The organism is Cytobacillus sp. C11.1, from assembly GCF_058145115.1.
The window spans coordinates 3,854,903-3,912,573 of record NZ_CM176935.1; the positions used below are offsets into that span (position 1 = coordinate 3,854,903).

54 protein-coding genes, 1 pseudogene and 1 riboswitch (1 of these 56 cut by a window edge) are annotated in these 57,671 nt (G+C 39.1%); of the genes and pseudogenes, 12 read left to right on the forward strand and 43 right to left on the reverse strand.

The window, feature by feature from the left end; genetic code table 11:
• Window positions 1-80: 80 nt before the first annotated feature.
• Window positions 81-184: riboswitch (SAM riboswitch) on the reverse strand.
• A gap of 407 nt (window positions 185-591) precedes the next feature.
• Entirely contained in the window at window positions 592-750 is a 159-nt protein-coding gene (locus AC3ZVC_RS19180; RefSeq protein WP_490064781.1) for a hypothetical protein, read from the forward strand.
• A gap of 72 nt (window positions 751-822) precedes the next feature.
• Here AC3ZVC_RS19180 and AC3ZVC_RS19185 read toward each other — a convergent pair whose 3' ends face one another.
• A complete protein-coding gene (locus tag AC3ZVC_RS19185) occupies window positions 823-1,407 on the reverse strand; it encodes a DUF421 domain-containing protein (protein WP_490064782.1) in 585 nt (194 codons plus the stop codon).
• 118 nt (window positions 1,408-1,525) lie between these two features.
• Window positions 1,526-1,726, reverse strand: a complete 201-nt coding sequence (locus AC3ZVC_RS19190) for a cold-shock protein (RefSeq protein WP_009334826.1) — start codon at window positions 1,724-1,726, stop codon at window positions 1,526-1,528.
• A gap of 441 nt (window positions 1,727-2,167) precedes the next feature.
• On the opposite strand from AC3ZVC_RS19190, the gene AC3ZVC_RS19195 reads away from it, so the two are divergent.
• Window positions 2,168-2,437, forward strand: a complete 270-nt coding sequence (locus AC3ZVC_RS19195; RefSeq protein ID WP_490064783.1) for a phage holin family protein — start codon at window positions 2,168-2,170, stop codon at window positions 2,435-2,437.
• 185 nt (window positions 2,438-2,622) lie between these two features.
• Here the strand turns inward: AC3ZVC_RS19195 and AC3ZVC_RS19200 are convergent, their stop codons facing one another.
• The 4 genes from AC3ZVC_RS19200 to AC3ZVC_RS19215 all read right to left on the reverse strand — a co-directional run bounded on the left by AC3ZVC_RS19200 (window position 2,623) and on the right by AC3ZVC_RS19215 (window position 5,536).
• Window positions 2,623-2,949: a hypothetical protein gene (locus tag AC3ZVC_RS19200; RefSeq protein ID WP_490064784.1), complete on the reverse strand. Its 327-nt coding sequence runs from the start codon at window positions 2,947-2,949 to the stop codon at window positions 2,623-2,625.
• Window positions 2,950-3,093: 144 nt separating this feature from the next.
• On the reverse strand, window positions 3,094-3,849 hold the full coding sequence (locus AC3ZVC_RS19205) for an SDR family oxidoreductase (RefSeq protein WP_490064786.1): 756 nt from the start codon (window positions 3,847-3,849) through the stop codon (window positions 3,094-3,096).
• A 342-nt stretch (window positions 3,850-4,191) separates the two neighbouring features.
• Window positions 4,192-4,341, reverse strand: coding sequence for a 50S ribosomal protein L33 (gene rpmG, locus AC3ZVC_RS19210; RefSeq protein WP_490064787.1), 150 nt, complete (start codon window positions 4,339-4,341; stop codon window positions 4,192-4,194).
• A gap of 16 nt (window positions 4,342-4,357) precedes the next feature.
• A complete protein-coding gene (locus AC3ZVC_RS19215) occupies window positions 4,358-5,536 on the reverse strand; it encodes a GTP-binding protein (RefSeq protein WP_490064788.1) in 1,179 nt (392 codons plus the stop codon).
• A gap of 459 nt (window positions 5,537-5,995) precedes the next feature.
• On the opposite strand from AC3ZVC_RS19215, the pseudogene AC3ZVC_RS19220 reads away from it, so the two are divergent.
• The 3 genes and pseudogenes from AC3ZVC_RS19220 to asnA all read left to right on the forward strand — a co-directional run bounded on the left by AC3ZVC_RS19220 (window position 5,996) and on the right by asnA (window position 9,203).
• Window positions 5,996-6,993, forward strand: a pseudogene (locus tag AC3ZVC_RS19220) (permease).
• 11 nt (window positions 6,994-7,004) lie between these two features.
• Window positions 7,005-7,994, forward strand: coding sequence for a TIGR03943 family putative permease subunit (locus tag AC3ZVC_RS19225; RefSeq protein ID WP_490064789.1), 990 nt, complete (start codon window positions 7,005-7,007; stop codon window positions 7,992-7,994).
• 198 nt (window positions 7,995-8,192) lie between these two features.
• Window positions 8,193-9,203, forward strand: a complete 1,011-nt coding sequence (asnA, locus tag AC3ZVC_RS19230; RefSeq protein ID WP_490064790.1) for an aspartate--ammonia ligase — start codon at window positions 8,193-8,195, stop codon at window positions 9,201-9,203.
• A 60-nt stretch (window positions 9,204-9,263) separates the two neighbouring features.
• Here the strand turns inward: asnA and AC3ZVC_RS19235 are convergent, their stop codons facing one another.
• From AC3ZVC_RS19235 to AC3ZVC_RS19250, 4 genes are all read right to left on the reverse strand, one after another.
• Window positions 9,264-10,952, reverse strand: coding sequence for a methyl-accepting chemotaxis protein (locus tag AC3ZVC_RS19235; RefSeq protein WP_490064791.1), 1,689 nt, complete (start codon window positions 10,950-10,952; stop codon window positions 9,264-9,266).
• Between the two features lie 339 nt (window positions 10,953-11,291).
• Entirely contained in the window at window positions 11,292-12,251 is a 960-nt protein-coding gene (locus AC3ZVC_RS19240; RefSeq protein WP_490068967.1) for an ArsA family ATPase, read from the reverse strand.
• A 15-nt stretch (window positions 12,252-12,266) separates the two neighbouring features.
• The gene (locus tag AC3ZVC_RS19245; protein ID WP_490064792.1) at window positions 12,267-12,530 is read right to left on the reverse strand and encodes a cory-CC-star protein; all 264 of its coding nucleotides are present in this window, start codon (window positions 12,528-12,530) and stop codon (window positions 12,267-12,269) included.
• Window positions 12,531-12,586: 56 nt separating this feature from the next.
• A complete protein-coding gene (locus AC3ZVC_RS19250) occupies window positions 12,587-14,329 on the reverse strand; it encodes a carbon starvation CstA family protein (protein ID WP_490064793.1) in 1,743 nt (580 codons plus the stop codon).
• 155 nt (window positions 14,330-14,484) lie between these two features.
• Between AC3ZVC_RS19250 and AC3ZVC_RS19255 the strand changes: the two genes are divergently transcribed.
• On the forward strand, window positions 14,485-14,874 hold the full coding sequence (locus tag AC3ZVC_RS19255) for a hypothetical protein (RefSeq protein ID WP_490064794.1): 390 nt from the start codon (window positions 14,485-14,487) through the stop codon (window positions 14,872-14,874).
• A gap of 241 nt (window positions 14,875-15,115) precedes the next feature.
• Here the strand turns inward: AC3ZVC_RS19255 and AC3ZVC_RS19260 are convergent, their stop codons facing one another.
• The 8 genes from AC3ZVC_RS19260 to AC3ZVC_RS19295 form a co-directional block, all read right to left on the reverse strand.
• A complete protein-coding gene (locus AC3ZVC_RS19260) occupies window positions 15,116-15,427 on the reverse strand; it encodes a DUF3870 domain-containing protein (RefSeq protein ID WP_214727073.1) in 312 nt (103 codons plus the stop codon).
• An 85-nt stretch (window positions 15,428-15,512) separates the two neighbouring features.
• Complete coding sequence (locus AC3ZVC_RS19265) at window positions 15,513-16,718, reverse strand: acyl-CoA dehydrogenase family protein (RefSeq protein WP_490068968.1); 1,206 nt, start codon at window positions 16,716-16,718, stop codon at window positions 15,513-15,515.
• A 14-nt stretch (window positions 16,719-16,732) separates the two neighbouring features.
• Entirely contained in the window at window positions 16,733-17,920 is a 1,188-nt protein-coding gene (locus tag AC3ZVC_RS19270; RefSeq protein ID WP_490064795.1) for a CaiB/BaiF CoA transferase family protein, read from the reverse strand.
• A gap of 306 nt (window positions 17,921-18,226) precedes the next feature.
• Complete coding sequence (locus tag AC3ZVC_RS19275) at window positions 18,227-19,255, reverse strand: VanW family protein (RefSeq protein WP_490064796.1); 1,029 nt, start codon at window positions 19,253-19,255, stop codon at window positions 18,227-18,229.
• A 168-nt stretch (window positions 19,256-19,423) separates the two neighbouring features.
• Complete coding sequence (locus AC3ZVC_RS19280) at window positions 19,424-19,603, reverse strand: hypothetical protein (protein WP_490064797.1); 180 nt, start codon at window positions 19,601-19,603, stop codon at window positions 19,424-19,426.
• 24 nt (window positions 19,604-19,627) lie between these two features.
• The gene (locus AC3ZVC_RS19285) at window positions 19,628-19,771 is read right to left on the reverse strand and encodes a hypothetical protein (RefSeq protein ID WP_490064798.1); all 144 of its coding nucleotides are present in this window, start codon (window positions 19,769-19,771) and stop codon (window positions 19,628-19,630) included.
• A gap of 119 nt (window positions 19,772-19,890) precedes the next feature.
• A complete protein-coding gene (locus AC3ZVC_RS19290) occupies window positions 19,891-21,333 on the reverse strand; it encodes an APC family permease (RefSeq protein WP_490064799.1) in 1,443 nt (480 codons plus the stop codon).
• Between the two features lie 140 nt (window positions 21,334-21,473).
• Window positions 21,474-22,862, reverse strand: a complete 1,389-nt coding sequence (locus AC3ZVC_RS19295; protein ID WP_490064800.1) for an aminotransferase family protein — start codon at window positions 22,860-22,862, stop codon at window positions 21,474-21,476.
• A 265-nt stretch (window positions 22,863-23,127) separates the two neighbouring features.
• On the opposite strand from AC3ZVC_RS19295, the gene AC3ZVC_RS19300 reads away from it, so the two are divergent.
• Window positions 23,128-24,534, forward strand: a complete 1,407-nt coding sequence (locus tag AC3ZVC_RS19300) for a sigma-54 interaction domain-containing protein (RefSeq protein ID WP_490064801.1) — start codon at window positions 23,128-23,130, stop codon at window positions 24,532-24,534.
• Window positions 24,535-24,614: 80 nt separating this feature from the next.
• On the opposite strand, the gene AC3ZVC_RS19305 is transcribed toward AC3ZVC_RS19300, so the two are convergent.
• The 6 genes from AC3ZVC_RS19305 to AC3ZVC_RS19330 form a co-directional block, all read right to left on the reverse strand.
• Window positions 24,615-25,829, reverse strand: coding sequence for a CaiB/BaiF CoA transferase family protein (locus AC3ZVC_RS19305; RefSeq protein ID WP_490064802.1), 1,215 nt, complete (start codon window positions 25,827-25,829; stop codon window positions 24,615-24,617).
• A 60-nt stretch (window positions 25,830-25,889) separates the two neighbouring features.
• The gene (locus tag AC3ZVC_RS19310) at window positions 25,890-27,059 is read right to left on the reverse strand and encodes an acyl-CoA dehydrogenase family protein (protein WP_490064803.1); all 1,170 of its coding nucleotides are present in this window, start codon (window positions 27,057-27,059) and stop codon (window positions 25,890-25,892) included.
• A gap of 111 nt (window positions 27,060-27,170) precedes the next feature.
• Complete coding sequence (locus AC3ZVC_RS19315) at window positions 27,171-27,971, reverse strand: enoyl-CoA hydratase/isomerase family protein (protein ID WP_490064804.1); 801 nt, start codon at window positions 27,969-27,971, stop codon at window positions 27,171-27,173.
• Window positions 27,972-28,004: 33 nt separating this feature from the next.
• Window positions 28,005-28,925 (reverse strand): hydroxymethylglutaryl-CoA lyase, encoded by a 921-nt coding sequence (locus AC3ZVC_RS19320; protein WP_490064805.1) that lies wholly within the window; start codon window positions 28,923-28,925, stop codon window positions 28,005-28,007.
• A 449-nt stretch (window positions 28,926-29,374) separates the two neighbouring features.
• On the reverse strand, window positions 29,375-30,241 hold the full coding sequence (locus AC3ZVC_RS19325; RefSeq protein ID WP_490064806.1) for a 2-oxoacid:ferredoxin oxidoreductase subunit beta: 867 nt from the start codon (window positions 30,239-30,241) through the stop codon (window positions 29,375-29,377).
• A gap of 2 nt (window positions 30,242-30,243) precedes the next feature.
• Entirely contained in the window at window positions 30,244-32,004 is a 1,761-nt protein-coding gene (locus AC3ZVC_RS19330) for a 2-oxoacid:acceptor oxidoreductase subunit alpha (protein WP_490064807.1), read from the reverse strand.
• A gap of 285 nt (window positions 32,005-32,289) precedes the next feature.
• On the opposite strand from AC3ZVC_RS19330, the gene AC3ZVC_RS19335 reads away from it, so the two are divergent.
• The gene (locus AC3ZVC_RS19335) at window positions 32,290-33,183 is read left to right on the forward strand and encodes a LysR family transcriptional regulator (protein WP_490064808.1); all 894 of its coding nucleotides are present in this window, start codon (window positions 32,290-32,292) and stop codon (window positions 33,181-33,183) included.
• On the opposite strand, the gene AC3ZVC_RS19340 is transcribed toward AC3ZVC_RS19335, so the two are convergent.
• The 14 genes from AC3ZVC_RS19340 to AC3ZVC_RS19405 form a co-directional block, all read right to left on the reverse strand.
• On the reverse strand, window positions 33,184-34,677 hold the full coding sequence (locus AC3ZVC_RS19340) for a tripartite tricarboxylate transporter permease (protein ID WP_490064809.1): 1,494 nt from the start codon (window positions 34,675-34,677) through the stop codon (window positions 33,184-33,186).
• Between the two features lie 12 nt (window positions 34,678-34,689).
• The gene (locus AC3ZVC_RS19345; RefSeq protein ID WP_490064810.1) at window positions 34,690-35,136 is read right to left on the reverse strand and encodes a tripartite tricarboxylate transporter TctB family protein; all 447 of its coding nucleotides are present in this window, start codon (window positions 35,134-35,136) and stop codon (window positions 34,690-34,692) included.
• Window positions 35,137-35,226: 90 nt separating this feature from the next.
• Window positions 35,227-36,231, reverse strand: a complete 1,005-nt coding sequence (locus AC3ZVC_RS19350) for a tripartite tricarboxylate transporter substrate binding protein (protein WP_490064811.1) — start codon at window positions 36,229-36,231, stop codon at window positions 35,227-35,229.
• Window positions 36,232-36,258: 27 nt separating this feature from the next.
• The gene (gene gucD / locus AC3ZVC_RS19355) at window positions 36,259-37,725 is read right to left on the reverse strand and encodes an alpha-ketoglutaric semialdehyde dehydrogenase GucD (RefSeq protein ID WP_490064812.1); all 1,467 of its coding nucleotides are present in this window, start codon (window positions 37,723-37,725) and stop codon (window positions 36,259-36,261) included.
• A gap of 35 nt (window positions 37,726-37,760) precedes the next feature.
• A complete protein-coding gene (locus AC3ZVC_RS19360) occupies window positions 37,761-38,885 on the reverse strand; it encodes a zinc-binding dehydrogenase (protein ID WP_490064813.1) in 1,125 nt (374 codons plus the stop codon).
• Window positions 38,886-39,296: 411 nt separating this feature from the next.
• The gene (locus AC3ZVC_RS19365; RefSeq protein ID WP_490064814.1) at window positions 39,297-40,184 is read right to left on the reverse strand and encodes an NAD(P)-dependent oxidoreductase; all 888 of its coding nucleotides are present in this window, start codon (window positions 40,182-40,184) and stop codon (window positions 39,297-39,299) included.
• 75 nt (window positions 40,185-40,259) lie between these two features.
• Entirely contained in the window at window positions 40,260-40,910 is a 651-nt protein-coding gene (locus AC3ZVC_RS19370) for a GntR family transcriptional regulator (protein ID WP_490064815.1), read from the reverse strand.
• A 47-nt stretch (window positions 40,911-40,957) separates the two neighbouring features.
• Complete coding sequence (locus AC3ZVC_RS19375; RefSeq protein WP_490064816.1) at window positions 40,958-41,311, reverse strand: Rieske (2Fe-2S) protein; 354 nt, start codon at window positions 41,309-41,311, stop codon at window positions 40,958-40,960.
• Window positions 41,312-41,346: 35 nt separating this feature from the next.
• Window positions 41,347-42,426 (reverse strand): amidohydrolase family protein, encoded by a 1,080-nt coding sequence (locus AC3ZVC_RS19380; protein ID WP_490064817.1) that lies wholly within the window; start codon window positions 42,424-42,426, stop codon window positions 41,347-41,349.
• A 194-nt stretch (window positions 42,427-42,620) separates the two neighbouring features.
• The gene (locus AC3ZVC_RS19385) at window positions 42,621-43,697 is read right to left on the reverse strand and encodes an Ldh family oxidoreductase (protein WP_490064818.1); all 1,077 of its coding nucleotides are present in this window, start codon (window positions 43,695-43,697) and stop codon (window positions 42,621-42,623) included.
• A gap of 25 nt (window positions 43,698-43,722) precedes the next feature.
• The gene (locus tag AC3ZVC_RS19390) at window positions 43,723-44,433 is read right to left on the reverse strand and encodes a 4-carboxy-4-hydroxy-2-oxoadipate aldolase/oxaloacetate decarboxylase (protein ID WP_490064819.1); all 711 of its coding nucleotides are present in this window, start codon (window positions 44,431-44,433) and stop codon (window positions 43,723-43,725) included.
• Window positions 44,434-44,458: 25 nt separating this feature from the next.
• A complete protein-coding gene (locus AC3ZVC_RS19395; protein WP_490064820.1) occupies window positions 44,459-46,426 on the reverse strand; it encodes a TRAP transporter permease in 1,968 nt (655 codons plus the stop codon).
• 77 nt (window positions 46,427-46,503) lie between these two features.
• The gene (locus AC3ZVC_RS19400) at window positions 46,504-47,514 is read right to left on the reverse strand and encodes a TAXI family TRAP transporter solute-binding subunit (protein WP_490064821.1); all 1,011 of its coding nucleotides are present in this window, start codon (window positions 47,512-47,514) and stop codon (window positions 46,504-46,506) included.
• Between the two features lie 404 nt (window positions 47,515-47,918).
• A complete protein-coding gene (locus AC3ZVC_RS19405) occupies window positions 47,919-49,310 on the reverse strand; it encodes a sigma-54 interaction domain-containing protein (RefSeq protein WP_490064822.1) in 1,392 nt (463 codons plus the stop codon).
• A gap of 216 nt (window positions 49,311-49,526) precedes the next feature.
• On the opposite strand from AC3ZVC_RS19405, the gene AC3ZVC_RS19410 reads away from it, so the two are divergent.
• The 4 genes from AC3ZVC_RS19410 (at window position 49,527) to AC3ZVC_RS19425 (ending at window position 54,293) form a co-directional block, all read left to right on the forward strand.
• A complete protein-coding gene (locus AC3ZVC_RS19410) occupies window positions 49,527-50,051 on the forward strand; it encodes a hypothetical protein (protein ID WP_490064823.1) in 525 nt (174 codons plus the stop codon).
• A gap of 122 nt (window positions 50,052-50,173) precedes the next feature.
• Window positions 50,174-51,685 (forward strand): sodium:solute symporter family protein, encoded by a 1,512-nt coding sequence (locus AC3ZVC_RS19415; protein WP_490064824.1) that lies wholly within the window; start codon window positions 50,174-50,176, stop codon window positions 51,683-51,685.
• Between the two features lie 26 nt (window positions 51,686-51,711).
• Window positions 51,712-52,821, forward strand: coding sequence for a zinc-binding dehydrogenase (locus AC3ZVC_RS19420; protein ID WP_490064825.1), 1,110 nt, complete (start codon window positions 51,712-51,714; stop codon window positions 52,819-52,821).
• 23 nt (window positions 52,822-52,844) lie between these two features.
• Window positions 52,845-54,293, forward strand: coding sequence for an NAD-dependent succinate-semialdehyde dehydrogenase (locus tag AC3ZVC_RS19425; protein WP_490064826.1), 1,449 nt, complete (start codon window positions 52,845-52,847; stop codon window positions 54,291-54,293).
• 46 nt (window positions 54,294-54,339) lie between these two features.
• Here AC3ZVC_RS19425 and AC3ZVC_RS19430 read toward each other — a convergent pair whose 3' ends face one another.
• From AC3ZVC_RS19430 to AC3ZVC_RS19450, 5 genes are all read right to left on the reverse strand, one after another.
• Entirely contained in the window at window positions 54,340-54,732 is a 393-nt protein-coding gene (locus AC3ZVC_RS19430; RefSeq protein WP_490064827.1) for a VOC family protein, read from the reverse strand.
• 80 nt (window positions 54,733-54,812) lie between these two features.
• Window positions 54,813-55,376, reverse strand: coding sequence for a Fe-S-containing hydro-lyase (locus tag AC3ZVC_RS19435; RefSeq protein WP_490064828.1), 564 nt, complete (start codon window positions 55,374-55,376; stop codon window positions 54,813-54,815).
• Between the two features lie 11 nt (window positions 55,377-55,387).
• Window positions 55,388-56,233 (reverse strand): fumarate hydratase, encoded by an 846-nt coding sequence (locus AC3ZVC_RS19440; RefSeq protein WP_490064829.1) that lies wholly within the window; start codon window positions 56,231-56,233, stop codon window positions 55,388-55,390.
• Window positions 56,234-56,256: 23 nt separating this feature from the next.
• On the reverse strand, window positions 56,257-57,639 hold the full coding sequence (locus tag AC3ZVC_RS19445) for an FAD-binding protein (RefSeq protein ID WP_490064830.1): 1,383 nt from the start codon (window positions 57,637-57,639) through the stop codon (window positions 56,257-56,259).
• A protein-coding gene (locus AC3ZVC_RS19450) for an FAD-binding protein (protein ID WP_490064831.1) crosses the window boundary here: on the reverse strand, window positions 57,582-57,671 show its 3' end. The gene runs 126 nt beyond the window's last position; the window shows 90 of its 216 coding nt (coding positions 127-216); its start codon lies beyond the right edge, outside the window; the stop codon is at window positions 57,582-57,584. The genes AC3ZVC_RS19445 and AC3ZVC_RS19450 overlap by 58 nt, the downstream gene beginning before the upstream one ends.

A 57,671-nucleotide genomic window follows, 5' to 3' on the forward strand; every position in this document is an offset into this window, starting at 1 on the left:
CCTCTCTCCTTAATTGGTTTTAATGACATAATAAAAAGACCTCTTCAAACAAGAAGAGATATCTGCTATATTACAGTCCCCTCTTATCTGCCAAGCATAATGCTTGCTGGATTTGGCACAGCGCTCATATGAGCCCGCTGCCGAGACATCTTAGGGCCAGTCCCTCCGTCTCTCTTGATAAGTTAAAAGTTATGAAGTTATTATTACTAACTCATGTCTGAAAATTATACAGGAAATTGATTAAAGTTCAAGCTTTTTTATATGTAATTTTAAATTTTTCTATTGATTTCCCATCCAGTTAACCACTTTCCGCGGTCCGGAGCCTCCTCGGGGAATTGAGCCTGTGGGCTCATCCTTTGATCAGCACTCCAGCAAGCTTTTGAATAAGCAGCCTTTAATAAATATCGCGCGAAGGAAATTCAAATACATTTTCGGGCATCTAAAGCCCTCCACACCAATCAACAGGGTGCTAAAATCAACATTTGGCTTAACACAGCCTTTTTATAAGAAATCCCTGCCTGGACAAAGCTACACAAAAAATTAATAATTTTCTCCTTATGATGAAATACTAAGGAAAAAAGGAGTGAAAAGATGTTCGATCGAAAGGTAATTCGTTTTTTGGTTGGAAGCACAATCTTATCCAGTATGTTCAGTATCGGGATTGTGATCATGACCATTCTTCATCACTTACGAATGCAGGAATTAATACTAGATACGAGGAGAAGCCTGCAAAACACCAACTCAGATTAAAGAAAAAGCCGCCAATAGTTAGCGGCTTCTTTACTTCCCAGAACAATTTTTTATTATCTATAAGATTCCAAATTAGTGCAGGTTCTGAGAATGCGGCTGGGGATGTCCTTCTTTAAGTTCCTGGAAAATATCATTTGACTGCTGCGAGGCAGGCTGCACAGGAGACTGTAATATCATCCCGCCCATTAATCGTTTAAACTCGCCTGCTGTTAAAGGCTTTGCATCATCCATTAATTCATATCCTAGCTGGCCATTAGGTTCAAGTGTTGCCATTTTCACATCTGAAATTTTTGTAATTCCGTTCGTCCTCAGTCTCATTTCCAATTGATCAGCAGTAAATCGGAGTTTTCTCATATTTGCGGGCTGAAGCTTCCCATTTTCAATTACGATTTTGGATTTGCCGGTTATAAACTTTTCTATAAAGTTAAACTTTAACTGCAAATACTCCATTAAAATCAATGATCCAATAAAAATGGCTGCAGCCACAATCGTTTTCCACACACTTGTCTCAATAATTGGCTGAATAATGATGGAACCAATTGAAATCATAACAACTGTTTGGGCAAGTGTCATTTGCGAAATAGATTTCCTGCCTGCTATGCGCAGCAGCAAGACTCCTGCAAAAACTAATAGTAATGATTGCCAGGCAAAATTCATCCTGTAAATCCACCTTCCTTTTTCTTTTAGGATGTGGTAAAAACCGGACTAATATGCAATCTTTGCAAAATAAAGCAGCCTGACCAATGGCCAGGCTGCTTTTCTATGGGTCTGTCAATTATAGTTTAGTTACGTTAGCTGCTTGAGGTCCACGAGCGCCTTCAACAACTTCAAAAGAAACTTCTTGGCCTTCTTCTAAAGATTTGAAACCTTCAGATTGGATAGCAGAGTAATGTACGAATACGTCGTTTCCGTCTTCACCTTCGATGAATCCGAAACCTTTTTCAGCATTGAACCATTTTACTTTACCGTTTTTCATGAAAAAATCCTCCTATTGGCTTCAAAAAAGCCATGTGTAAATTCACCATATACACGCTTATAACTTTACGTTCATTACTCATCCAGACCATTGCCTAACGGTTGAAGAAGCAGCTAGCAAAATATAACACGATGCATAACGGCTGATTTAAATTTAGCACTATTAGATAGGAATGTCAACTAATTGCCATCCGAAAGAAAGCACTATCAATAGGTCTGCAGCATGTTTTGCAAACAGGATTTAATCTGTGGAACGTAAGTAATTTACCGCAGTAGACTCTCTTATTCAAACGTGAGGAAAAGCTTTGGATTTTTCCTTATTATTCAAGTAAAGATTCTCAAATCCTCAATTTAAAATAGATGCTGAAAATCGGACATGCAAACAAACGCCTTGATTGAGACATTCATATAATACAGTGATATCACTTAGGAGGTGATTAACATGAACCTTTTTGATTTTTTGAGCCAAAATTATTATTTGATGGTCCCAGCTTTATGGGTGATCGGGTATGCGCTGAAGCAGACACCATCTGTTCCTGATTGGTCTATACTATGGATCCTTGTCATTATCTCAGTTGCTATTGGCAGTTTTGCATTTGGATTTTCATTAAACGGAGTCCTTAATGGAATCATTGCGGCAGGAGTGGCAGTTCTCGGCCATCAAATGATGAAGCAAACAATAGAAGGAGCTTCTGTGAGAAGAAGGAAATAATATTTATGACGTCCTCGTATTGAGGACTTTTTTTTGCTGCGCATCTTGCATTTTAAATTCATTTGGCCTTGGAATGAAATCCTTTTTTTAAAATATTAAATCTGTCTTATTGCTATTTCCTGACCAATTGTATATAAAAAAAGTTCAATCCTTTGAGGTTGAACTTTTTTTGGGAATATCTATATCTATTTTAAACCTGATAAGACATTTTCAATATTTTCTTCAGTCATTTCCTGTGCTTTTGAGAAACTATAGACATGATTGGAAGACCAGTAATCGTAAAGCCTGGCAAGATCATTTCGATCATATACTTTATTTTCAAAAGTGCTGAAAAAATAAACAAGAAGGACATTAACGACATTAGGAGGCAGCTGCCTTCTATTTGCCAGAGTACCCAATGCGATTTTTTCCAGCCCTCTAATGTTGCCGCCTGTTAAATGCTCTACCATTTCAAGTGGGGATGCAGTTTCACAAAATTGCACAAAATCAGGGTCTTTTAATAGATTTATCATAGGTCTCTCCCCTTTACTATCTTCTATTTATACACTTTCGGTAGAGAACTATAAACCCTTTTAGGTATCTTGTATCAAAAATGATACAAAGATCGGTTATTTGTTATATAAATGTTACTTGATTTTTTATGAAATCTCCCGCGATTAACCCCGGAGGAACCCTCCCTCGGAATGAATAACCTGTCCTGTTATCCACTTGGCATCCTCACTTGCAAGAAATGCTGCCAGATTTGCAACATCTTCAGGCAGGCCAATTCGTCCCATTGGAAACTTCGGCAAAAGGTGGTTTCTTATCTCTTCATTCATCCAGGTCGAATCAGTAGGACCCGGATTAATTGCATTAACCGTAATACCCAAATGAGCAACTTCGACAGATAAAGAACGGGTAAATGCCGAAATAGCTGCTTTGGTAGAAGCATAGGCCAATTCACCAGGCATTGGACCTAGCTCCTGGCCGGAAGTCATGTTAATGATCCTTCCATGGGTTAAATTCCAGGAGGGGAACCTTCGGGCAAACTCTGCACACAGAAGAAATGTAGTTCTTATATTAACAGCATAATGAGCGTCCAGTGTTTCCCAATCCAACTCCATATAGCCGTCACGAGTTGAATGAGCAGCATTATTCACAATGACCGAGGGCTCGCCCAAATACAAAAACACCGAGTCAAGAACTTTCTCTGCAGCTCGGACATCTGATAAATCAAATTCCAGCCCTTTGCAGCTAACACCTCTATCCATAATATCCTTGCAAAATTCAGCTTCCCAACCTGGAGCCGACTCCCAGTAAGTAAAAAAAATATTAAAATTATTCAAAGCAAGCTTGCGGCATATGGCCGCACCAATACCTCTATAGCTGCTTACTCCTGTCACTACTGCAAGCTTTTTATTTTGACTTGTCATTAAGCGTTCCCTCCATTTAGGGCAGGCTGTGATATTAAAGTCTCGGAGATGAAATTTGAGCACAAAAAAGCAGATACTCAACAAGGTATCTGCTAAGTGACAGGTTTTTGGACTCCATATCACCCATTCCTTGTATCATCATTTATTTATAAATAGACAGACCTTTCCCCATTGTATTTAAAGAAAAAGCTATCTATTCAAATTCATTATGATAACAAGTTCAGCCGCATATGGAATCTCAATTCACCTTCCGATCATCTCCTATTTTGAGGATATCCATAACAAGAATTAAATGCAATTGATTTTTTTCACCAAGAGTTCATTTGGATGGGTTCCTCATAATTATTTTGTTTCACGATGCAAGGTATGTTTTTTTATCCGCGGGCTGTATTTCATTAATTCAATTCTGTCCGGATTGTTCCTCTTATTTTTTGTTGTTATGTAATTACGGTCATCCGTTTCTGTGCATGCTAATGTAATTTTTACTCTCATATTATTTCCTCCTTTTTTATAAATGGAAAGCTGGAAGCGGGTCAGGGAGTGCACTCCAATCTGTTTTCATCTCTTGTTCTGTTAGTAAGCATTTGTCAAGGCTTGCTTCAATTTCTTCTTTCTTCATGTCTATTCCAATTAGAACTAGTTCTATCATTCGGTCTCCAAAATCCTTATCCCATTTTTCAAGCAATTCCGGTTCCTCTTCAAGAATTCCAAGCCTTTCTTCTTCCGGATAGGCTGCAATCCACTCACCCGCTCCCTGCAATGTTATCGATGGGCCAGCTTGAGAAAGCAATCCTGCCATGTCATTCCGCGATGCCACCCATATGAAGCCTTTTGCCCTCACAATATCTACAGGCCAATCCTCCAGCCAATGCATAAATCTTTCCGGATGAAACGGTCTCTTTCTTTTATAAACAAAAGAGGAGATGCCGAATTCCTCTGTCTCAGGAATGTGCTCTTCATTCAATTCCTTTATCCAACCTGCTCCGTGGCTCGCTTTCTCAAAATCGAACGAGCCAGTATCCAGGATTTCTTTCAAATCTACTTCTGAAAGTATGGTTTCAATAATTATTGCATCAGGATTTAGCTTCAGTAAAACTCCTTTGAGTTCAGCCGAACTTTCTTTATCTACTAAATCTATTTTGTTTAAAACCAATACGTTGGCAAACTCGATTTGGTCGATTAATAGATCAACTACTTCTCGCGTATCATTTTCATCCGTTCCCTGTTTTCGGTCCAAGAGGCTTTCACCTGAAGCAAAATCATGCCAAAATCGATTTGCATCAACAACTGTAACCATTGTGTCCAGCCTGCATCTGTCAGAGAGATTTATTCCAAGTTCTTCATCAATATAAGTGAAGGTTTGGGCAACCGGAATAGGTTCTGAGATTCCTGAAGATTCAATTAAGATATAATCAATCTCCCCGTCCTTTACTAATCTTTCAACTTCAATCAGTAAGTCTTCTCTCAGGGTACAGCAGATACAGCCGTTTTGAAGCTCGACCAGCTTTTCATCTGTTCTTGTAAAGCCGCCCTTTTTTACCATGGAAGCGTCAATATTTACTTCACTCATATCGTTTACAATGACTGCAATTTTTTTATCACCGCGATTATGTAATACATGGTTCAACAATGTTGTCTTTCCTGAGCCTAAATAACCGCTTAGTACAGTAACAGGGATTTTTTTCACTTTCCTTCCTCTCCTCCTTTGAAAATAGAACTCATTACGATTTAAACTCTATAAGCCGTAAATAATCTTTGTGCTGCTTGCCTTGCTCCCGCGATATTTCTTGCAATCGTCCCCATTTCCAGCTCTGCCAGCGGCCCGGAAATATAAAGATAGGGACACCATTGAAGGCTCTTATTAACGATTAGATTTCTTTAGCTAGCAGTTGGCACTTGTACATCCATGGATCCCTCCGCCAATTACCACCTATTTATACAGAAGGAATCACCCCTTTTACAAATCGTAATTGTTACGATTTAAATCTTAATAGATATTTAAGCTGATTGCAAGCCGCAATTTAAAAATATTTTCCCCGACATTTCTCCTATCCTCTCAAAATGCTCATATTCCCATTTACAATTTCATAGAATTAATATAAAGTTTAAAACGAAATCATTACGATTTTGCATTTAGGAGGAAGTCATGATTCGAATATTTCGCAGCCATATTATCGACATTACAGGCATTAGTTTACTGGCCATTCTAGTTTATTTAATCTCTTTCAGTTCAGGCCTGGATATTCTTTAAATATTCCCCCCTCTTTGCTAAACCTTAACGTTATTTTTATAAGTATTCTAATAGAAGCTCTGCCTTTTGTATTGATTGGTGTTTTAATCGCCGGGTTTATCCAGATTTTTATTACAGAAGAACATATACAAAGATGGATTCCGAAAAATAGAGCCGCAGCTGTAGTAATGAGCTGCGTAGTTGGGGCTCTATTTCCTGCCTGCGAATGCGGTATTGTCCCTATTATTCGCCGGCTCATTTCTAAAGGCGTACCTGTATATGCGGCAATTGGCTTCATGCTGACAGGGCCGCTAATTAATCCCATTGTAATTGCCTCTACATACATGGCTTTTGGAAATGATCTTAAAATGGCAGGTCTTAGAATGGGACTGGGTTTTTTAGTTGCCATTATCGTTGCTTTTGCAGTGAGCTTTAAATTTAAGTCAAATCAAATGAAGGATTCAATTCATTTAATCAATCAACATAGTAATACAAAAAAACCTTCATTCATAGACCAGATTTGGTCCATGCTGACCCATTCCATTGATGAATTTTTTGATATGTCTAAATATTTAATTATGGGAGCTTTTTTAGCTTCAATTGTACAAGTCTATATGCCAGCAAAAGTATTCCTGCAAAGTGCCGATAACCCTGTTGTATCCTTGCTCATCATGATGGGTTTTGCTTACATTCTATCTCTATGTTCAGAAGCGGATGCCTTTATTGGAGCGTCCTTTAGCAGTATTTTTCCAAGGTCATCAATATTGGGCTTCCTTATTTTCGGACCAATGATTGATTTTAAAAATACCATTATGATGCTTAGTGTGTTTCGATTGAAGTTCGTCCTTGGAGTATTAGCACTCACTGCTTCGGTTGTATTTATCACTTTGCTTATTTTTCAGAACGTTATTTAAGGGGGATTACTATGAAATTTCATTTTCAGCAGGCATTAAGGGCATTAATCCTGTTGGCTTTTTGTGGACTGATTTTTCAACTTCACCATACAGGTGATATAACTAAATACATTAATCCAAAATACACTGGATTAAGCCAATCAGCATCGATTCTCTTTTTAATTTTGTTTTTTATTCAGATTACAAGAATTTGGACTTCAAAAAAAGAAACCGGGAATCATGATCATCATAGCCATTCATGCTGTCACAACAATCATGATCATGATTGCTCTCATGATCATGATCATGGAGATTCTCCGTTTACTGTAAAAAAACTGCTATCTTACTCAATAATTGTTTTTCCGTTAATGACAGGTTTTTTCTTGCCGGCTAAAACGCTCGATGCATCCATTGCTGATAAAAAAGGAGGACTAGCTATACTTGGGAATCAAAATAAAGAGGATGCCGGACAGGAAAATTTTGATAATATAGACGAAAGTTCAGCAGATGATTTTGAAGAATATTCCCTTGAGGATAATTTAGAAGATTTCGAGGAACAAATTGAACAAGACCCATCTGTTTATGAAGGTGAACAGGAGATTTCTAAGGAAGAATTTGAGCAATTAAAAAAGGAGTTAAATTCAAGCTCTGTTATAAAAATGGATGATTTCGTTTTTGGTTTGTACTACGAGGAAATCAGTAAAGATATCAATAAGTTTAAAGGCAGAGAAATTGAATTCCAGGGATTTGTTTATAAAGAAGAGGGATTAGATTCCAATCAGCTGGTCGTTTCAAGGTTTTTGATCACTCATTGCGTGGCGGATGCGAGTATGATTGGTTTTCTTTCAGAATTGGAGGATGCACCGAAACTTTATGATAATATGTGGATTAAAGTAACTGGGGTAATTGATGCCGCAACCTATAATGGAGCAGAACTTCCACTTATTAAAATTAAAAAATGGGAAGAAATTGAGGAACCATTTATACCGTACCTTTACCCTATTAATATCAGGATACTATAAAAAACAACTTCTAAAAGGGACTTTGATTAGAGTCCCTTTTTTCCTTCTTTCAAAAAATAATTTATAATTAGTCAACTATCTGTAAAAATATACATACCTTATTTTTAGTTAATGAATAGGTCTTCACTGCACTTTGATTAACCAGTTCCTTGGACAGTTGGCCAGTTCTGCGGAAAACCTTTTTATATGGAGGTAATAATGGCAAATTCAATTTCCAGACAACATGAGTATCAATCAAAATCAAGTTTTAAAGAGACCCATATTGCAATTAAAAGCTGCAAAGATTATTTTGAAAGCTGCCTGTCAGAAAGCCTTAATTTATTAAAGGTATCAGCCCCCATAATCCTTAAAGAAGGAAAGGGATTAAATGATAATTTAAATGGTGTGGAACGGACTGTTTCTTTTGATGCTATCGATCTCAATGAAAAAATTGAAATCGTTCAATCGCTTGCTAAATGGAAAAGAGTGGCACTAAGCGAATATGGATTTAACATTGGAGAAGGACTTTATACAGATATGCATGCAATCAGGCGGGATGAATCATTAGATTGCCTTCACTCCATTTATGTGGACCAATGGGATTGGGAAAAAGTCATTTCTCTGGAGAAGCGAAACATAAGCACTTTAAAAGCAGAAGTTCAAAAGATATATAATGTCTTAAGAAAAACTGAAAAACATGTCCACCAGCTGTACCCTGAACTAAAACCCATGCTTCCTGAAAAGATTTTTTTCATTAGGTCAGAGGAGCTCGAATACTTGTATCCAGATAAGGATCCAAAAGAAAGAGAGGATATCATTGCAAAAAAATATGGCGCTGTCTTCATCATGCAAATTGGAGGCCCGATGCCTTCGGGGAAAAGCCATGACAGACGCTCTCCCGATTATGATGACTGGACATTAAATGGAGATATCATCCTATGGTACCCCTTATTAAATAGAGCAATAGAGTTGTCTTCAATGGGAATTAGGGTAGATAGAAGAGCCCTTTTAAAACAGCTAAGAATATCCAAAGATGAGCACCGCAAAACCCTTGACTACCACCAGGCTATTCTTAATGGAGATTTACCTCATACAATTGGCGGCGGAATTGGCCAATCCCGCCTCTGTATGTTCCTGCTGAAAAAAGCTCATATTGGGGAGGTCCATGCTTCCGTTTGGAACGAGACCATCATGAAAGAATGCAAGAAAAGGAATATATCACTTTTATAAGAAGAAAAAGGGCTTTCCTTTTATAGGAGTGCCCTTTTCATACATTCACATATTTTAGCATTACAATTTGAAGCGAGAAACAACTACTTGCAGTTCTTCGGCAAGTCTTGCCAGCGAATCAGCAGATGAAGAGACTTCTTCCATTGTGGCAAGCTGCTCTTCTGTTGCTGCGGATGTCTCCTGTGAGGCAGCTGCATTCTTTTCAGAAATATCTTTTACATTAGTAATGACTTCCATAATTTGGCCGCTCAATGCGGATAGTTCTCCAACAGATGATGACACTTCCTCTACCTTACTAGATACATCACCCATTGATTGGGCAATTTCTGCAAAGGCATCACTAGCTTCACTTGTATCTTCCAGCCCTTCCTTCACCTGTTCATTGCCTGTATTCATTGCTTGAACTGCCTGCCTGGTTTCCTCCTGGATCAACCCAATCATTTCCTGAATTTGATCAGCAGATTGCTTCGAACCTACAGCAAGTTTCCGGACTTCATCAGCCACGACAGAAAAGCCTCTTCCATGCTCTCCTGCTCTGGCTGCTTCAATAGCAGCATTGAGAGCAAGCAGATTTGTCTGCTCAGCAATATTAGTAATGAACTCTACAATATTGCTGATTTCTTTGGACCGGGTTTCAAGTGTATGAATATACTGAGTGGCGGTTCCCACAGAAGTATTTATTTCATTCATCTGCCTTACTACATTATCAACTGACTTTGTCCCTTTTTTTGTAAGCTGCTCTGTTTTTTCTGCTGCTTCAAGCATCAGCTCACTGCTGGAGGATATTTGCTGGATACCTAATGCTATTTCCTCTACAGTCCCAGAAACCTCGCGGAAACGGTGAAGCTGCTGTTCAGTACCCAGGGCATTATTTTGCGAAATTTGAGCTACCTGTTCTGATGCAAGTGAACTTTGCTCAGCGCTGGCAGCCAGCTCTTCGCTGCTTGTAGCCACTTGTGCAGACGTATCTCTAACCTGGCTGACCACAGACCGCAAATCCTTTACCATTTTATTTAAGGATAAAATAAATTCCCCAATCTCATCGCGGTTTTTCACTTTTATATCTTCCTGGCTTAAATCTCCGCTTGCCACCTTATCAATTGTTATAGCGGCCAAGTTAATCGGACGGGAAATCATCCTGCTGATATAATAAGCGATAAGCATCGCCACAACAATTGCTGCAAGCGTAATTGCCAATACAAAAACCTGAACAGATTTAACATAGTCGGTTGTCTCAGCTATGCCTGCATTTAACTGTGATTCATAAAATTTTACAAGTTCATCCGCTTTTTGATTAAATTCCTGGCTTACTTGCTTGTCAGAAGTTTCAACTAATGACATATAGGCATTATTATCTTCCAATTTAAATTTAATTTCTTTATCAATAATGCTTTGGTAACGATTATGGAGAACTTCAAGCTCTTTAGACAGTTCTTTCTCCTCGTTTTGATCCGTTACTTTATGTAATTGTTCAATATGATGTTCCATTCTTTTTCGGGCGCTTTCATAATCACTAAGATAAGTAGAATCCCCTGTCAATAAATAACCTCGAATTCCTCCTGCTTCATTCATCAGCTCAGCCTTTAAAGTCTTAACAAGAATAACTTCAGAGACATTCCCATCTATTAGTTTATTATAATTTCGATTAACGTTTCCAAGTTCGTAGTTAGAAAGGCCGGCCACTAATCCAAATAAAAAAAGGACTGATAAAAACCCTAGAAACAGCTTTTTTGCCACGGTAAATTTCATTAATCATCCTCATTTCCTGCTGTGATAGGAGTTTATACTTATAATTTAACATGAACACTCCTGGTAAGTCAGGTGCTTTTTACCTATTAAATCAATTATTTACAGAAAATTCTTCCCTTTTCGCTAATCTTCTCATTTTAGAACATAGAAAAAGCCGTTAATCCTGTTCACAGATTAACGGCAACTATGCAGACCAAAGATCTTTAGGGAGGAGATCTTCTATATTAATTAGTGTATTAATTATTATTGAAATGGTGTGGACAAACCCCTCCGCTATTTTCTTATTTTTGATGCTTACCAGTGAAAAGTACACCACAGAATAAAAGAGCACTATTATTTTTAACTTTGCTGTTCCCTTCCTGCTAATAGGCAAGACTCCAAATTGGCTGTGAATGCCTCTAAATCTTCAAAGCTTGAAATATCTCTATCCAATAATGGCAGCATTAATATTTTTTTATTGGCAAATACATCTTGAATCTCATTTAGGTATACTTTTTCATTTTCCCGACGTTTCTCCATAAATTGCCCTTCTGCCTTGTCTGGTATGGTTTTATTCACCACCACAGTGTGTACATGTATTTTATGCTGATAAAGTGTATCTATCGCCTTTTTCGTCTCTACAATAGGGAGCCGTTCAGCATTCAATACAAATAAATATTCTGTTTGATCGTGATTAAGCAGGTAATCCCGTACCTTTATAAATCTATTTTTCCGCTTTTTTAATTTTTCATAGATTGGATCTTCAACTGGTTCACCGTCATTCATCCATTCTGCGTAATTCTTGTTTATTTTTTTCCGCCGATCCAATAGCCCGTCCATCCAGACTCCCATTAGCTCAGGAAGAGTCAGCAAGCGAATTGTATGGCCAGTTGGAGCCGTATCAAACACAATGCTGTCATATTGATGAATCGTTTCCAGAATAAGAGAAGTAATCCGGTCAAACAAAGCAGCTTCCTCCGCCCCTGGAGATGCAGCAGCAAGGTCTATTTGTCTATGGACTTCATCCAGCATGGTCGATTTGACAAGTCCTTTGATATTATCTTTTACTCCATTGATATAACGGGATGTTTCTTTCTCTGAGTTAATTTCAAGAACATCCAGACCGGACCGGACAGATGTAATTTCTCCATCCATATCGATATGAAATAAATCTCCCGTATTATGTGCAGGATCAGTCGAAACCAGGAGGATCTTTTTTCCTTGCTTGGATAGCAGCAGTGCAAGTGCTGCAGAGGTTGTGCTTTTTCCGACTCCTCCTTTACCGCCGACAAAATATATTTTCTTATCTAAAAGATCCAACATTTATTCCCCTTTCTAACAGCAGCGGATTCCATCAAGCGGCGACTTTTCCATGCCCATTCGCAAATGCCAGTCGTGGAATCTCTCGATAATCATTGGGTACAGCTCCAATGTGTAGTAAAACGCCGGGTTTGGAAGCCCGAGCATTTCAGAAAAACATAGAAGCATAAAAAGATCCTCCTCATCTCTCAATTCTCTGGCCAGTTCAGTCCTGTGCGGCTGTTTGAGGATTTCATCATAAAGGGCAATCGCTCTTTTCATCTTTTCCATTAGGCTCATGCTGCTGCTCCTTTCAAAATGACAATAGAGACCGGGTCACCCCGGCCTCCATAACTTTACATGTCCTGTGTCCAAGTTGGTGTATGATCTTTATTGAATGCGCTGAAGGCTTCTACAATGATCCAGAATACAAAGATTAGAATCATGCCGCCAAGAATGAAAAGCAGCATGTTGGCATCTGATGAACCGTAGCCAGACCACTGGAATACAACTTGCTGAATCATAGCCCAGACTGTCATGAAGAATACGAATACCATCGGGATAAAAGTAACTAGGTAGTTTCGTCCTTGCCGCTTCAGCCAGATGGAAATCAGCAATAAGCTGATGCCGGCAAGAAGCTGGTTGCTTGTGCCAAACAGCGGCCATAATAAATATCCGCCTGAGCCGAACCCATTAGGACCTTTTGGCAGCAGAACCAGTGCGGCACTGGAAGCCACAGCAATAGTTGTCGCCACATGGGTTTTTGTTAATGGCTTTAAATTGTATTCGCTCCCAATTTCAGCAATGATATAGCGCATCAAACGAACAGATGTATCAAGTGTTGTAGCTGCGAACGATACAACGATAACCGATACAATGGTACTGGCAATGTCAGCAGGTATCCAAACCCCGGTTGCTAATTGGGCAGCCCCTTGAATGAAGACTCCTAAACCGCCGGAACTTGCTGCAGCAAAGCTCGAGTATGTGGATAAAAATTCACCCTGAGAAGAAAAGAACGTAACAACCGCAATAATTGCAATTAAAGCAAGAACACCTTCCCCTACTGCGCCAAGATATCCGACAAACCGGGCATCTGTCTCTTTATCAAGCTGCTTGGAGGATGTTCCAGAAGAAACGAGGCCGTGGAAACCGGAAATTGCACCGCAAGCAATTGTTATAAATAATAATGGAAACCATGAAACATCTGATGCAGCTGCATTTGTGGCCGGTGCTGTTACCTTCGGCTGCAGAAACACCAATCCAAGGTAAAGAATCAGCAAACCGACAACGAGCTGGTGGGAATTAATATAATCACGAGGCTGCAAAAGCTTCCATACCGGCAATGTCGATGCAATATAACAATAAACCATTAAAACAATGATCCAGATGAAGAAAGCCATCGCTACACCATTCAACCCAAACAAAACATTGCTTTCGGGACCGCCAAAATAACTGACCAAATCAATTTGCAAGGCAGGAACACGGCTAGCCAAAACAGCTGTACCATACATGACTGCCAATGCAATTAGAGATGGAACCAGCATGCTTGCTTTCCGCTTATAAACGGCATATCCAATCCAGATGGCCAGTGGAATTTGGATGAAGACAGGCAGCACGCTTGCCGGAAACTTGACAAATAAATTGGAAATAACCCATGCAAAAACAGCGTTTACCATAAGTACAAGGACTAAAATAATGAATAAGAACAACATCTTCGCGCGCTTACCAATTAGCCTATTAGTAATCGTACCAACCGATTGGCCTTTATTGCGCACCGATAATACCAAAGTGCCAAAATCATGGACACCGGCAGCAAACACCGTTCCTAAAATAACCCAAAGGAACGCAGGCAGCCATCCCCAATATACCGCAATCGCCGGGCCGACGATCGGCGCAGCACCTGCTACCGAGGTGAAATGATGCCCCCAAAGAATCTTTTTATTGGTCGGGACAAAATCGACCCCATCCTTAAATTGATGAGCAGGTGTTACATAGTTCGGATCAAGCCTGTAAATCTTTTCAGCCACCCATTTTGAATAAAAACGGTAGCCGATGGCAAAAACAGTCATTCCTATGACAGCCAGCCAAATTGAATTCATACGTAAATCCCTCCTTTTTATGACCTGATATTACAATCTTATGATAAAAAAAGGATTTCTATTAGTCAATAAATTCAGAATTTTAATTCTCTGTCGTTAATAAAAACTAATACGATTGGGAAGAATAATAACAAAAAAGATTGGGGGATATCTTTATGGATAAAAAAATTATTAACTTAAAAACTTCTGTCTCTCAAGAAAAAATTAACGAACTTACAGAAGGAATAACATTCACTAAAAACTTCCGTTCAGCCACTGCAGAAGAATGGTACCTCTTTCTTCCAGGCTTTCAAGATCCCCGTACAAAAGGAGCTGCCGGAAAAGCTATTATTCATTACAATCTTTATGGTACAAAGGAAATATTTATCAATACAACAATCATTTATGACCATCCATCCCTTCATAAGCCTGAAATGAAGCATCTTGTCCTGGCCTTTTCAGAAGAAGTTATCAATAGGCTCGTAGGATACGCGGATACACTCCTATCTGTCCATGCCGGAGAAAATTCATATGACACGGAATATTTGGATGGGGCGGATTATTAATGGTTGAACATTTGTTTACATAATAAAATTATGGTGAAATCCAACTGCTCAATATGAGATACCTTTCACACTCTTTATACACCATAAGAAAGGATCTTTTTTCATAGAATGTTGTTTTAGCTTATGGATGATCCGTTGCTATCCGCTGCAATCAACTCAATTGGTTAAATTTTGTCTATTCAATGTTTTTATATTTAGATTAAAAAGACCTAACCTCATGATAAGGTCAGGTCTTTACCTATTATTTACTTGAAACCAACTCAAATTGAAGATAGACATCTTTTAGTGCCGCCTGAATTGCCTGTCCGGCTTTCCCCCGGTAATGGCGCTGAACTTTTTCAATTAGTTCCTCAACCCCATCACCCAAACAATAACCTCTCAAGAGCTGGCGGATATACTCCCTTCCATGCTCGGTTGCGAGTGTACATGATGAATCGACTATCACCCCATATTTAAAGTCCAATTCCAAAGTGATCGTAATGGAATCGTATAGATTTCTTGCAGCCATACCTTGTGGCAGTTTGGCATGCCCAGCTATAAAGTATGTGTTCATTCTATCTTTCTCCTTTTTGTCACTCAAAGGTAAATGGGGTGATGTGCCGACTATATTGAATGCACCCGTTTAACAACCGTTTGTTTTAATGGACAGACACTTCTTCAAAAGGCCAAGCAGGCAATTGCTTTCGAAGCGGCTTATCCTCCCTGTAACCCAGAGCGTATTCTCCTTGCATAATGGTGTGAATTTCTCTTGTGCCTTCATATATTACTGGAGCCTTGGAGTTTCTTAGAAAACGCTCTACTGGGTATTCATCAGAATAACCATATGCTCCGTGGATTTGTACTGCATCATTGGCGGCTTCAAAGGCTGCATTGCATGAAATCCACTTAGCAAGGGAAGTTTCCTTTGTATTCCTTTTACCCTGGTTCTTTAGCCACCCTGCCTTAAAAACAAGCAATCTTGATATCTCTAAATTCGCACTCATATTAGCAATCATTTGCTGAACCAATTGATGTTTTCCAATCTCTTTGCCAAAGGTTTTGCGTTCGTGGCAATATTTTAGGCTTGCTTCCAGACTTGCTTGGATTAATCCAACAGCACCAGCTGCAACTGTAAATCTTCCATTATCCAGTGCAGACATGGCAATCTTAAATCCTTCCCCTTCTTCACCAAGCCTATTTGATACCGGCACTCTGACATCTGATAAAAATACTTCACCAGTGTTTCCAGCGCGAATTCCCAGCTTGCCTTTAATTGCCTTTGATTCAACTCCAGGAAAATTACGTTCAACAATAAAGGCAGTAATCCCCTTGTGGCCTACATCGTGCTCCGTTTTAGCAAAGATGAGAAAGTTATCTGCTACATCACAAAGTGAAATCCAGGTTTTTGATCCATTTAAAATGTATGAATCTCCATCCCGGATAGCTGTAGAATTCATGGCAGCAACATCTGATCCTGCATTAGGTTCAGTTAATCCAAATGCCCCAATTTGTTCTCCCTGTGCTTGAGGTACTAAATATTTTTGTTTCTGTTCTTCTGATCCCCACTGCAGCAAAGTCATACTATTTAAGCCAGTATGGACAGAAACCGCTGTACGGTATGCAGTATCTCCCCGCTCTAATTCTTCACATACAATAGCCAGTGTATTGTAGTCCATCCCTACACCGCCGTATTCCTCAGGGATACAAACTCCCATTAATTGAAGCTCCGCTAACTTCTTTAAAATAGAAGGTTCAAAATGGCCTTGGCGGTCCCACTCTTGTATATTTGGTATAATTTCCTTGTCCACAAACTTTCTTACTAGCTTTTTTACACTCTGCTGTTCTTCAGTTAATTCGAAATTCATCATATTAATTCCTCCTAAATAATTTTATTTTGTTTAAAATTATTGATCTCGTCCGGCTGGTACCCGATTTGCTCCAAAATAGTTTCAGTATGCTCTCCATACATCGGCGGGTGGTGCCTCATCTTTACTGGTGTTTTAGTAAGTTTAATAGGAGATCCTGCTAATTTAAGATTCTCTATAACAGGATGTTCCATCTTAACAATCATTTCTCTTGCTTTAATTTGTGGATCATCAAACATTTCTTTAATTGTATTAATAGGACCATTAGGAATCCCAGCTGCATCCAAAATCTCTTTCCATTCTTTTTTTGTTTTTTTATAGAGCAGCTCTTCACAAATAGGAATCAGTTTTGCCTTATTCTCCAATCGGTTCTCATTATGAATGAACTCATCCATATCAGCTAAATCCGGTCTGCCAAGAGCAGCTGTAAATCTTTTAAACTGTTCATCATTCCCAACTGCTACAACCAATTCACCATCCATAGCAGAAAACACCTGGTATGGAACAATATTTGGGTGCTGGTTTCCTAAACGTCCGGGTGTAATCCCGCTGCATAAATAATTGCTCGCCACATTTATTAAAGATGAAACCTGGCAATCCATTAACGAAATATCAATCTCTTGCCCTTCTCCTGTCTGAGTGCGATGATGCAACGCTGATAAGATCCCTATACATGTATAGAGCCCAGTAAGTACATCTGCAATGGCTACACCTACCTTCATTGGACTTCCATCTGGTTCCCCTGTAATACTCATAAGGCCGCTCATTGCCTGAATAATATAATCATAGCCAGGCAGGTCCTTATAAGGACCGGTTGAACCAAATCCGGTAATGGAAGCCATAATGAGAGCTGGGTTCACCTCTTTTAGACTTTCGTATCCCAGGCCCATTTTTTCCAGAGTTCCTGCTTTAAAGTTTTGAACTACAATATCACTTGTGGAGACAAGCCTCCGAAAAATTTCTTTTCCCTCTTCTGATTTTAGATTCAACGTGATGCTTTGCTTATTGCGATTCGCGCATAAATAATAAGCGCTTTCTCCATTTACAAACGGCGGACCCCAACCCCGTGTTTCATCTCCTGATTTATAATGTTCTATTTTTATAACTTCTGCTCCCAGATCACCAAGAATCATAGAGCAAAAAGGGCCGGCCAAAACCCGGGAGACATCAATAATCCGGATACCCTCCAGCGCACTGCTCATACTTTCACCTCTTTCGTACATTTAATAAACAAAAAGAGCCAGCAAAACATACAATGTCTTTAAACATTGAACGCTTCACTGACTCTTATCCATGGCTCGTCTTCCGGCAAGGAAGATCGAGTGAACACAGCCAATTTAAAATATTCATTTCTAACTCAAATTCAAGCCGTACATGCAGCAAGGAAATTGCTGTCATCGGTCTGTTGAAACAATTATATTATATTTAATTGAATATTTCAATAATTATTTTATGAGTACCAGGTACCTATACCAATTGGCTTAACTGGTATAGGTGCCTGGTACCGGTTAAATTGCTTTTTTCAACATTCCCTCATACTGTTTCGAGGTTCTAAGTTCAATCGTTAATACACCATTCCCAAATTTGGCTTTTACCAGGAGCGGTACATCTGTTGTGTTTTCAAATCTGAAGTCTTTGCCTCCGTAGGAAACAGTTGCATCCCGCCCTTTGGGAACATAGCCTACGGTTACAGAATGATGGTGCTTTTCCACATAACTGACTCCAACTTTATCAACGGCATTGAATAAAGTTGAGGATGTCTGGCAGATTCCGCCGCCAATACCCATAACAAGCTTCCCATTAATCGCTTCTTCTGCTGGCTGATATCCGTGGGCTTCGTCACTTGGCCCAACTGTTGTATTAAATGAAAAATGATCCCCGACACCAAGAATAATATTATTGATTGCTTCTGCAGAAAGCTCGATGTTCTTCGTTCTGCCTGCCACTCCACTATTGAAATGGGTCGTATAAGATGCAACTACAACCTCATCCAGTCCTGGGAGATCTTCAGGATTATATCCGCTTTCTGTTACATAGAGCGGTAGTTCGACATCTCCCCCGCTCACCGAGGATTCAAGGATTTTCTCAACTAATTCACTTTCTTCCAGAATGATCTCGGGCTGACCCTTTATGACCTTTCCATCTGGTCCTATTTTATCGAGAATCATCCTTTGATCGTAGCCTTGCTTTGTATCCGTTCCCCTAGCAGTTTCTCTTGCCCACTTCTCAAGCTCTGCCTTATATTTCTCATCTTCTGATCCAAATCCCATCTCAGCTGGTTTAAAGGTTCTAAGAATGGCTTTTGTATTTGGGTTGATTACATTTACAACAACTGGCTTTGCTTCTTTCTCCTTTTTCTCTTCTTTAGCTTGCTCTTCTAACTTAGCTTCTTCCCTGGCTTTTTCTTCTTCCTTCGCATTCTCTTCAGCTGCTTTTTCCCCTGTTTTTTTATCAACTGAAGTTTCTTCCGCACACCCAGCTAACCCTATTAAACTACCAATCAACAATAGTGAAATTCCCCATTTTCGCTTACTCATTTCTCCCCCAGCTTTTCTTTATATTCTTCCTCTACCTCTTTTTTAGGAAGTCGTTTCCATTTTCTTATTCTATTCAAGGCGGGGAAAAGGTATTCCTGCATAACAGCTGCTCAGTTTGTACCTTTTTTCCTAAATTTAAAAGCGCCTGCATTTATGCAGACGCCTTGATTATAATCCTCCACAGCCAGATGAATTTTCCGGCTGATTTTCAGTATGGCTGACTTCGTCTTTTGACACAGACTCCAACCCATACCCTGTTGAACTGATTTCCAGTATTCCTTCTGCTGGCTCACTTTTGAACGCTTTATCCTTGCTATCCAAATTGACTTTATCATTATCCCTTTTCATAAACAACCTCCAAAATTTCTTTTCCTACCCTTTCATTCCATGAAGCCATTCCTGGTAGCAATCTTTACAAAGAACTTCCTCCCTTTCATTATTAGCCACATCAAACGTAATCATATGCATTTTGTTTCCTTCAATCTCATCAGTGCAATAAAAACACTTTTCACCCATGATGTCCCCTCCATTGTTGAAAGTGTTTTTATTTTGAAACGCCGGCTGCCTTTTTATACGCAAAAAAGTACCAGGTACCTATACCAGTTGGCTTAAGTGGTATAGGTACCTGGTACCCGCTAGCTGCTTTTTTCCTTTATATCAGGTTGGCCGTCGTACTTTATGACCCGGGCTATTTCTTCATTCATGTGTTTATTCGAGTATTCAGTTCCGTATTTTGACATTGAGATTTTATAAAAAACAAATCCAAGGACTACCCAGGCAAATACGATTACCCATTCGTATGGCCAAATAAGTGCTGAAGGCATGCCTGGCATATAAAGAATACTCACGCCCAAAGACATAATAGCCGCTATCCATCCAATTGATGTACCGCCTTGAAGACGAAATGGCCGATGCATATCAGGAGCTTTTTTACGTAAAATCACAAAGGAAAGCGCTACCATAAACCATGCTACAACTAACCCAAGTCCGCCTGCATCTACTAACCAAACTAACGCAGGTCTTCCCAGTAATGGAGCAGCTGTTGATAATACAGCAATTAATAAAATTGCTTTATGAGGGGTATTATATTTAGGATGGAGTTCACCTAAAGATTTCGGCAGCATGCCTGCCCGTGCAAGGGCATAAATGGCTCTGCTTCCGCCAACATAAAATCCAATCCAGCTTGTTAAAATCCCGCCAATCCCTCCGAGAACAAGTATATTGCCCATCATTTGACTATTGAAAGCTTTTGCCATTGCGTCAGCTGTTACAAGATTGGATTCAGCAATTTCAGAAGGACTTAACACCCGGGAGACACCGAAAATTACTGCAATATACCATACGATTGCAAGAATGACGGACACGATTAACAATTTCCCAATTTGCTTTTGTGGAAGCTTAATCTCTTCTGCTGCCTGTGGGATAACATCAAACCCAACAAACATAAAAGGAGTCATAATGACAACTGTTAAAATACCCGCCATTCCTTTTTCAAAGAAAGGCTGCATATTTTGCCCGTTTCCAGAGAAAGAGCTGCCAGTTATTAATAATACACCAGCTATAAGAATTAATAATGTCAATATAAACATAGCAGCAGTAGAAAACTTGATACCCCGATAATTAATCCACGCAATAAAGATTGAACCTATAATACCTACACCTGCCCATGTGAGCGTTACATCCCAATCTGCTATTGTGTATAAGTAGCCTTTACTATAATTAGGAATTAAATACTCAAATACAGTCGGCAAAGCCACAGCTTCAAATGCTACTACAGAGACATAGCCTAAAATTATTGCCCATGTTGTGATAAAACTGGCGACTCTCCCCATGGCTTTAAAACTATATACATGCTCCCCTCCGGCCAAGGGAAGAGCCGATGCCAATTCTGCATATGTTAGTCCAACAAAAGTAACAAGCAAGCCACCTATAACAAAGGCAAGAATGGCACCAAGTGAACCTGCTTCAGTAATCCATAGTCCCGCTGTAACAACCCAGCCCCAGCCAATCATAGCCCCAAAAGCAAGTGCAAGGACATCCCGATTCCCAAGTGTTTTTATAAATCTGCTTTCACTCATTCATTTACCTCCACTCATTTTTAGATGAAAAAAGTTTGAGAGTAAGTACGATAAATCTAAATATAGTAAATATTCTGATATTAATGCTGATTACAGTGCCTACTCAGATGAATAGGCACTTTTTTCTTAGTAATAAACCCTTACACACTCTGTAATCTTAAACTTTTTTCAACAGCTTGAATCGCGTCTGAAAAGATCGATATCACTTTATCAATTTCTTCTTTCGTAATGATAAGCGGTGGTGATAGTGCAATTATATTTGTTCCGCCAAACGTAACAGATCGCACTATCAGTCCTCGGGAAAGACATTCTTCAACTAGCTTCTGTGCAGCCATATTCTCCGGTGCAAATGGAATCTCCTGCTCCCTATCCTCAAATAATTCAAAAGCCCCAATCAAACCTCTTGCCCGGGATTTTGTTACGGATTTATGCTTCTCTGTCAAATAGTCAAATCCTTTAATTAGTTCTTTCTCCATCTTGCTTGCATGGGCTGTCAGATTTTCCTTTTCAATAATTTCGATATTTCTCAATGCAACTGCACAAGCAGTCGGATGGCCGCTATAAGTGAATCCATGGAACAAAACATCATCTGATACTTCTGCGAGGCTGTCTCTTAATCGTTCAGTAATGGCAACCGCACCCAGTGGAATATAACCACTTGTAATTCCCTTTGCCATACACATGACATCAGGTACCACATTCCAATGGTCTACACCGAACATTTTTCCTGTTCGTCCAAAACCGCAGATAACTTCATCAGCTATCATTAAGATTCCGTATTGATCACAAAGCTCACGAACAGCTTCTAAATAACCATTCGGAGGAATTATAACCCCCCCTGCCCCCTGTATCGGCTCAACGATTACAGCAGCAATCTTTTCGGGACCTTCATTTTCAATAATCCCTCTTATGCTTCTTGAATAATCCGGATCATTCTTATCTCCTAATTCACAATTCGTTTTGTGAGCTGCCGCATGAAGAAAATCTGGAGCAAGTGAGGTTGTCATGTTCTGAAATTGCTGAATTCCAGTTGCACTTGTCGCCCCCATTGTAATTCCATGATAGGCACGCTCTAATCCGATAATCTTCTTTCTTTCCGGCTCTCCCTTCAACTTCCAATAGTGTCTTATAAGCTTAAATGCGGTATCATTTGATTCGGATCCGCCGGAAGTAAAGAAAAACACATTCAAGTCACCAGGTGTTAGGCTTGCCAGCTTCTCAGACAGCTGAATAACCGTATCGTGTGAAAGATTATTGAAAGATGAACTATATGCAAGCTTGCCCATCTGTTGGCTGGCAGCCTCGCCAAGTTCTTTCCTTCCATGCCCTACATTGACATTCCACAAGGATGCCAGTGCATCAATATAGCGATCTCCATTTACATCTGTTAAATAAATCCCCTTCCCCTCAGTAAAAATTCGTTTCGGGCCGGTTTCCTGGTGTTGTCTTAATGAAGATGTTGGGTGCAAAAAATGCTTTTTATCCAACTCTTGGAGTTTCTTGATTTGATCTTTATTAAACGTCGACATAAAGATTACCTCCTTTTAATAGATGATTAATATAAAAGTCCTTAAAAAAGTATTCTGCAAGTTCTATGCCAAAAATAGATTTGTTCATTAGATAAAGAATCAATGATGCTTTAAATTCACTTTTGATGATTCCATGCATTACAAATAATGCACCCACGCATTATCATATTTATTATTCTAAATATTATGAATTGTTGCTATCTGCTTATTATGCTATTATTTCATTAACAGTTATTAGAACTTCATTAAAAATGGAGGTGAATAGATGGAAGCAAGCGAGATTACACTTTACAAGACTTTAAATCATGAATTAGAAACGATTATTAATACCTGTTTTGACGAGATTTTCGTGACTGATGGCAATGGAAAAGTACTGCGTGTCAATCCGGCTGGTGAAGTATTTTATGGCATGAAAGCAAAGGAAATAGTAGGAAAAAACACTGAAGAGCTTGCCAGAAAGGGACTGTTTTCACCTTCGCTATTTCCTATTGTAAAAGAACGGAAAGAAAGGGTGTCCATGATTCAAAGAACAAGAACTGGCCATACAATCCATTGTATTGGCAACCCATCCCTTGATGCTAAAGGAAATATTGACTTCATTATCTTTACTTCCAGAGACCTCACAGAAATCAGACAGCTTCGTGATAAGATTGTGAGGACCGAACATTTATTAGAGAGTTTCCAAGAAGAACTCGAAGAACTGCGGAGATTTCAAAATAAAGACCAGGAGGAATTTATCTCTTTTTCACCCAATATGCGTAAAATCGTTAAAATGGTAGATAAAATTGCTAAGGTAGATTCCACTGTTCTTGTTACAGGAAAATCTGGTGTTGGAAAAGGTGTAATTGTATCTTTAATACATAAAAAAAGCAATAGAAGTAAGCAGCCGTTTATCCATGTTAATTGTGGTGCAATACCAGAGTCTCTCATTGAATCCGAACTTTTTGGATACGAGTCCGGCGCTTTTACAGGAGCAAATAAAGAAGGGAAAAAGGGATTATTTGAAGAGGCTGATGGAGGCACTATATTTTTGGACGAGATTGGTGAAATGCCGCTTAACCTGCAAGTTAAACTTTTGAAAGCTCTTCAAGATAATGTAATTCAGCGGCTTGGAGGTTCCAAACCAATACATATCAATACAAGAATTATAGCTGCAACTAATAAGAACTTAGAATCAATGGTGGAGGAAGGGACATTTAGAGAAGATTTATACTACAGATTGAATGTCATACCCATTTACATTCCTCCATTAAGAACAAGGCAAGAGGATATTTCCTATTTAATGGATTATTTTTTAGAAAAATTTAATAAAAAATACGGCTCATCTACCTACCTTTCTTTGGAAGCAGAGAATCAATTAATTAACTACAATTGGCCAGGTAATGTAAGAGAATTGGAAAACCTGATGGAGCGCCTGGTCGTTACAGCTGATAAAAATGAAATCCAAATGATAGACTTGCCGCAAAAGATCATAACCTCCAGAAATGAAGACTCACATTATCTTGTCCAAATCAATGACATATGCCCATTAAAACAAGCACATGAAGAATTGGAAGAACAATTAATCATTAAGGCTTATAAAAAATATAAAAGCTCCTATAAAGTTGGTGAGGTACTGGGAATAAATCAATCTACTGCTTTCAGAAAGATTCAAAAGTATATTAAGGATTAATGAGGCACAGCGTTAGATATATCAAAATCTCCCGGCTTTATAGCCGTGAGATTTTGATAGTTACATATAAGTCTATTAAGTCAGCGAGATTCTGCTTTTTCTTCTGAAGTTTGGATCGTTTTATCTTTAAGCAGTTCCTTAATCTTCGCCTCTTCATAGCCAAGTTTTCCTAAAATGTCTATCGTATCCTCCCCAAGCTTAGGCGGAGCTTGATTAATCTCTGCAGAAGAATTACTTAACTCGAAAGGCAGCCGCGGCAGCTTGAAGTCTTTGATACTAGAATGCGGGACATTCTTCCACATATTAATTGCTTCTGCTTGCTCATCCTCCACAACTTCTGAAATCTTTTTCACCTTTGAACTTGGTACTCCAGCCGCTGCCAAAAGTCTAACCCATTCATCAGCAGGCTTGGATTGAAGAATATTTTCAATAGCCACTCTTAAATTCTCACGGTTTTCAACTCGTTTGGGGTTAGTTTCATATCGCGGATCTGTAACCCATTCCTCTTTCCCAAGCACAGTGCATAAGCGCCTGAATAAGGAATTATTCGATATTCCAATCATAACAGGTGCATCGCTGGCATAAAAAGCCCCGTATGGTGCAAAGGCAGTATGGCCGGCACCATTTTTCTTAGGTTCCTGTCCGGTTGCAAGCCAGGATAGCATATGGTAGCCCACCCAAAACACACCTGTTTCGTAAAGTGAAGTTGTGACCAATTGACCCTCACCTGTTTTTTCTTTATGAAGGAGTGCAGAGATAATCCCAATTGCTCCCCACATCGCACTTCCCTGGTCAAGAACTGAAACTGGTACCCTCGCAATCTCTGATCCTTCTGCTCCATTAATGCCAATAATGCCTGAATCTGCTTGGGCGATTGCATCATACCCTGATCTTTCACGCAAAGGTCCCTCTTGTCCATAGGCAGACAAGGAGCAATAAACAAGTGAAGGATTAATTTCTTTTAATTTCTCATATCCCAGTCCCATTTTTTCCGCTTTTTTATAACGGAAATTCTCAACAAATACATCTGCTTTTCCAACCAGATCATAAACAATTTTTCTGCCTTTCTCCTGCTTCAGATCTATAACAATAGAATTTTTATTTCGATTAATATGGAGAAAATATACGCCTTCTCCTTCCCAAAAGGGACCCATCCCCCTTGAGTCGTCTCCAGTAACCGGCCTTTCAATTTTAATGATTTCAGCACCTAAATCAGCGAGAATCATAGTTAAACTAGGGCCGGAAATATTTGTAGTTACATCTACAACTGTTATACCTGTTAACGGTCCTGCCATTCTGGCTCCCCCTTTTTTAAGGAGAGGGCCCTTCAATTAAGGCCCTCATGTCTGAATTGATTAATAAGAACGTGGCAAACCAAGAACATGCTGTCCTACAAAGCTCACAACCAAATTATTTGAAATAGGCGCTACGATAAACAATCTTGCTTCCCTAAACTTCCTTTCAATATTGTATTCTTTCGCAAAACCATATCCGCCATATGTGTCCATGGCTGCATTTGCGGCACGCCAAGTAGCTTCAGAGGCAAGGTACTTTGCCATATTCGCTTCTGCACCGCACTCGACTCCTTCATCAAACATTTCAGCAGCTTTGTCCCTCATTAATTTTGCAGCCTGGATATCCATGTAACCTCTTGAAATCGGAAATTGAACACCTTGGTTTTGCCCGATTGGCCTATTAAAAACAACACGTTCATTGGCATATTGAACAGATTTATCAACGAAATACATGCCATCCCCAATTGATTCAGAAGCTATTAAAATACGTTCTGCATTCATGCCTCCCAATACATAACGGAATCCCTTGCCTTCTTCGCCAATTAAGTTCTCAACGGGAATTTCGGCCCCTTCAAAAAAGACTTCAGTGGTCGCATGATTGATCATGGTATCAATTGGGCGAATATCTATCTTATCTGCCTGTTCCTTCATATCAAGGATAAAGAGGCTTAAACCGTCCGTTTTCTTTTGCACCTGGTCTTTCGGTGTTGTTCTCGCCAAAAGCATCATTAAATCTGAATGCTCGGCACGGGAGGTCCAAATCTTTTGGCCATGTACGATATATTTGTCTCCCTTTCTCTCAGCAAATGTTTGAATGCTTGTGGTATCACTTCCAGCTGTTGGTTCAGTAATACCAAAAGCCTGAAGCCTCAATTCACCGCTTGCAATTTTGGGAAGAAATCTTTGTTTCTGCTCCTCGTTTCCGTGACGGAGCAATGCCCCCATCGTATACATTTGTGCATGGCATGCACCTGCATTTCCGCCAGAACGATTGATCTCCTCCAAAATGATTCCTGCTTCTTTCATTCCCAGGCCTGCTCCGCCATATTCTTCAGGAATGAGAACAGACAGCCAGCCCTCATCCGTTAGGGCCTTTACAAAAGCGGTCGGATAGGCATCTCTCTCATCAGTATCTCTCCAATATTCCTCAGGAAAGCGCTCACATAAAGTGCGAACGCTTTTTCGGATCATTTCGTGTTCAGTATTTTCCATTGTTTTTGTATTTGTCATTTTAACTACCTCCAAATGATATTATTTTTAAAAATTAGCTCTATTAAACTTCCAGTTGAATTCGGCTCCAATTACAAAGTCCTTAAATCAGCTTATGGTAAAAAGTTTTCTTTACTTCCCTTTCCATTCCGGTGGACGTTTTTCATTAAATGCATAGATGCCTTCCAAACGATCTTCAGAGTTTGCACATTTATAGTAAGCTTCCAGCTCGAGCACAAGCCCAGTTGCTAAATCTGTTTCCGTTCCTTTATTGACAGCTTTCTTTAAAGCTTTAAGGGAAAGTGGCGCATTCGCAGCGATGCTCTCTGCAAGTTTAACCGTTTCCTCTATCAGCGTTTCAGCTGAAAAAACATGATTGATCAATGCTAATTGCTTCCCTTCTTCAGCAGTAATACGTTTGCCTGTGAAAAGCATTTCCTTTGCCAACCCTATTGGGAGGATACGGGCTAGCAGCTGGGTACCGCCGATTCCGGGTATAAGGCCTAATTTTACTTCTGGTAGTCCCATCCCTGCCTGTGGTGCAGCTGTTCTAATATCACAGCTAAGCGCTATTTCCATTCCGCCTCCCAATGCATAGCCATTTACAGCGCCAATTACCGGATAAGGAAATTCACGGATTTTTTCAGTCACTTGTTCAAAATAATCATGCTGTTTTTTCCAATCCTTTTGCGACATTCCATTCCGCTCTTTTAGGTCAGCGCCAACACAAAAGCTCTTTGTGCCAGCACCTGTAATAATTAAAACCCTGACTTTTTCATCATATTTTAATTCATCCAGAGCTTCTATTAATTCCAATGCCATTTTTGTATTCAAGGCGTTCATGGAATCAGGCCGGTTTAAAGTCAATAAAACAATGCCCTGCTGCTGATCGGGGTTTTCAATTTTTATCGTTTCATAGGTTTGCACTAACATCCAACTCATCCCTTCAATAAATTAGTATGAATTTTAACTTGGCACCGGATATTTTCGGGAGCTCTTTCCTGCCTTCGCAACTTGCCCCGGTAAATCATGGCCAAGTATTTCTTTCAATCTATGAGAGGCCTGTATTAATGTATCCAGGTCAATGGATGTTTTAACACCCATCTCCTCCAGCATGTGTACAACATCTTCTGTACTAACATTTCCTGTTGCACCAGGAGCAAATGGGCAGCCGCCAATTCCGCCAATGGATGCATCATACATAGTAATTCCGGCTTCCATTCCGGCCAGAACATTCGCAAGCCCCATGCCCCTTGTATTATGAAAATGGCAGCCAAATTCAAAGTTTCTCCATTCATTTACAACTTCTTTTGTTAATTCATAAACCTGCTTGGGATTAGCCATACCAGTTGTATCTGCAAGTGTAATTCGTTTGATGTTATGTAAAAGGAGGGTGTCTAATATATTCATGATGCGTTTCTGGGGGACCGTTCCTTCAAATGGGCAGCCAAATGAAGTGGCAACTGTAACGTTTAAGGCGATAGCATTCTCAGATGCAAATTGGGACAAAACCTTAAAGCCATTCAGTGATTCTTCTGTTGTTTGGCGTACATTTTGCTGATTATGCGTATTACTCGCCGATAAAACATAATTAACAGACTTCACACCATTCTCTTTTGCAATTTCAAGTCCCTTTAAATTCGGGACAAGTGCAACAAGCTCTATCTCTTCATATTGTTGAATATAGGAATAAAAATCCGAAGTGTTCGCCATTTGCGGCACTAACTTTGGATGAACAAAAGAACCAAATTCAACTTCGGACACATTTGCTTCCCGAAATAAAGTAAAGATATCCAGTTTCTCTTCAACTGTTAAGACCTTTGACTCAAGCTGAAGCCCATCCCGGAGACCGACTTCATAAATCGTTACTTCATTTACTAGCTTCATAGCATTATTCCCCCATAAATTTGTTGGAAATATCTTAGCTTTATATAAATAGGATACTGTATCCAATCTACAAATTCAATTACTTTTACGAATATTCTAAAGATTTTTTAATATTAATTCCTATTTCTTTATAAATGCTCTTAACATTTACTCTTTATTAAAGGCTGTTTTTGGAAACTTTGTTGCTTTTTAAACAAGTAAATAGGAGTGGTTGATTTCCGCTGCAGGCATTCCCTTTCTGGGGAGGTCCGACGCTACTCGCCGCTTTGCTCCTGCGGGGTATCCTTTGATCCAAACTCCAGCAGGACCTTGAATGAGTATCTCTGTGTAAACACCCACGAAGGAAATACGGTAGCGGGGTAACAGAGCCATTAAGATAAAAAAAAGAGTCATGAAGACCCTTTCAATTTGTTACCAAATATTTGATGTGTTATCTTCAATTGATAATATTACATATATCTTCTCAATAAATTGTGAACATCATTTTTGTTAACCGATAAATTTTGGTCAATTAAACTCGATTTGCCTGAATTCCCTGGTAGTGACTCAGTAAATTCTTTTCGCTCCTTCCGGTAAATGACACCCGTAATAAACCCATTTGTTTGCTCAACTTTTTCAAAAGCCAAACTTCGGATTGACACATCGTAGTCATTTTCATTGTCTAAATTTATTAAATTCTGTTTAAACCAGTCATACGTAAATACTTTATTAAATGTTACGCAAGGACTAAAAATATTGATGAAAGAAAAACCTTTATGCTGAATGCCTTGTTCAATTAATGAGGTTATTTGTTTCAAATTTCCTGAGAACCCTTGTGCAATAAAACTAGCATTTGAGGAAAGGGCTACATGTATTGGAGAAACTGGACTTTCCGGATTTCCCTCTGGAGTAGACTTTGTTAAGAAGCCCTTAGGGCTTGTAGGTGACATTTGTCCTTTGGTAAGTCCATAAATTTGGTTATCCATTACAATATAAGTTATATCGATGTTTCGACGGGCTGCGTGAACAAAATGATTAAGTCCAATTCCAAATCCGTCTCCATCTCCTCCTGCACAGACAACTGTTAAATTCTTATTAGCTAATTTCACACCCTGAGCCAGTCCTAATGCACGTCCGTGCATAGAATGCATTCCATAAACATTTAAGTAGCCTGATATTCTTCCAGAACAGCCAATACCGGATTGAAGGACAAAATTTTCAGGCTCAATTTTCAAGTTGACTGCTGCCCTTTGAATTGCTGCTAAGACGGAAAAGTCTCCACAGCCAGGACACCAATTAGGCTTAATATCTACTCGATAATCTTTTAGAGTTGTCATTTTTATACCAGCTCCTTATTACTAGACACATCAAAATGATTATGAATGTAAGTAATAATTTCTGAAGTTTTGATGGGAATACCATTATATTTTAAAATGCTGTGTACTTTAGAATGAATTGCTAGCTTTTGTTTAATTATATTCGCTAACTGTCCCGTTGAATTTTGTTCTATTATAAATACTTTTTTAGCAAGCCCTGTATAATTTGTTAGTTCATCTTTTGCTAAGGGTTGAAGCATGCGCATATGCGCATGTCCAACTTCAATCCCTGAACTGTGCATTTTTTTCCTGGCTTCATGAATTACTCCATATGTACATCCAAAACCAATTAACAATATATCAGGATGTTGACTTCCTTCATATTTAATTGATTGATCTAGAGGAACAGTTTCTAATTTCCTTCTTCTTTTGTCCATTTGCTCTATCCTGTTGTTGGGATTTTCACTGGGATGTCCTGATGGCCCATGTTCGATGCCAGTCACATGATGCATTCCTTTCTTTTGACCAGGTATACTTCTTGGAGTTATACCATCCTCAGTTATTGCAAATCGCTCGTAAAAAGCTTTTTCATTTTCAAAAAGCTCTAAATCGCCGGCTAATTTTCCACGATCAATTTCTATTTCGTTTACCTCTTGGAAATCAAAAGTTTGTTTTGAAGTTGCCAGCAATAAATCCGACGCAACAAAAACAGGACATTGGAATTTTTCAGCTAAATTAAACGCTTTGGGCATATCCGTAAATGCCTCTAAAACGGTACTTGGAGATAGGATAATCCTGGGTGATTCACCATGTGTACCTGAAAACATAGCATTTAGATCACTCTGCTCAAACTTAGTTGCCATACCGCTGCTGGGACCTCCCCGCTGACAATCTACTATTACAATAGGAATCTCTCCAGCACCTGAAAGCCCGATCGCCTCTTGCATTAAAGAAACTCCAGGGCCTGCAGTAGCAGTCATTGCACGTGCACCTGTATAGCCTGCACCTAAAACCATGGATATAGCTGCTAATTCATCTTCTGTTTGTACAACAACTCCTCCGTATTCTGGAATAATTCTCGTTAAAGTCTCAAGAACTTCTGAAGCCGGTGTAATAGGATAACCTGCCATGAATCTGCAGCCTCCCAGGACCGCCCCTAACGAAATAGCTTCATTTCCAGACATAAAAATATGCTGTCCGGAAGTTGCTCTTTCAAGCTGAAGTTGGACATCAATTAATGCTCTTGCATATTGATACCCTTTACGCAAAGCACCCAGGTTATTTTCAATTATTGACATTCCCTTTTTCTTAAACTGTTCCTTTATTGCTGTTTCAAATTCTTCTATAGGTTGGTTTAATAATGAACATGCAGCACCGACAGCAATAATGTTTTTCATAATATGACTCCCTAACTCTGCTGCTAATTGGGTTAAGGGAATTTCGTGATACCGAATTTCCTTGCGAAGGCTAATATTATTAATATTTACTGTTTTTGGGTCACACAAAATGATCCCATTAACTTTTAACGAATGTTGGTGATGACTAATCGTATCTTCATCAAAAGCTATAATGATATCAAGATCTTCTGAATTGTTAAATACCTGAACCTTACTAATTCTGAGATTAAAATCCGTATGTCCACCTTTAATACGTGATGAAAAACTTCTCGCTCCAAAGAGATGGTATCCTATTCGGCTCATAGCTTTTGCTAAGATTTCACCAACACTTTCTATACCTTCTCCTTGCTGGCCGCCTATAATGATGGATAACTCAGTTTCTTCCATATTTGTTCCTCCTTTTTCTACTTAAATCAGGAAATTCAACTGGAAATATAATAATTTAAATATTCCAACTATTTACCATCTTACCAAGAGAGTTAAATATTATAAAATGGAATATTAAATTATTTAATATCATGTTTTTTAATATTTCCCATGTTTTTTAATCGTTTATGTAATATAATGGGAACAATGAGTTATCTCTAAGAAGCTTATTGTTTTCATTATCTTTGTTGAACTTGCCAACCTTTCTTTTTAGAATAGCAAAAAAAATATTTGAGGTGATTAATTTTGGAATCCTCTGGAATACAAGCATTTCTTGCAATTGTACGCCATGGCAGTTTAACAGGAGCCGCCAGCTCACTTTTTTTAACTCAATCAACCCTAAGCCACAGACTTACCCAGCTGGAAGAATTTGTTGGTATGACTTTAATCGAGAGAGGCCGTGGCATCCGTTCTTTATCTTTAACACCAAGTGGTGAAGAATTCTTAAAAATAGCAAAACAATGGGAGGAACTAATACAGGAAACTAAGTACCTTAGATCCCAGAAAAAACAGGCTTTGACAATCGGAGCAGTTGATAGTATTCATAATTTTATTCTTCCCCCCGTTTATAAAGCACTTAATAGTCATTCAAATGAGATGAATTTAAGACTAATAACATATATAGGAGAAGAATTATACTCCCTTTTAGAACAGGATAAAATCGATATTGCCTTCGCCCTTTTCGAAAAACCCCGGCCAAATTTAATAATTAAAAAGTTCTATTCAGAACCCTTGGTTGTCATAAGACATGATTGTAATCCAAATAAGTCCCACAAATATATAAACTTTTTAGATTTGGATCCTAGTAACGAGTTATACCATGAGTGGAGTCCCTCTTTTCAAGCCTGGTATGAAAGATGCAGGGAGGACAGAGAGTTTTTAGGAATCAGAATTGATTCAGCAGGATTAATTTTTAATTTTATGAGTTTCCCTAATAAATGGGTTATCGTTCCTATGTCCATCGCTAAAAAGTTTATAAAAATGGAAGGGTTTTCATTATATTGGCTTGAAACTCCTCCTCCGGATCGTAAGTACTACCGAATCCAGAGAAAACACCCCAGATCAAATACTATAGAAAGCTTAAAGATTCTAGATTCGTATTTAAGCCTGCTTCACGAAAGCAGCCTGCTCGTAAAATAACTAAGCCTCTATATCGTAATTTTTTCTGCTTTTTATAAGTTTCGTTATATATGGATAAAACAGTGTCATCACGGCCAATAAAATCAATATTAAGGATATGGGCCTTGTGAATAATATACTAATATCCCCATTTGACATGACGAGAGATCTTCGTAAGTTGGCTTCTAGCATTGGACCTAATATCAAAGCTAAAATAACCGGTGAAACTGGGAATTCATATTTATGCATAAAATACCCTACTATACCAGCAATCAACATAACCCAAACATCAAAAAAATTATTTCCTAAGGCGTATGATCCAACGATACACAGTATCAAAATTATTGGTGTTAAAATAACTTTAGGTATTGTCAGGATTTTAGTAAACAAGCGGATTCCCAGCAGGCCATAAAATAAAATTAAAAGATTGGCCAACAACATCCCAATAAAGAGGGTATATACTATCCCGCCATGGTTTGTGAATAACAAAGGTCCAGGCTGAAGCCCTTGAACCATAAGTGCTCCCAGCATAACAGCAGTAACAGCATCACCTGGTATCCCAAGGGTTAATAAGGGAATCATTGCACCTCCAGTACACGCATTATTGGCTGCTTCTGAAGCTGATACGCCTTCAGCATTCCCTTTCCCAAACTCTTCAGGTTTTTTTGAAAATCTTTTTGCTTCATTATAGGCAACAAATGAGGCTATATCCCCACCAGCGCCCGGAATCATACCAATAAATGTACCAATGCCAGATGATCTTAATATGACTGTGATTAAACTTTTAAATTCACCCCATTTTAATTTAACCTTCTCGATGGCTTTAAGGGAATTACTGCTTTTAAAAATGTCTTCTACTGAACGAAATGCTTCTGAGGCAGCAAATAGCCCAATTAATACAGGTATATAATTTACACCGCTCATTAAATTTTCAATTCCTAAGGTAAAACGTGGAAACCCGCCAATTGGATCAATACCTATAGTAGCAATTAATAATCCTGTCACCCCAGCAATTAGTCCCTTAAGCAGTGATTTGCCCGATATACTTGAAATAATAGCAAGTCCAAAGAAAGCAAGTGCAAATGATTCAGGAGCACTGAATTTTAAAGCAAATTCAGCCAGTTGAGGTGCAATTAAAATCAAGACTATTACACTTAGTACTCCTCCAATAGTAGAGGATAATGTTGAAATAGTTAAAGCTTTATAAGCTAATCCTTTTTTGGTCATTTCATAACCGTCAAGGGCAGTAGCTGCTGAAGATGGTGTACCAGGGGTTCTCAATAGAATAGCAGTGATTGACCCACCATAAATAGCCCCAAAGTACACCCCTACTAATAAAAGGATTCCCGTAACAGGTTCCATACCAAAGGTTACAGGCAATAATAGAGCAACTCCCATAGTTGCAGTAAGACCCGGTAAAGCACCTAAAATGATTCCGATCGCTCCTGCCATAAATAGGATAAGGAGAACCTTTATATTAAGAACGTTTAAAAATCCTTCAATTAATAATTCCATTTTAAAGCTCCTTTACTGAAAAATAATCCCAGAAGGAATCGGTACTAAAAGTAGTTTCTGAAACAATATAAAAACAAATAATACTATGCCGATAGGTAAACCAAAAAGTATTGAAAGTTTCTTTTCTTTAAAGATTTTTAAAAAACAAAAAACTGCTATTGGAGTTATTATGTAAAAACCAAGTATAGGAATTAGAAAAGTAAGAATAATAATTAAAAGCATAGTGACAAAAACTAGTTTTGTACTAGACTTACTACTATTTTCTGATTCATCGCTTTTTTTGGCAGACTTAATTATAAGAAGTAGTGCAAGGAAAACAAGAACACCTGCATACAGATTTGGCATAAAAGCTGGCCCTGTATCCTGAACCGATATCTCTTTAAATTGAGTCGCCATAATAAAAAACAGTCCAGCAATTAAGATAGCAATAACACTGCTAATTATATTCGCTTTTCTCATTTTGATCCCCCTGCCTTATGCTATAAATTAATGAATGCAAAGTGCTGGGGAAACAGCTCTTTGCATTCATTGTTATTTACTGGAAGAGCGTTACTGAGTTATCCCCAGCTCTTTTAGTAACCCTCCAAAGAATTCATGGTCTTTAGCAACTAATTCCTTATACTCTTCGGTACCTTTAAAAACAATACCCAGACCATTTTTATTCATAAAGTCAACAAATTCCTCATCTTCAACAGCCTTTGAAAAAGCTTCTTCCAGTACCTTAACAACTTCAGGAGGAGTATCTGAAGGAGCATCAATTGCTCTCCACACACCAACGTTCGCTTCGTATCCTGACTCTTTGAATGTAGGCACATCTGGCATGATGGTTGATCTTTCATCCGAGAGAACACCAAGTGTCTTTAATTCACCAGCCTCCACCTGGGCTAAGACCTCCGCGGGGCTGACGGTAATTGCCTCTATATGTCCGCCTAATAATGCAGTCTTTGCCGGTGCTGCTCCATCGAAAGGAACATAGTTAAACTGGACATCAGCCGCTTTCTCAATTGAAGCTGATCCCAGATGCCATATCCCGCCTTTACCCGTTCCTCCAACGCGAATTTTTCCTGGGTTTTCTTTCGCATAAGCTAAAAATTCTTCTAACGTATTGTATGGAGCGTCTGCAGGTACAGTCAAAGCAGAGGGATCAAAATTAATATGAGCTACCTGTGCAAAATCTTCATAGGTAATTGGTGTCAGACCCATATGCGGCAAAAGAGCTATCTCATTTGCATTCATAATGATGGTATAGCCATCAGGTTTAGCATTTGCTGCCTCGCTAATCCCTACTACTGCATTTCCGCCAGTTTTATTAACAACTCCTATTGATTGACCCAAATGTTTTTCAGCTGCTTTTGCTAAAGCTCTTGCAGTAGCATCCGTACCGCCTCCAGCAGCATAAGGAACAATTAAAGTAATAGACTTTTCAGGAAAGTTATTTCCGCCATCTTTATCAGATGCATTTTTAATCGAAGCATTACTAGAACTACTGCTGCATGCTGCTGTAAATAAAACCAAAGAAACCATTAGCAAGAATAGGATCCATTTCTTCTTCATGTTAAGCCCCCCTATTAATTAAAGGAATCACGCTTTTACAAATACCGTTTTGGTAGCAGTAAAGAATTCAATTGCTGCCTTTCCTTGCTCCCTTGAATGGGAACTTGACTCCTTCATTCCTCCAAATGGAGCCTGAAGTTCAACTCCTGCCGTTTCCGCATTAATTCTGACAAGGCCTGCATCTATCTCTTTTATAAATGTCAGCATCCTTCCGATATCTCTTGTAAATATGGCTGCACTTAATCCATATTTAACATCATTAGCAATCTCTAAAGCTTCTTCAATGGATCGGACTTTAATCAAGGCTAATACAGGACCAAAAATTTCTTCCTGTGCAATCACCATTGAAGTGGTAACGTTTTCGAAGACTGTAGGTTCAACATAGTATCCTTCCTTTAATTTTCCCTGCTCAAGCCTTTTACCCCCATACAGAAGAGTGGCGCCTTCATTAATGCCTTGTTTAATATAATTAACAACTGTTTGAAGCTGTTTCTCACTTGAACATGGACCCATCCATGTGTCGGATTCTAAGCCACTTCCTACTGTAATTTCTCTTACCTTCGATAATAGTTTTTCCTTGAACTGATCAAACACATCTTCCATAATTATTACGCGGCTGGTACAAGTACATTTTTGCCCTGTTGATTTCAAACCTCCATTAATAGTTTGTTCAACAGCTAAATCCAAATCCGCATCATCTGCAACGATTACCGGGTTCTTGCCGCCCATCTCTGTTTGAAACTTAGCCCCTCTACTCGCCGCCCCAATTGCTACACGTTTCCCTACATCATTGGAACCAGTGAAGCTTATTGCCTGAATATCAGCGTGGTCAATAATTCCTTGGCCTATTGTTGAGCCGGTGCCTGTTACCAGGTTTACTACACCTTTCGGAATACCTGCCTCAGCGATGCATTTTACTAGTTTTACAGCTGTAATACTTGTTTCTTGTGCAGGTTTAAAAACAACAGTATTCCCAGAAACAATTGCTGGCGCAATCTTCCAGGCTGCAATTGCAATAGGAAAGTTCCATGGAGTAATAATTCCGACAACGCCTAATGGAACTCTTGTTGTGTACATTAAACCATCACTTTCAGTGTGTGGAATAACGTCACCTATTTTATTCATTCCTTCACTTGCATAATATTTAAAGACCGAAATGGCCCTCATGGTTTCTCCTTTAGCTTCAGCTAAGGTTTTCCCCATTTCTTTCGTCATAGTTATTGCGATATCCTCAATATTTTCTTCAAGTACCTCTGCAATTTTATATAAGTATTGCCCTCTTGCAATAAATCCTTTGTTCCTCCATGCTTTTTGGACAGCTTTAGCTGCTAAAACAGCTTCATCAAGATCTTTTTCTGTGGATTTTTGAACAATACCAACTATTTCTGTGTTATCTGCTGGATTTTTACTTTCTATCTTTTCATTGCTGCTTGAGGACTTCCATTCCCCATTTATAAAATTATAATAAGTGAAAGTTTCTGTTTTAAGCGACATCTCCTACCATCCTTTCCACAATGAGAATTTTAGATTTAAATAGTAATAGATGCACGAGTAACCTCACGCCTAGCCGACTTATCCAATGCTTCCGCTATATTCTCAAAAGGTATTTCACAATCAATCATCTTATCAAAAGGATACTTATCAATGTATTTTGATAAGAATTGCAAGGACTTCTTCAAATACCACGGTTTATAGCGTAAAACAGGAATGATTTTTATTCCTTTTCTAGTTAAAAGGCCTGGATCAAAGTCGATGTTTATTCCAGGCGAGATATTTCCCATCGTTACATATCTGCCATTATTTCTAATGAACTGGATCCCTTCACCAAAAGCAGCAGGAACACCAGATACTTCTAGTCCTAAATCAGCACCTTCCCCATTAGTGAAGGAGCGAATGACTTCAGCTAGTTGTTCTGTACTTTCATAATTCCTGAAGTTTATTACGTGGTCTGCCCCAAACTCTTTTGCTGTTTCCAATCTTGATTCCACTCCATCAATTACAATTACCTGTGCACCCCGTTCCTTTGCAACAGCAGCTGCATTTAAACCAAGACCCCCAGCACCTTGAATAACTACAGTTTCGCCCGTTGCCAGCTCACCTTGATCTAAGCCGTAATAAACTTGGGATAATGCGCAGTTAGCACTTGCAGCAGCCACATCAGGGATATTATCAGGAACTTTATAGAAGTATTGATTTGGGTGTATATAGTAGTGAGATGCGAAGGCACCGTGAAAATGCGGGTATTCCTCAGGGCGTTTATTCCAAAATTCAATACTATTTTCACATGTATTAAAATCTCCTCGTAAACAAGCCTTACATTTTAAGCAAGTTCGAAAATAGCACGCCGCTACTCTGTCTCCTACTTTAATAGGCTGCCCGGCAAAGTCCGTGGTCAACTCTGGACCTATTTTTTCAATAACCCCAACCATTTCGTGACCTAGAACTCCAGTTTTCTTCGTAGGATGAAGTCCTTTCCAAATATGTAGTTCGGATCCACACACATTAGTCCGCAGCACTTTTACTAATAAAGAATTGGATGCCGGCTCGGGAATTTCAAATTCTCTAAACTCCAGCTTCATTGCTTCGACCATATTTGCAACTTTTCCATAGGTTACCTTTTTATCTTCTATTGCATTTTCAAGTAATTCACTCATAAAAAACCCTCCATTTTATCATTTTGTAAGCCCTTTCAAAATATTCAAAGCTATTGTTTTCGTTTAAAATTCTTAAACTTTTTCACCCCCTAAAAACTTAAAAGAGCTTTATTTTTATAGAAAATAACTATAGATAAAATGATATCAGATTTTTCTCAATCTTCAATACATTTAAAAATGGAATAATTTATTATTAAATATCGATTTTTTTAATAATAAAGTTTTCTCGCCAATGTAGACAGGTAACAGATAAATTTCACTAGATTATAAAAAGTCAAAAAAGCTTTTACCTAAGTCGGCAAAAGCTTTTTTTGAAAAATCATTAGTCTAGCATTCAAATTAATTTACAACAAAATAGCAAACAAAGGCTTTACCCTTGCTTCCATATGTTTTAATAAAGCCGCCAATGGATTAGACCTTCATTTCAACACCCGCCATCTCCTCAATAAATTTCGCAATTGCCGTATGATCCATCTCCCCTCCGCCCTGAGACTTTGCATACTGCCATAACTGAAGAACTGCACTGGAAATAAATGAAGGCACTTCTGCTCCTTCAGCTATGCCACTAGCAATAGTGAGGTCCTTACACATTAAATCAATAGTAAATCCCACCTCAAATTTTCTCGTTAAAACTTGCTGTGGAAATTTCACTTCACTCGAGTGGCTTCTTCCGCTGCTTGTATTAATTACTTCAAGCATCCTGGAAGGATTTAGACCTAATTTTGTCCCAATGGCCAGGACTTCTGCGGTAGCAGCTAAAGTGGTAGCACAAAGCATATTGTTCAGGGCTTTTATGGTATGGCCTGCCCCTAACTCACCCACATGTGTCACATTAGAGCCGATATCGTTTAATAAAGAATAAGCACCTAAGAATACATCCTCATCCCCGCCAGCCATAATGGCAAGGGTTCCGTCTTCAGCTTTTTTTACTCCTCCGCTCACTGGCGCATCCAGCATTTGAATCCCATGCTTAGAGAGTTCAATGCCAATTTGTTTAGTTACTTCAGGTATTGAAGTTGTCATGTCAATTAAAGTACTGCCTTCCAAGAATCCCGACAAAAGACCATCAGGCCCGAGGGCCACACTTTTTACTATTTCTGCATTTGGCAGCACAGTTATTACGTAATCATTGTTTCTGGCCAGTGCAGAAGGAGATTCATATGGAATGGCGCCAAGCACTCCAAAAGATTGTACTAATTCCCGATCCAAATCATAAACTGATAATTTGTAACCTTTATTTAATAAATTACGAGCAATTCTGCCGCCCAAGTTTCCTAAACCTATTAATCCAACCTTCATTGACACCACCGCTCCCCATTTATTACGAAAGTGTCTTAGGAGGGCCCTGAGAAAGACAAACCAGTATTGAAAGGTTTACTGATTATCTACAAACTTCTCCAAAACAGTCAGAGCCCGCTTTTCCTTTCGTTTTAAGGTTTCAAGTATTCTTGAGAGATCCTTCTCTTTTAAACCAGCCATTATTTCACTGTATTCCCGGATGGAATGGTCCATACTGGTTGGATAGGAAAGAGAAATATATCGAAATGGAATTAACTGGCTATTAATTCTCATATATAAATCTTCTAAAACTGTGTTTCCTGAGAAGACAAAGAAATCCTTTTGGAGCTCTTCCAGCAGGTCAAAGCATTGCTTAACTTTATTGCCTTCAAGTGTCTCCTCCATTTTGATGATTAAATTTTCAATTTTTTCCAGCTGTACATCAGTTCGAGTATCCATCAGTTTAGTTAGGGCTATTTCTAATAATCTGTAAACAACCTCATACAGATCAAGCAACTCTTTTTTTGTCCTTTTTTTTACAAAAACGCCTTTTCGGGGTACCCGTTCGACAATTCCGTCCTTTTCCAAAATAAATAACGCTTCACGGATTGGAGCTCTGCTGGTGCCGAATTCTTTGGTCAGCTCTAATTCCAATAACCTGTCACCAGGTTTAAGGGCACCCTCTGATATTTTAATAGCAATCTCTTCAGAAATCCGCTGTGATAATGTAGTATTTTCAAAGCTCATTGTATAATTTTCCTCACTTATGACAGTATGATACGGGAAGTTACAAACTATCCCATTTCTACGTAAATCATACCATCTTTAACTTCCACAGGGTAGGTCTTAACTTTTCTGTTACTTATCCCAAAGAGGGCTTCCCCTGTTTCCAGACTAAACTCCCATCCATGCCATGGACATCTCAGCACTTTTCCTTCAAGCCCAAACTCAAACTGTGAGGGCTTACTGGGAAGCATCGTTCCACAGACCGCCCCTTCACATATGGGTGCCAGTTTGTGAGGACAAACATTTCTTACTGCATATACCCTCCCTTCCTCAAAAAAGATTCCAATTGATGTTCCATTTATTTCTTTAATTAAAGCCTTTCCTGCTGGAATATGGCTAACTTCACCAATCCAATATTCCATTCTTTCTACCTCCCTCTGATTTATTAATTCCTAATCTATTTAAAATTAAATAGTTCAGCAGCATTTTCATAAAATATTCGCTGCTTTACAGGCTCTGGCAGGGTGGTAAAAGTGTTGTCAGGAAAATCATTATCCCAGTGAGGATAGTCAGTACTAAAAATCAATGTTTTTTCAGCATGCATCATTTCAAAAATTTGCATAAGATATTTGCTTTTCTCAGGTTCTTCTACTGGTTGAGAAGTAAAGCGGACATGGTCTAACAAATATTTGCTAGGTTCTTTTTCCAGCCATGGTACTTCCTTTCTAAAATTACGCCAGTTTTGATCCATTCTCCACATTACAGAGGGAACCCAACTGTAACCAAACTCTGCTGCTAAAACTTTGAGCTTGGGGAATCGAACAAATACTCCTTCAAAGACCATACTTACCAAATTTCCATATGCGACCTGCGGAAAATCTGTGTGCCTCTCAATATAGCTGGATGGCACTCCACCCGCCATAGCGACACTGGTTGAAAAGCCGCCTTCGGTACCCGTAGGATGAATAAGTATAGGTAATCCTAACTCTTCTGCTGCTTCATAAATAGGATAATAATAGCTATTCCCCATCAAGATATTAAACAATGGCATAAAGACAGCAGCTACACCCTTTTCATGACCTATACGCCTGATTTCTTCTGCAGCTTTCAAAGGGTCGTGAACAGCGATGCACATCGCCAACTTATAGCGTGGGTCTACTGTCAGCCATTCATTTAAAAAATAATCATTAAATGCCCGTGCTAAAGCAGTGGCTTCAATTGGGTTGGGATACACAACTATTTTTCCCGCTTGGACGGATGTTAGAATGGCATGTTCAATATTGTATCGGTCCAGCAAAACTTCACTCATAAAAATTGGGTCCGATCCACCTGCACCTCCACCTGGCGGTTTTGCATCTAGTCTAATGGATGTTGATTTTTCCAATGGCGGACGAAGCGGGTGGTCAGGTAATGTCAAACGTCCATCGAACACTTTTTGCATTGATTTACTTAAATATGGGAGCAAGCCTTTAATATCTCCGTTAATCCAAGGATGTACGTCCGCATCGATAATTTTATTCACTTTTTTTGCTTCCATGCTGTTCCCTCCTAAATAAATACGACGTCTCTAAAATATATTGTCGACAATCCTTTAGTTACATGAACCTTACTTCTCTAAATTACTGAGTAAGGTTCAGTTTAATAAATCGGCGGTTGGTCATTTTTGTTAACAGAGAATTAGTTTCTTCTATTTATATAGCTTAAAAGAATGACCTTTTAATTACCTTTAATTCAATATGATTCTATAGCATTTATTTTTATTTCATCTTGGGCAAAAGAATTAATTAGGGAAACCGTAGATGGCTTCAATGGGATTCCTTCTTTTTCCCTTTTCCTCTTTAATTCAAATTCAATTTCCCCAGGCAAAAATATTCTTTCATGTCCGTTTGCTTTCGGGGATTCCCGTAAAGTACGGCTTAAATAGGCAACTCTATCCTGGAAGTTACCGCCATTTCCAAATCTGTTTATATCGATTGCTCCAAATACATGTCCGCAGCCCCAGGCAGCCTGTTCATGGTTTTGCAGTTCACTTTCAGCAGGCCCTTTAGAAATTCCCCCAACTTCAAAAGAAAAAAGTGCTCCGGTTAATGCAGCAGATAATATTTCGTTAATAACAGCTATGCCATAGCCTTTATATCCTCCAAATGGCAATACAGTTCCTTCGACTGCTTCACGCGGGTCTGTTGTAGGTTCCCCATCTTTTGTGATAGCCCAGCCTTCAGGCAATTTTTCATTTTCCCGTGCCATCATTCTGATTCTTCCTCTGGCAGATACACTGCAAGCCATATCCAATACAATTGGCGGTTCATCACCGGCCGGTATCGCGTAAGAAAATGGATTATTGCTTAGAAGTGCATCCTTTCCACCCCAAGGAGCCATAACGGCAGGGCCATTTGTTGTGCAAAAACCAATTTGATGATGGTGCAGCGCTTTCATTGTATAATAGGCAGCAGGCCCAAAGTGGCTGCTGTTTTTTACACCTACAATTCCTATCCCATATTTTTTTGCACGCTTGATCGCACAGTCCATTGCAATATCAGAAGACAGAACTCCCAGACTCCCCTGCCCGTCAATAACCGTAATGGGTCCTTCGTCTATATCCTCATGTGTGACTTCACACTCAAGGTGCCCTTTTAAAAACCCTCTTGCCCACCGGGGCAAATTTTGAACTCCGTGAGAGTGAACCCCTCTTAAATCAGCATCTACTAAAACGTCACTAACTAATAATGAGTTTGCTTTATTTAACCCCACTTTTATAAATGCGTCATATGCAAATTTTCGGAGCGCTTCTGCACTTACAGTAATCATTATAATCCCCCTTATTAATCTGGGCTTAAACTTTCATAGAATTATATTTATCATTCATAATTTGGATTCCGCTTTTTTCAAGTGCAATACCCATATTAAAAATTTCATATGGTGTTTTGCCTTGAAGCAGCAGCTCTTTTATATCTTTTTCTCGTTCAGCTCTTTTTTGGGCTTTCTGTAAAACTTCTTCAGCTTGTTCAAGAGGTACAACGACAACCCCATCATCATCTGCAACTATGATGTCGCCCGGGTTGACCAAAACTCCTCCACAAACCGCCGGTACGTTTATTCCCCCGATTTTTTTAACAGTGCTGGTTTTTGAGGAAATTGATTTTGCCCAAACTGGAAATTGGTTATCAAGTATGGCTTTAACGTCTCTTACAGCTCCGTCAGCTATCACACCGGAGATCTTTCTGCCTATTCCTGCAAGTGTCGCCATTTCTCCCCAAAGAGCATTATATGAATGAGTTCCCTGGAAAGCAGTAACTAATATATCTCCCGGTTGAGTAAGCGATAGTCCAAGGTGCATTGAAAGGTTATCCCCGGGTGTATTAATAGCGGTAACAGCCGATCCAGCAATTATCTGTCCTTTGCAGATAGGTGCAATGGAAGGGTCCATTAGTGTTTCTTCAACCATTGACTCGTATATCGTTGAGACACCCAGTTCTTTAAATTTTGCTATGAGGCTTGGATTTGCCCTTTCTATTTGAGAGTATATTTTGCCGAAATTGGTCATTACATTTTCCCTCCTTTTTTACCTGTTATTTGCTTACTGCATGCTCACTTTTCCGTGAAGAACTAGTACCTTTCCAGTGTATAAGACACATGATCACAAAAAGGCTTATACCAATTACATCTGTTATGTGACCAGGGAACAGCAATAAAATTGCGGCTGCAAACGCTATTAATCTTTCAGCTATGTTAGCTTTATTTATCAAAATCCCCATTGTGCCTACCGCTAAAATAACGACACCAGCTAGGGCTGTAGCAACACTTAAAATAATGTCGATCGGTTCTCCTTTCATTAAAAGAACTGGATCTAGAACAAACATAAACGGAATGATGAAAGCAGTTAAACCAATTTTCAAGCTATATATTGCTGTTTTCACCCAATCCCCTTTAGATATTCCGCAAGCAACGTAAATCGCTGCACATACCGGTGGAGTAATGGCAGATAATACAGCAAAATAAAGTAAAAACATATGTGCAGCGATACCTTCAATACCCAGGTTTATCAATGCTGATCCGACAACAGAAGCTGATAGTACGTAGGCAGCCGGAGTAGGAGCTCCCATTCCTAAGATGATCGTAATAACCATTGCCAAAATTAAAGCCAAAAAGAGATTTCCTTGACTGAAGGACATGGTCACTAAAGAAAACTTCACTCCCAGTCCGCTTGTATTAATAGTTGTTACTAAAGTCTGTGCAGCCGCTATTAGCATTACAATGGTCACCATACTTTTTGCGCCGCTATCCAATCCAGTAATAATCCTTGTAATCGCTTCTTTAAATTCCTTTTTCGATCTAACATTGCATAAAAAATATAAAACGATCGTACCAATATACATCGTATATCCAGCTTTTCCTGCCGTGTATCCTGAAAATAACAATGCTACTAACAATATCAATGGAACAAATAAAGGAATAAATGTTCTCCAATTAAATGCCTGTTTCCAAGTCGGAATCTCTTCATCGGATAGACCAGTTAAATTATTTGCCCGAGCATAAAAATAGATTGATATCATTATAGAAACAAAAAATAATAAAGCAGGTATCAATGCTGCAATCATAACATCCACGTAATTAAGAGCCAGTAATTCTGCCATAAGAAAAGCACTGGCACCCATAACAGGTGGCATGATTTGTCCGCCGGATGATGCGACTGATTCAACTGCACCGGCAAAGTTTTTGTTGTAGCCAAGCCTTTTCATGAGAGGAATAGTAAAATTGCCTGTTGTAGCCACATTTGCAACAGTACTTCCGTTAACGGAACCAAATAATGCACTTGTAACTGTTGCAAGCTGGGCAGCGCCGCCTCGCCACTTGCCTGTTAACTTAGAACCTAAATCAAAAATGGTATTTCCTAGACCTAAACTAAGAATTAAAGATCCATACAAAACGAATATCACCAAGATATTTGCAGAAATAGACATTAATTGTCCCCATATTCCCTGTGTTCCCAATAAGAAGGTTTGCATTAGCCTTTCATAACCAATCCCAGCATGTCTCCATATTCCAGGAAAATAGGGGCCAAGGACAGCATATGTAATCCCGCAGATGACTAAAAAAGGAATAAACCAGCCTAGGACTCTTCTGGCACCTTCGAGAACAATCATTAGCAGAATTGTGGCCATAATAATATCTGTAGTGTTATAAACTCCATGCTGTTCAATTATTCTTGGATAAATGGAAATAACATAAATAGTAACAATACAAGCTAATAGAATGAATAAGAGATCAAGCCTCAAAAGCCATTTATTGTTTTTTAACTTAGAGGAACCTGAAAAAATAAGAAAACAGATAATAGTCGCACCTATTAAATGGAGAGAACGCTGAATGATGCCTGGTAAAGTCCCAAATCCCATCGTATAGATATGAAAAAGAGCCCATATTAATCCTACTGCGCCGACAAACACGAGATATTTTTTTGAAAGGTTGCGGCTATTCTTTTTTATCTCGGATTCATCTTCAGTAAATAATTCCTCTAATTGGTTTAATATTTTTGACATACTAAACCTCCTTTCATAGTGACTTCCCTTGCAGAAAACCTCTTTTCCGCAAGGGAAGAAAGGGACTATTTAGGTCATTAGTTAACCTCTTTATATTCTGGCGGGATTAACTCGTCCGGAATTTCATAGCCATTTTCCTTTAAAAATTGCACAGCTCCTGCATGGAGAGGAATGGCGGAACCAAGGGTAAGTTCCGGTATATCAACATCAGCAGCTGCAGAGAATGAATTCAGCCATATTTTTTTCCCTTCTTCAGACCACATAGCTTTCCACATTTTATATCCTGTTTCTTGGGAGACAGAGCTATCCAGAAGAATACTCATCGTAAATTGTACTGTTTTAATATCCTCATCAACTCCTTCATAGGAGCCTGCAGGGATCGTATTTGTTCCAATATAAGGAAGTTTCTCGGTTATGCTTTTGATTTGATCTTCAGTTAAACCAAGCAATTTAATTTTTTGCTCTGCTGCTGTTTTTTGAACATAAGAATCGGGAGGAGTTCCTGTCTTTGTTAAGCCTACAATTCTTCGGTCGGCAAAAGCAGCTTGTGCATCTGACATACTGCCAGCATAAGACTTTGGTTGAATACCGATTGTTTCAAAAACAGCAGTTGTCACTTTTTCAGTGGAGGTTCCTGATCCGCCAAAGGAAAAGTCTTTTCCATTTAAATCCTCAAAACTATTCACGTTAGCTGAATCTGAGACAATAAAGTTAAATGGTGATGGGACGAAATACCATAAGGCCCGGATATTTTCATTTTTTATATCCTTAAAATCCCCTTCACCGAAATAAGTTTGATAGTCACTTGGAGAAGTCCCCAAAGCCATCTTTCCTTCGCCTTTACTCAAACGCTGCATATTATCACTTGATCCGCCAGTTTCAATTACAGATACTTGAATTTCCGGATTTAATGTACTTATTGCATTTGCAATACCTACATTGTAGCCATAATAGGAAGACGAACTATCTGTAGCAAATAAGCTTAAAATTTCGCCCTTTCCATTGCTATTTTCTCCATCAACGTTTGCAGAGCAAGCAACTAGAAGTCCCAGCAAAAATATAACTATGATGCTTTTAAAAAATTTCATTAACTATGTCCTCCTTAGTCTAATTTCTTACTATAAAAAGTTTGACATTCCTCCTATCTGTTCATGAGAATGATGTCTATTTTTCTAAGTCATTCTTCTTTAGGCCAAAAAAATTATAAAATTTTTAAAGCGTTTACAAGTTTTTCAGAAGAAAAGCATTTAGGTGGAAAATCATATAGAAGCTGAATTACAAAAAAGAAAATGAAAAGGAAGGTTCATGAAGCAATTAGGTAGATAAATATATTGTCGACAATATTTAATTTAAACTGATACTATCATATATTTTAAATATTGTAAATATTACAAATATATTTATTGTATTAATAATGCCTATAGTGTTATCAGTTTTTTAAGAGAAATCAAAATAAAAAGACCGAATAAAAGATTTATTCGATCCAACTTCTTTAATTTTGTACGAGAATCCCATACTTCTGGCATTTCCTTGTCAATGTAGATGCGTCAACCCCAAGCTTTTTGGCAGCTTCTCTTAGACTGGAGCACTGTTTTAACATATCTTCAATTATATCCCGCTCAATGATTTGCATTTTTTCTTTTAAGGTATAATTATCTTTACTGACTTTATCTGCAGCTATGTTTGACGGGAGATCCTTAACTGTAATCGAGTTTTCATCTGTCATGATAAAAATTCGTTCGATCACATTTTCAAGTTCTCGGATATTCCCTGGCCAATGATAACTTTCAAGTATTTTTAATACATCTGGAGATATTGTTTTGAGTGTTCCATATCTGGAGGATAGTTTTTCGGTTGTTTTTATGATAAAAGGGATGATATCCTCCTTTCTTTCCCGCAATGGAGGAATAGTTATTGGAAGAACGTTTATTCGGTAGAATAAATCCTCCCTGAACTCTCCCCTTTCCATCATTTCTTTTAATGGACGGTTAGTGGCACATATGAGACGGAAACTTACCTTCTTGGATTTTGTACTTCCAAGCCGCGTTACTTCGAAATCCTGCAGGACCCTTAATAATTTTACCTGCAGCTTTAAGGGCAGCTCACCTACTTCATCCAGAAATAAGCTTCCGTTTTCCGCAATCTCAATAAGTCCGGGCTTGCCTTTTTCACTTGCTCCTGTAAACGCCCCTTTAACATAGCCAAAAAGTTCGGATTCTAATAAATCACCCGGAATTGCACCGCAGTTTACCTTAATAAAAGGGCTGTCCCCCCCACTGCTTGTCTCATGAATAAGCCTTGCTAAAACTTCTTTCCCTGTCCCTGATTCCCCCAGCAATAAAACAGGCGAATCAGCTTTGGAAACTTTAGGAATTAAATTAAGAATCTGCTTCATTTGCGGACTATTTGCAACAATTTTTTCACTTTTAATATGTTCTTTATATAAGCTAAGCTCCCTTAAATACCTTTCAGATCTTTCCTCGGCATCATTTAATTGATTTTCAAGCTGATTTAGCTCAGATAAGTCCCTTGCTGTAATGACAATTCTAAAAAGTCTCCTGTCTTTATATACAGGTGTGCCTGTAACTAAAACGTTTTTTCCGCTTCTGAACTTTTGAATCAATGAAACGACCTTTTTATCTCTCTTGACAATAACAGCTACAGCTTTAGAAATCGTTCCGTTCTTTTCTAGTTCAATACTTGTCTTGCCGATTAGCTCATCTCCAGTAAGTCCAGTAATTCTTGTATAGGCAGAATTTAACCTGACACATCTCAGGTCCGCATCACAAATATAAATTCCTTCTTGACATGCATGAATTGCTGCTTCTAGTTCAAGACAGTCTTCAAAATTATTATGATGTTTAATCTGTTCAGTCTCGATCATCCCTTTTAAAGCTCCTTTCTGTTGCAAAATAGCAAGTTTTGTTGCAAAAACGCAACATTAATATCCCAAAAAATAAATTCAGATTTATTTAAATTAATTTTATATTCTGTCGAATCATTGATATCCTTATTATATCAAAGACAAAATAGTTAGTCAGCGAAAACTTTGGCACATGACTTGCATTAAAGTAATTGACAGCGCTTTCGGAGGGATATGATGAAAAAGATTAATAGCTTGGAATTATTAAGTGAAAAAGAAATACATAACGCAGCCCATGTCAAAGGGAATAAGCTTGAAATCATGGGCACCTATTTTTTTCCAGTCCTTTTCTCAGTTTGGGATGTTGGTTATAAGAGTTTCCTGCGCAAAGAAAGAAAAAGCCGTTCAATCACAGGTGCAGACCTGGTTAGAGGCGGGACGGGACTTGCAGATTATTTTCCTATTTTTGCAGAGTGCGAGGCAGAGGAAAATAAAGTTATTAAACCGTCCCTTTCTCCTGATGAACAATGTGAAAAAGGCAGGGAGTTCATAAGAAATTACTATATCCATTATAAAAGGATTTGGACTCCGCCTGTAATTGAACTGGCAAAAGAAGAAGTTATCCATATGCCTTACACCATTTTAAGGGATCCAACAGGAAGCATGAAAAGAAAAAGCACCTCGTCATGGAACATTCCTCGGGAAGCGTTGACCATCTTTCGAAATATCCGCACATTGAAGAACAGTGTCTTGGTTTATTGAAAGGAGGTGAGAGTCTATGATTCTCGCTTGGTACCTTGGATTAGTATTGTCATCCTGGGTCATTATGGGATTTATTTTGTACAAAACAAACGTAATCAAAGATGATTAATGGGGGTAATAAAATGATCAATGAATCAACCGTAATGTATTCATGGCTTTTTATGGGAATATTTGTCCTGGCAATGATCTATATGGGCTGGCTCGGCATGAAGAAAACAAAAAATTCAGATGACTTTGCTACAGCCCGCTCCTCCTATGGATTCCTTACTCTTGGTTTAGCTATTACTGCAACCATCGCCAGTGGTTCTACCTTTATGGGAATGCCTGGTCTAGCATATAGCATGGGCGCACCAAGTCTATGGTATCCAATCTTATACCCTATTGCGACAGTTTTTGGTATGCTTCTGATCGCTTCCTATGTTAAGAAATTCGGAGATAAATTCGGAACAAGAACTATTCCCGAGTTTATGGGTGAACGTTTTAATAGTGATTTTCTGAGAATCGTTTTAGCCCTAGTATCAATCCTGCTTATTTTCTATGTAGTATCTCAATTTGTGGCTGCAGCTACAATGTTCCAAACAATGATGGGGCTTGATTATAACCTTGGATTATTTCTTACAGGAATCATTCTTGCCATTTATGTTTTTATGGGCGGATCCCATTCAGATATCATGACAGATGCTGTTCAAGGATTTCTCATGCTTGTAATAGCTATAGTGGTTATTTTTGCTTTCCTGACAGGTGCAGGAGTTGAAGGCGGCTTTTCCGGCATGATGGACATTATAAAAGAAAGACGTCCTGAAGGTTCATTAAATGTGTTGTTTAAACCGGGCGATTTAACCTATGGAAGTGCTTGGCTAGTGTTTTTGTTATTTGTTGCTCATATCCCATTCAGTATTCTTCCGCATATTGGAAATAAATTCATGGCAATTAAGTCCGGAAAAGAACTAAAAAGACTAGTAATGTTCTGTACGATTATTGCTACTACACTCCCTGCGATGACTCTTGGCGGATTATTGGGAATCGCTATTATTGACCCTGGTGCAAATATTGCAGCTGACCAAGTAATTCCAGTTGTTTTTAATGAGTTATTTCCTCCATTAGTGGCTGGCCTATTCGCTGTTGCAGTTCTATCAGCGATTATGTCCACTTCCGATGGTCTCATTGTGTCATTAACACAAATTTTAGCTAACGATATTTATCGTAAAACAATTGTTCCAAGAAAAGGGATTGATCCAGTAAAAGCTGAGAAAGTTGAAATGATTATTAGCCGTTATGGGACCTTTGTAGTTTTAGCTGCAGCCATTTTGATGGCTTGGAATCCTCCTCAATCACTATCTGTCTTCCTTTGGATTGGTATAGGCGGAATCGTTTCGGCAACAGCAGGTCCTTTATGTGTAGGAACTTTATGGAAACGCTCAACAAAGGCTGCTGCAATAACCTCCATGCTTTTAGGTTCCATTTCATACTGGGTCATTTACCTGCCAATTGGTTTCGGTTTTACAAACCCATTTGGCGCAGCGGGTCTCTCTGTATTAATAGGAATGGCAACCATGTTTGTTGTTACTCTAGTAACTTCTAAACCTTCTGATAAAGAACTGAAAAGAGTCTTCGGAGATAATATATCAGCCTAACTAAATTTTTTTAAGGAGTGTTTTTAATGACAGAACAAACTGCAGTTAAAACTGGAAAAGTAGCCGTAATGACAGAACCGCTTAACCTGGATTACCAGGAATACAGCATCCCCTCCCCTCAGCCGGTATCACTGGTTGTAAAGGTAACCAGGACCAATGTGTGCGGTTCGGAATTGCACATTTGGAGAGGTCATCACCCCAGCATTAAACGGGGGGTACTTGGGCACGAGATGATTGGAACCATTCACGAGCTTGGAGAAGGAATTACGAAGGATTATGCCGGAGAACCAGTAAAAGTCGGAGATCGCATTGTCTCTACATACTTCCTGACATGCCGCAGATGCAGCCCCTGCCAGGAGGGCAAATTCCATCTTTGTGAAAATGCATATGAATTTTGGACAAAGCAGCCTGAAGTTGAACCTCATTTTCACGGATCATTTGCTACTCATTATTATATTCATGAAAATCAATATTTTTATAAAGTACCAGATAACGTACCTGATGTTTCTGCTGCGAGTGCCAACTGTGCACTTTCCCAGGTATATTTTGGAATCGAAGAAGCAGAGCTGCGCTACAACCAGACCCTTGTTATTCAGGGAGCTGGCGGTTTAGGTTTATATGCCTCTGCCATTGCAAAAGAAAAAGGTGCAAAGGTTATTGTCATTGATGGAATTAAAAGCAGACTGGAACAAGCGAAAAAATTTGGTGCAGACCATGTAATTGATATGAACGAATATCCTACACTTGAATTAAGGGAGAGAGCTGTTCTTGAACTTACTAATGGCAAAGGTGCAGAAGTTGGCATGGAGCTGGCCGGTGTTCCAGCTGCTTTTGCAGAGGGTATTCATTTGATTCGCCCAGGCGGGAAATACGTAACGATTGGAAACGTGTCAATTGGCAAATTATGCGAATTTGATCCGGGTCTGTTAACCAGAAAATCTATTAAGATTCTTCCTATTGTTAGATATAACCCTTGGTACTTAAGAAAATCCCTTGAGTTTTTATCTGCGTCTATTGATAAATACCCATTTGATCAAATGCTTGATGCTGAATTTAGACTTGATCAAATACAGGAAGCTTTGGATAAATCAGCTGCTCGTGAGGTTACGCGTGCTTCTATTATTGTTGCTGAGTAATTTACTTGAAAGGGATTGATCAGATGAGCACCAACGTTGCAGATCTTAACAAGCTATATATTAATGGTGAATGGGTTCAGGCAGAATCTGGTGAAAGGATAGATGTCATTAATCCGGCTACAGGAGGGATTGTCAGCCCTGTTCCGAAGGCTGGAGAAAAGGAAGCAAAACTTGCTGTTAATGCAGCCCATGAAGCATTTAAAAGCTGGTCTCAGACAACTTCTTATGAAAGAAGTGCCCTTTTATTAAAGTGGCATGACCTTCTTTTAGAAAACAAGGAAGAAGTTGCTCAAGTTTTAGTAGAGGAGCAAGGCAAACCCTTAACTGAAGCCTTGGGTGAGATTAATTATGCTGCCAGCTTCCTTTCATGGTACGCAGAAGAAGCGAAAAGGATATATGGTGAAACAGTCCCGGCCTCTTTCCCGGATAAGAGAATTCTATTGATTAAACAGCCAGTTGGTGTAGTAGCTGCAATAACACCTTGGAACTTCCCAGCAGCAATGATTACGAGAAAAATAGCTCCTGCTCTTGCTGCTGGCTGTACGACAGTCGTTAAACCTGCTGAATTGACTCCATTAACCGCAATTAAATTGGCGGAGCTTGCAGAAAAAGCAGGTATTCCAAAAGGTGTTATTAATGTAATTACAGGGGATGCAAAAAAAATCGGGCAAACTTGGCTTCAAGATGAACGAGTTGCCAAGATAACTTTTACCGGATCGACAGAGGTAGGCAAGCTGCTTATGCGGGGTGCCGCAGATACGGTTAAAAAGGTATCTCTAGAACTCGGGGGCCATGCACCTGTTATTGTATTTGCTGATGCTGATCTGGAAAAAGCAGTTAGCGGAGTTATTGCATCAAAATTCAGAAACTGCGGGCAAACCTGCGTTTGTGCAAATAGAATTTATGTTGAAAAATCAATTCTGCCTAAATTCACAGCCAAGCTTAAGGAAGAAGTGGCAAAAATTAAAGTAGGATTAGGTTATGAACCCGGTGCAGATATAGGCCCTCTTATTAATGAAGCAGCCTATGATAAGGTGAAAAAGCATATTGACGATGCAGTTGAGAAGGGCGCTTCCGTTGAGATCGGAGGAAAAAGGATAGCAGAATATAATAACGGCTATTTCTTTGAACCAACAATCTTGAGCGGCGTTACTGATCATATGGTCATTATGCAGGAGGAAACTTTTGGTCCTATTGCTCCAATTATTGAATTTAATAGTATTGAAGAAGTAATTGAAAAGGCAAACAGTTCCCGCTACGGTCTTGCTGCATATGCCTTTACCGAGAATTTAAAGACGGCCATCACCGCATATGAGAAACTTGAATTTGGAATAGTAGGCATCAATGACGGTATTCCGTCTGCAGCACAAGCGCCTTTTGGCGGATTAAAGGAAAGCGGACTGGGCCGCGAGGGTGGACACCATGGACTTGATGAATTTTTGGAAATAAAATATGTTTCAATAAAACTATAGAAATATATAAGACCCTAAGCATTGGCTTTGGGTCTTTTTTATCAATCTAGTTAATTGAAGGAGTACTGTTAGAAATCTCAATAAGATTCCCATCTGGATCCCTAATATAGACTGACATTAAGGGGCCAAGTGCCCCTGTTCTTTCAACAGGTCCTTCTTCAATTGCAATATTGCAGCACTGTAAATGATTCATTACTTCACTTATTTCCGTTTTAGTAATAAAACAAAGATCTGCTGAACCTGGCATTGGATTGTGAGCTTTTGGCTCAAACTCATTCCCTTTCTGATGCAGGTTTATTTTCTGGTTTCCAAACCTAAGAGCTTTTCTGCCTTCACCAAAGGTTATAACCTCCATCCCTAAAACTAATTTATAAAACCCACAGGTGTTTTCAATACTTTGGACCGTCAGCACCAGGTGATCCAATCTATCTATTTTCATACACTTTACCTCCCAATAAGATAAAAAAACAAAACCCCGGAATACTATCAGAGGTTTCGTTCATTAGTAATCTATAATTTTTACTGATTTTTCTGTTCGTTAAATTCCTGTTTCCCCAATTGGTACCAGTCTGTGCCTTCACTATCAATAATTACAACTGCGGGAAAATTCTCAACGGTTAATTTGTGAATCGCCTCGGGGCCCAGATCCTCATATGCGATCACTTCCATCGCTTTAATAGAGCGGGCAATCAGTGCACCCGATCCGCCTATTGCGGCGAAATAAACAGCTTTATTCTGTTTCATGGAATCTATAACTTCCTGGTTCCGGTATCCTTTGCCAATCATTCCTTTTAAGCCTCGATCGAGCAAAGACGGTGTATATTTATCCATTCTTCCGCTGGTTGTCGGACCTGCTGATCCAATAACCTGCCCTGGCTTGGCAGGAGTTGGTCCAACATAATAGATTGTTTGGCCTTTAATATTAATAGGAAGTTCTTCACCCTTTTGCAGTGCTTCCGACATTCTTTTATGAGCGGCATCTCTTGCGGTGTAAATAGTACCGCTGATCAAAACCCGCTCGCCTGCTTTTAAATTTGTTAATACATTTTCATCAATAGGGCTGATAACTTTGGTTGCTGACAACTGAATTCCTCCTACAGTCTGGCTTCTTTATGTCTGCTCGCATGGCAGTTTAAGTTTATTGCTACGGGCAAGGCTGCGATGTGGCAGGGCTCTATTTCAATTTTTACATCAAGAGCCGTTGTATTTCCTCCCATGCCCTGAGGACCAATACCCAGTTTATTTATTTCTTCCATTAATTCATTTTCCAGCTTTGCGAGCTCGGGGCGATCACTGCGGTGGCCAATCGGCCTGAACAATGACTTTTTTGCTAAATAAGCGCATCTTTCAAAATTGCCGCCAATCCCTACTCCGACCACCAAAGGAGGACATGCATTCGGCCCGGCTTTTGCTACCGTATCGAGGATATACTCTTTTATGCCCTCAAGTCCATCTGATGGCTTCAGCATCTTCAAGCTGCTCATATTTTCACTTCCGCCTCCCTTTGCGGACATGTGAATAATCATTTCATCACCTGGAATCATTTCGAGATGGATTATGGATGGAGTGTTATAACCTTTACTTTTTTCGCGGGTGATTGGATGATCAACAATAGAATGCCTTAAATAGCCTTCTTCATATCCTTTTTTGACTCCTTCATTTATCGCATCGTAAATACTGCCGCCGGAAATATGGCATTCCTGGCCAATTTCCACAATAAATACCGAAACGCCAGTGTCCTGACACATAGGAACCCTCTCGCTTTTTGCTATATTTGCGTTCTGAATCAGCTGCTCCAATATGTCTTTGCCAGTTTCAGATTTTTCATTTTTCAAGGCTGTTTGAAAAGCCTCAACGACGTCTTGGCCTAAGTCAAAATTAGCTTCCTGGCACATCTTCGCTACCTTTTCAACAATCTCCCCATAAGTAATGATTTTCATATTACCTTCCCCCTTTTCCATCTTTACGGCATTTCAGCTCTTGAAGCTGCAGGAGTAAATTGGATACTTGTTTTGTGAATTCGATTTTTGCCTTCCCATTCCTTCTTTTCTTCCTTAATATCCTGAAGCTTATGAGCTCCACGGCTCTCTTTTCTTGTTGCTGCTGCACTAGCAGAAGCCCATGCAGCCCGAACTTTATCACGCAGTTGGAGAGCCTGTATAGTGTTTTCTTTCTCTAAATTTAATGCAATCAGGTTTAATTCATCAGCAGCTTCTTCCAAGGATCGGGAGGTTCTTTCAATCCCCACTTTTTTCCACATAATATCTTTTACTTTTTTGATTATTTCAGATTCATCGATATTAGTAGAGTTATTTTTTAATTCATCTATTTCAAATATCATAGTGCCCGAAATGTTTCGAGATGACTTCTCATGTACAGCCATCTTTCCAGCACGGTAGCCAAAAACAAGTGATTCTGTTAAGGAACCTCCGCCTAGACGGTTAGCACCATGCAGTCCTCCTGTCACCTCTCCGCTTGCATAGAGACCCGGAATATTGGTTCTGCCCCATTCATCTGTTTGTACACCCCCCATGCAATAATGCTGCACAGGACTCATAATCCACTCACCCGAATTCCCTTTTTGATAAAGTCGATACAGATATGGACTGTCATGCTGAAGCACTTTTTCTGCCACGCCAGAAAAATCAATCAGGACCTTATTTTCTTTATACATTGCATAACTGAGTGTATCTCTTGTTTCAAGCTCCTTTTTAGGAAACTTCTCCATAAACCGTTCGCTTTTCTCGTTTACAAGAAAAGCGCCTTTCGCAAAAATCTTTGTCATAACATCGATGTTTGCGGGCTGCTGCAAACGATACGGGTAAAATTGTACAAACTCCATATCAACTAGAATAGCCCCATGCCTCCATGCCATGCCGATTCCTTCACCGGAAACATCCCTTGGATTATCCGAAGACTGATAGAGTCCGCCAAAACCGCCCGTTGCCAAAATAACTGCTGGTGAATAGATAATTTGAAACTCTTTGCTTTTTTGGATCAGTGCACCTTTTACTTCATTATTATCTTTTATTAAGTCAACAACTGCAGACTGTTCATGAAAATCAATTCCTATTTCAATCGCATAATCACGCATTGGCTTCGTAATGTTCTTTCCAAGCCCTGTTCCTGCGTATACTCTTCTCGGTTGAGAATGGCCTGGAGTAACAATCACTTTTTCTCTTTCAAGACTGATTCCAAATTTACTTTCTAATTCATTCACTCTAACCGTACATTCTTCAGCTAAAGCTCTGGCTAACCTTTTATCAGATAAATGCCTGCCGCCTTCTACTATATCCTGGATAAACTGTTCCGGAGAATCTCCAGGAGAAAAAATGGCTGAATGCACACTATCAGAAATAACTGAGGATCCCCAAGCCC

Excerpts from the sequence above, each read along its gene's own strand:
- AC3ZVC_RS19180 (WP_490064781.1), top strand. The coding sequence starts at position 592 with ATGTTCGATCGAAAGGTAATTCGTTTTTTGGTTGGAAGCACAATCTTA.
- AC3ZVC_RS19185 (WP_490064782.1), bottom strand. The coding sequence starts at position 1,407 with ATGAATTTTGCCTGGCAATCATTACTATTAGTTTTTGCAGGAGTCTTG.
- AC3ZVC_RS19190 (WP_009334826.1), bottom strand. The coding sequence starts at position 1,726 with ATGAAAAACGGTAAAGTAAAATGGTTCAATGCTGAAAAAGGTTTCGGA.
- AC3ZVC_RS19195 (WP_490064783.1), top strand. The coding sequence starts at position 2,168 with ATGAACCTTTTTGATTTTTTGAGCCAAAATTATTATTTGATGGTCCCA.
- AC3ZVC_RS19200 (WP_490064784.1), bottom strand. The coding sequence starts at position 2,949 with ATGATAAATCTATTAAAAGACCCTGATTTTGTGCAATTTTGTGAAACT.
- AC3ZVC_RS19205 (WP_490064786.1), bottom strand. The coding sequence starts at position 3,849 with ATGACAAGTCAAAATAAAAAGCTTGCAGTAGTGACAGGAGTAAGCAGC.
- rpmG (WP_490064787.1), bottom strand. The coding sequence starts at position 4,341 with ATGAGAGTAAAAATTACATTAGCATGCACAGAAACGGATGACCGTAAT.
- AC3ZVC_RS19225 (WP_490064789.1), top strand. The coding sequence starts at position 7,005 with ATGAAATTTCATTTTCAGCAGGCATTAAGGGCATTAATCCTGTTGGCT.
- asnA (WP_490064790.1), top strand. The coding sequence starts at position 8,193 with ATGGCAAATTCAATTTCCAGACAACATGAGTATCAATCAAAATCAAGT.
- AC3ZVC_RS19235 (WP_490064791.1), bottom strand. The coding sequence starts at position 10,952 with ATGAAATTTACCGTGGCAAAAAAGCTGTTTCTAGGGTTTTTATCAGTC.
- AC3ZVC_RS19245 (WP_490064792.1), bottom strand. The coding sequence starts at position 12,530 with ATGAGCCTAATGGAAAAGATGAAAAGAGCGATTGCCCTTTATGATGAA.
- AC3ZVC_RS19250 (WP_490064793.1), bottom strand. The coding sequence starts at position 14,329 with ATGAATTCAATTTGGCTGGCTGTCATAGGAATGACTGTTTTTGCCATC.
- AC3ZVC_RS19255 (WP_490064794.1), top strand. The coding sequence starts at position 14,485 with ATGGATAAAAAAATTATTAACTTAAAAACTTCTGTCTCTCAAGAAAAA.
- AC3ZVC_RS19260 (WP_214727073.1), bottom strand. The coding sequence starts at position 15,427 with ATGAACACATACTTTATAGCTGGGCATGCCAAACTGCCACAAGGTATG.
- AC3ZVC_RS19265 (WP_490068968.1), bottom strand. The coding sequence starts at position 16,718 with ATGAATTTCGAATTAACTGAAGAACAGCAGAGTGTAAAAAAGCTAGTA.
- AC3ZVC_RS19270 (WP_490064795.1), bottom strand. The coding sequence starts at position 17,920 with ATGAGCAGTGCGCTGGAGGGTATCCGGATTATTGATGTCTCCCGGGTT.
- AC3ZVC_RS19275 (WP_490064796.1), bottom strand. The coding sequence starts at position 19,255 with ATGAGTAAGCGAAAATGGGGAATTTCACTATTGTTGATTGGTAGTTTA.
- AC3ZVC_RS19280 (WP_490064797.1), bottom strand. The coding sequence starts at position 19,603 with ATGAAAAGGGATAATGATAAAGTCAATTTGGATAGCAAGGATAAAGCG.
- AC3ZVC_RS19285 (WP_490064798.1), bottom strand. The coding sequence starts at position 19,771 with ATGGGTGAAAAGTGTTTTTATTGCACTGATGAGATTGAAGGAAACAAA.
- AC3ZVC_RS19290 (WP_490064799.1), bottom strand. The coding sequence starts at position 21,333 with ATGAGTGAAAGCAGATTTATAAAAACACTTGGGAATCGGGATGTCCTT.
- AC3ZVC_RS19295 (WP_490064800.1), bottom strand. The coding sequence starts at position 22,862 with ATGTCGACGTTTAATAAAGATCAAATCAAGAAACTCCAAGAGTTGGAT.
- AC3ZVC_RS19300 (WP_490064801.1), top strand. The coding sequence starts at position 23,128 with ATGGAAGCAAGCGAGATTACACTTTACAAGACTTTAAATCATGAATTA.
- AC3ZVC_RS19305 (WP_490064802.1), bottom strand. The coding sequence starts at position 25,829 with ATGGCAGGACCGTTAACAGGTATAACAGTTGTAGATGTAACTACAAAT.
- AC3ZVC_RS19310 (WP_490064803.1), bottom strand. The coding sequence starts at position 27,059 with ATGACAAATACAAAAACAATGGAAAATACTGAACACGAAATGATCCGA.
- AC3ZVC_RS19315 (WP_490064804.1), bottom strand. The coding sequence starts at position 27,971 with ATGTTAGTGCAAACCTATGAAACGATAAAAATTGAAAACCCCGATCAG.
- AC3ZVC_RS19320 (WP_490064805.1), bottom strand. The coding sequence starts at position 28,925 with ATGAAGCTAGTAAATGAAGTAACGATTTATGAAGTCGGTCTCCGGGAT.
- AC3ZVC_RS19325 (WP_490064806.1), bottom strand. The coding sequence starts at position 30,241 with ATGACAACTCTAAAAGATTATCGAGTAGATATTAAGCCTAATTGGTGT.
- AC3ZVC_RS19330 (WP_490064807.1), bottom strand. The coding sequence starts at position 32,004 with ATGGAAGAAACTGAGTTATCCATCATTATAGGCGGCCAGCAAGGAGAA.
- AC3ZVC_RS19340 (WP_490064809.1), bottom strand. The coding sequence starts at position 34,677 with ATGGAATTATTAATTGAAGGATTTTTAAACGTTCTTAATATAAAGGTT.
- AC3ZVC_RS19345 (WP_490064810.1), bottom strand. The coding sequence starts at position 35,136 with ATGAGAAAAGCGAATATAATTAGCAGTGTTATTGCTATCTTAATTGCT.
- AC3ZVC_RS19350 (WP_490064811.1), bottom strand. The coding sequence starts at position 36,231 with ATGAAGAAGAAATGGATCCTATTCTTGCTAATGGTTTCTTTGGTTTTA.
- gucD (WP_490064812.1), bottom strand. The coding sequence starts at position 37,725 with ATGTCGCTTAAAACAGAAACTTTCACTTATTATAATTTTATAAATGGG.
- AC3ZVC_RS19360 (WP_490064813.1), bottom strand. The coding sequence starts at position 38,885 with ATGAGTGAATTACTTGAAAATGCAATAGAAGATAAAAAGGTAACCTAT.
- AC3ZVC_RS19365 (WP_490064814.1), bottom strand. The coding sequence starts at position 40,184 with ATGAAGGTTGGATTAATAGGTTTAGGAAACTTGGGCGGCAGAATTGCT.
- AC3ZVC_RS19370 (WP_490064815.1), bottom strand. The coding sequence starts at position 40,910 with ATGAGCTTTGAAAATACTACATTATCACAGCGGATTTCTGAAGAGATT.
- AC3ZVC_RS19375 (WP_490064816.1), bottom strand. The coding sequence starts at position 41,311 with ATGGAATATTGGATTGGTGAAGTTAGCCATATTCCAGCAGGAAAGGCT.
- AC3ZVC_RS19380 (WP_490064817.1), bottom strand. The coding sequence starts at position 42,426 with ATGGAAGCAAAAAAAGTGAATAAAATTATCGATGCGGACGTACATCCT.
- AC3ZVC_RS19385 (WP_490064818.1), bottom strand. The coding sequence starts at position 43,697 with ATGATTACTGTAAGTGCAGAAGCGCTCCGAAAATTTGCATATGACGCA.
- AC3ZVC_RS19390 (WP_490064819.1), bottom strand. The coding sequence starts at position 44,433 with ATGACCAATTTCGGCAAAATATACTCTCAAATAGAAAGGGCAAATCCA.
- AC3ZVC_RS19395 (WP_490064820.1), bottom strand. The coding sequence starts at position 46,426 with ATGTCAAAAATATTAAACCAATTAGAGGAATTATTTACTGAAGATGAA.
- AC3ZVC_RS19400 (WP_490064821.1), bottom strand. The coding sequence starts at position 47,514 with ATGAAATTTTTTAAAAGCATCATAGTTATATTTTTGCTGGGACTTCTA.
- AC3ZVC_RS19405 (WP_490064822.1), bottom strand. The coding sequence starts at position 49,310 with ATGATCGAGACTGAACAGATTAAACATCATAATAATTTTGAAGACTGT.
- AC3ZVC_RS19410 (WP_490064823.1), top strand. The coding sequence starts at position 49,527 with ATGAAAAAGATTAATAGCTTGGAATTATTAAGTGAAAAAGAAATACAT.
- AC3ZVC_RS19415 (WP_490064824.1), top strand. The coding sequence starts at position 50,174 with ATGATCAATGAATCAACCGTAATGTATTCATGGCTTTTTATGGGAATA.
- AC3ZVC_RS19420 (WP_490064825.1), top strand. The coding sequence starts at position 51,712 with ATGACAGAACAAACTGCAGTTAAAACTGGAAAAGTAGCCGTAATGACA.
- AC3ZVC_RS19425 (WP_490064826.1), top strand. The coding sequence starts at position 52,845 with ATGAGCACCAACGTTGCAGATCTTAACAAGCTATATATTAATGGTGAA.
- AC3ZVC_RS19430 (WP_490064827.1), bottom strand. The coding sequence starts at position 54,732 with ATGAAAATAGATAGATTGGATCACCTGGTGCTGACGGTCCAAAGTATT.
- AC3ZVC_RS19440 (WP_490064829.1), bottom strand. The coding sequence starts at position 56,233 with ATGAAAATCATTACTTATGGGGAGATTGTTGAAAAGGTAGCGAAGATG.